Source organism: Streptomyces sp. NPDC047841 (assembly GCF_040704085.1).
GTDB lineage: Bacteria > Actinomycetota > Actinomycetes > Streptomycetales > Streptomycetaceae > Streptomyces > Streptomyces argyrophylli.
The window spans coordinates 168890-226560 of record NZ_JBEYRP010000007.1 but is presented as its reverse complement, the minus strand read 5'-3'; the positions used below and the strand labels follow the sequence as shown (position 1 = coordinate 226560).

45 protein-coding genes and 1 pseudogene (2 of these 46 running past the window's edge) are annotated in these 57671 nt (G+C 73.3%); 21 read left to right on the top strand and 25 right to left on the bottom strand.

All coding sequences use genetic code 11. The annotated features are described in order from the left end of the window. Nucleotides 1–746, bottom strand: partial view of a hypothetical protein gene (locus AB0947_RS13460; protein WP_366750486.1) — the 5' portion only. 457 nt of this gene lie to the left of the window's left edge; 746 of the gene's 1203 nt are visible here — the first part of the coding sequence; it begins with the start codon at nt 744–746; the stop codon falls past the left edge of the window. A 170-nt stretch (nt 747–916) separates the two neighbouring features. Continuing rightward, a complete protein-coding gene (locus AB0947_RS13455; protein ID WP_366750485.1) occupies nt 917–1156 on the bottom strand; it encodes a chaplin in 240 nt (79 codons plus the stop codon). Nucleotides 1157–1369: 213 nt separating this feature from the next. Between AB0947_RS13455 and AB0947_RS13450 the strand changes: the two genes are divergently transcribed. The 9 genes and pseudogenes from AB0947_RS13450 to AB0947_RS13410 all read left to right on the top strand — a co-directional run bounded on the left by AB0947_RS13450 (nt 1370) and on the right by AB0947_RS13410 (nt 11786). Then, nucleotides 1370–1717, top strand: a complete 348-nt coding sequence (locus AB0947_RS13450) for a hypothetical protein (RefSeq protein ID WP_366750484.1) — start codon at nt 1370–1372, stop codon at nt 1715–1717. A gap of 57 nt (nt 1718–1774) precedes the next feature. Continuing rightward, nucleotides 1775–2935, top strand: a pseudogene (locus AB0947_RS13445) (glycosyltransferase); the annotation flags it as partial. Nucleotides 2936–3303: 368 nt separating this feature from the next. Beyond that, the gene (locus AB0947_RS13440; protein ID WP_366750483.1) at nt 3304–4725 is read left to right on the top strand and encodes an exopolysaccharide biosynthesis polyprenyl glycosylphosphotransferase; all 1422 of its coding nucleotides are present in this window, start codon (nt 3304–3306) and stop codon (nt 4723–4725) included. Between the two features lie 3 nt (nt 4726–4728). Beyond that, nucleotides 4729–6090, top strand: coding sequence for an O-antigen ligase family protein (locus AB0947_RS13435; RefSeq protein WP_366750482.1), 1362 nt, complete (start codon nt 4729–4731; stop codon nt 6088–6090). A gap of 340 nt (nt 6091–6430) precedes the next feature. Next, entirely contained in the window at nt 6431–8101 is a 1671-nt protein-coding gene (locus tag AB0947_RS13430) for a lipid II flippase MurJ (RefSeq protein ID WP_366750481.1), read from the top strand. After that, complete coding sequence (locus AB0947_RS13425; protein WP_366750480.1) at nt 8085–8846, top strand: polysaccharide deacetylase family protein; 762 nt, start codon at nt 8085–8087, stop codon at nt 8844–8846. The genes AB0947_RS13430 and AB0947_RS13425 overlap by 17 nt, the downstream gene beginning before the upstream one ends. Further along, nucleotides 8843–10000 carry a glycosyltransferase gene (locus AB0947_RS13420; RefSeq protein ID WP_366750479.1) on the top strand — a complete coding sequence of 386 codons (1158 nt, stop codon included), beginning with the start codon at nt 8843–8845 and terminating at the stop codon, nt 9998–10000. Before AB0947_RS13425 ends, AB0947_RS13420 begins: the two co-directional genes overlap by 4 nt. Then, nucleotides 9997–10650 carry a lipopolysaccharide biosynthesis protein gene (locus AB0947_RS13415; protein ID WP_366750478.1) on the top strand — a complete coding sequence of 218 codons (654 nt, stop codon included), beginning with the start codon at nt 9997–9999 and terminating at the stop codon, nt 10648–10650. The genes AB0947_RS13420 and AB0947_RS13415 overlap by 4 nt, the downstream gene beginning before the upstream one ends. Next, nucleotides 10647–11786, top strand: a complete 1140-nt coding sequence (locus tag AB0947_RS13410) for a GNAT family N-acetyltransferase (RefSeq protein ID WP_366750477.1) — start codon at nt 10647–10649, stop codon at nt 11784–11786. The genes AB0947_RS13415 and AB0947_RS13410 overlap by 4 nt, the downstream gene beginning before the upstream one ends. Here the strand turns inward: AB0947_RS13410 and AB0947_RS13405 are convergent. The 4 genes from AB0947_RS13405 to AB0947_RS13390 form a co-directional block, all read right to left on the bottom strand. Beyond that, nucleotides 11783–13075, bottom strand: coding sequence for a glycosyl hydrolase (locus tag AB0947_RS13405; RefSeq protein WP_366750476.1), 1293 nt, complete (start codon nt 13073–13075; stop codon nt 11783–11785). The two genes, AB0947_RS13410 and AB0947_RS13405, sit on opposite strands and share 4 nt — an antisense overlap. A 153-nt stretch (nt 13076–13228) precedes the next feature. Beyond that, nucleotides 13229–14092, bottom strand: a complete 864-nt coding sequence (locus tag AB0947_RS13400) for a chaplin family protein (protein WP_366750475.1) — start codon at nt 14090–14092, stop codon at nt 13229–13231. A gap of 119 nt (nt 14093–14211) precedes the next feature. After that, nucleotides 14212–14454, bottom strand: a complete 243-nt coding sequence (locus AB0947_RS13395) for a chaplin (RefSeq protein WP_366750474.1) — start codon at nt 14452–14454, stop codon at nt 14212–14214. A gap of 238 nt (nt 14455–14692) precedes the next feature. Then, a complete protein-coding gene (locus tag AB0947_RS13390; RefSeq protein WP_189885485.1) occupies nt 14693–15091 on the bottom strand; it encodes a rodlin in 399 nt (132 codons plus the stop codon). 247 nt (nt 15092–15338) lie between these two features. Between AB0947_RS13390 and AB0947_RS13385 the strand changes: the two genes are divergently transcribed. After that, on the top strand, nt 15339–15743 hold the full coding sequence (locus AB0947_RS13385; protein WP_366750473.1) for a rodlin: 405 nt from the start codon (nt 15339–15341) through the stop codon (nt 15741–15743). A 71-nt stretch (nt 15744–15814) separates the two neighbouring features. Here AB0947_RS13385 and AB0947_RS13380 read toward each other — a convergent pair whose 3' ends face one another. The 10 genes from AB0947_RS13380 to iolC form a co-directional block, all read right to left on the bottom strand. Beyond that, complete coding sequence (locus tag AB0947_RS13380) at nt 15815–17737, bottom strand: AMP-dependent synthetase/ligase (RefSeq protein ID WP_366750472.1); 1923 nt, start codon at nt 17735–17737, stop codon at nt 15815–15817. 105 nt (nt 17738–17842) lie between these two features. Beyond that, nucleotides 17843–19324 (bottom strand): von Willebrand factor type A domain-containing protein, encoded by a 1482-nt coding sequence (locus AB0947_RS13375; RefSeq protein ID WP_366750471.1) that lies wholly within the window; start codon nt 19322–19324, stop codon nt 17843–17845. A 158-nt stretch (nt 19325–19482) separates the two neighbouring features. Further along, nucleotides 19483–20337: an ABC transporter permease gene (locus tag AB0947_RS13370; protein ID WP_366750470.1), complete on the bottom strand. Its 855-nt coding sequence runs from the start codon at nt 20335–20337 to the stop codon at nt 19483–19485. Beyond that, a complete protein-coding gene (locus tag AB0947_RS13365) occupies nt 20334–22985 on the bottom strand; it encodes a CocE/NonD family hydrolase (protein ID WP_366750469.1) in 2652 nt (883 codons plus the stop codon). The genes AB0947_RS13370 and AB0947_RS13365 overlap by 4 nt, the downstream gene beginning before the upstream one ends. A 164-nt stretch (nt 22986–23149) precedes the next feature. Beyond that, nucleotides 23150–24541 (bottom strand): APC family permease, encoded by a 1392-nt coding sequence (locus AB0947_RS13360; protein WP_366750468.1) that lies wholly within the window; start codon nt 24539–24541, stop codon nt 23150–23152. 453 nt (nt 24542–24994) lie between these two features. Next, nucleotides 24995–26497, bottom strand: a complete 1503-nt coding sequence (gene mmsA, locus AB0947_RS13355; protein ID WP_366750467.1) for a CoA-acylating methylmalonate-semialdehyde dehydrogenase — start codon at nt 26495–26497, stop codon at nt 24995–24997. 16 nt (nt 26498–26513) lie between these two features. After that, nucleotides 26514–28391 carry a 3D-(3,5/4)-trihydroxycyclohexane-1,2-dione acylhydrolase (decyclizing) gene (gene iolD / locus AB0947_RS13350; protein ID WP_366750466.1) on the bottom strand — a complete coding sequence of 626 codons (1878 nt, stop codon included), beginning with the start codon at nt 28389–28391 and terminating at the stop codon, nt 26514–26516. Then, entirely contained in the window at nt 28388–29212 is an 825-nt protein-coding gene (iolB, locus tag AB0947_RS13345) for a 5-deoxy-glucuronate isomerase (protein ID WP_366750465.1), read from the bottom strand. The genes iolD and iolB overlap by 4 nt, the downstream gene beginning before the upstream one ends. Before the next feature lie 7 nt (nt 29213–29219). Next, nucleotides 29220–30098 carry a deoxyribose-phosphate aldolase gene (locus AB0947_RS13340; protein WP_366750607.1) on the bottom strand — a complete coding sequence of 293 codons (879 nt, stop codon included), beginning with the start codon at nt 30096–30098 and terminating at the stop codon, nt 29220–29222. Between the two features lie 161 nt (nt 30099–30259). Further along, the gene (gene iolC, locus AB0947_RS13335; RefSeq protein WP_366750464.1) at nt 30260–31210 is read right to left on the bottom strand and encodes a 5-dehydro-2-deoxygluconokinase; all 951 of its coding nucleotides are present in this window, start codon (nt 31208–31210) and stop codon (nt 30260–30262) included. Between the two features lie 322 nt (nt 31211–31532). On the opposite strand from iolC, the gene AB0947_RS13330 reads away from it, so the two are divergent. Then, nucleotides 31533–31733, top strand: a complete 201-nt coding sequence (locus AB0947_RS13330) for a MerR family transcriptional regulator (RefSeq protein WP_103810279.1) — start codon at nt 31533–31535, stop codon at nt 31731–31733. 67 nt (nt 31734–31800) lie between these two features. Here AB0947_RS13330 and AB0947_RS13325 read toward each other — a convergent pair whose 3' ends face one another. Next, nucleotides 31801–32844 (bottom strand): zinc-dependent alcohol dehydrogenase family protein, encoded by a 1044-nt coding sequence (locus tag AB0947_RS13325; RefSeq protein WP_366750463.1) that lies wholly within the window; start codon nt 32842–32844, stop codon nt 31801–31803. A gap of 84 nt (nt 32845–32928) precedes the next feature. Next, nucleotides 32929–35190 (bottom strand): MMPL family transporter, encoded by a 2262-nt coding sequence (locus AB0947_RS13320; protein WP_366750462.1) that lies wholly within the window; start codon nt 35188–35190, stop codon nt 32929–32931. A gap of 165 nt (nt 35191–35355) precedes the next feature. On the opposite strand from AB0947_RS13320, the gene AB0947_RS13315 reads away from it, so the two are divergent. The 3 genes from AB0947_RS13315 (at nt 35356) to AB0947_RS13305 (ending at nt 38790) form a co-directional block, all read left to right on the top strand. After that, entirely contained in the window at nt 35356–36057 is a 702-nt protein-coding gene (locus tag AB0947_RS13315) for a TetR family transcriptional regulator (protein WP_366750461.1), read from the top strand. Between the two features lie 144 nt (nt 36058–36201). After that, nucleotides 36202–36441 carry a heavy-metal-associated domain-containing protein gene (locus AB0947_RS13310; RefSeq protein ID WP_366750460.1) on the top strand — a complete coding sequence of 80 codons (240 nt, stop codon included), beginning with the start codon at nt 36202–36204 and terminating at the stop codon, nt 36439–36441. Nucleotides 36442–36528: 87 nt separating this feature from the next. Continuing rightward, nucleotides 36529–38790 carry a heavy metal translocating P-type ATPase gene (locus AB0947_RS13305; RefSeq protein ID WP_366750459.1) on the top strand — a complete coding sequence of 754 codons (2262 nt, stop codon included), beginning with the start codon at nt 36529–36531 and terminating at the stop codon, nt 38788–38790. 727 nt (nt 38791–39517) lie between these two features. Here the strand turns inward: AB0947_RS13305 and AB0947_RS13300 are convergent. The 4 genes from AB0947_RS13300 to AB0947_RS13285 form a co-directional block, all read right to left on the bottom strand. Then, complete coding sequence (locus tag AB0947_RS13300) at nt 39518–40807, bottom strand: citrate synthase (protein WP_041665198.1); 1290 nt, start codon at nt 40805–40807, stop codon at nt 39518–39520. Between the two features lie 261 nt (nt 40808–41068). Beyond that, entirely contained in the window at nt 41069–43345 is a 2277-nt protein-coding gene (locus AB0947_RS13295; protein ID WP_366750458.1) for an ATP-dependent RecD-like DNA helicase, read from the bottom strand. Nucleotides 43346–43623: 278 nt separating this feature from the next. Next, a complete protein-coding gene (locus AB0947_RS13290) occupies nt 43624–44004 on the bottom strand; it encodes a VOC family protein (RefSeq protein WP_366750457.1) in 381 nt (126 codons plus the stop codon). A gap of 1287 nt (nt 44005–45291) precedes the next feature. Beyond that, a complete protein-coding gene (locus tag AB0947_RS13285) occupies nt 45292–46008 on the bottom strand; it encodes a DUF2637 domain-containing protein (protein ID WP_366750606.1) in 717 nt (238 codons plus the stop codon). A gap of 709 nt (nt 46009–46717) precedes the next feature. On the opposite strand from AB0947_RS13285, the gene AB0947_RS13280 reads away from it, so the two are divergent. From AB0947_RS13280 to rbsD, 5 genes are all read left to right on the top strand, one after another. Next, a complete protein-coding gene (locus tag AB0947_RS13280) occupies nt 46718–47776 on the top strand; it encodes a LacI family DNA-binding transcriptional regulator (protein WP_366750456.1) in 1059 nt (352 codons plus the stop codon). After that, nucleotides 47773–49329, top strand: coding sequence for a sugar ABC transporter ATP-binding protein (locus tag AB0947_RS13275; RefSeq protein ID WP_366750455.1), 1557 nt, complete (start codon nt 47773–47775; stop codon nt 49327–49329). Before AB0947_RS13280 ends, AB0947_RS13275 begins: the two co-directional genes overlap by 4 nt. Next, the gene (locus tag AB0947_RS13270; RefSeq protein WP_366750454.1) at nt 49319–51268 is read left to right on the top strand and encodes a substrate-binding domain-containing protein; all 1950 of its coding nucleotides are present in this window, start codon (nt 49319–49321) and stop codon (nt 51266–51268) included. Before AB0947_RS13275 ends, AB0947_RS13270 begins: the two co-directional genes overlap by 11 nt. A gap of 78 nt (nt 51269–51346) precedes the next feature. Continuing rightward, the gene (locus AB0947_RS13265) at nt 51347–52249 is read left to right on the top strand and encodes a ribokinase (RefSeq protein ID WP_366750453.1); all 903 of its coding nucleotides are present in this window, start codon (nt 51347–51349) and stop codon (nt 52247–52249) included. After that, nucleotides 52246–52635, top strand: coding sequence for a D-ribose pyranase (gene rbsD, locus AB0947_RS13260; RefSeq protein ID WP_366750452.1), 390 nt, complete (start codon nt 52246–52248; stop codon nt 52633–52635). The genes AB0947_RS13265 and rbsD overlap by 4 nt, the downstream gene beginning before the upstream one ends. Before the next feature lie 186 nt (nt 52636–52821). Here the strand turns inward: rbsD and AB0947_RS13255 are convergent, their stop codons facing one another. The 3 genes from AB0947_RS13255 to AB0947_RS13245 are packed head-to-tail and all read right to left on the bottom strand — an operon-like array spanning nt 52822 to nt 55978. After that, entirely contained in the window at nt 52822–53682 is an 861-nt protein-coding gene (locus AB0947_RS13255; protein WP_366750451.1) for a sugar phosphate isomerase/epimerase family protein, read from the bottom strand. Then, the gene (locus AB0947_RS13250) at nt 53679–54830 is read right to left on the bottom strand and encodes a dihydrodipicolinate synthase family protein (RefSeq protein ID WP_366750450.1); all 1152 of its coding nucleotides are present in this window, start codon (nt 54828–54830) and stop codon (nt 53679–53681) included. The genes AB0947_RS13255 and AB0947_RS13250 overlap by 4 nt, the downstream gene beginning before the upstream one ends. Next, entirely contained in the window at nt 54827–55978 is a 1152-nt protein-coding gene (locus AB0947_RS13245; RefSeq protein WP_366750449.1) for a Gfo/Idh/MocA family oxidoreductase, read from the bottom strand. Before AB0947_RS13245 ends, AB0947_RS13250 begins: the two co-directional genes overlap by 4 nt. A gap of 235 nt (nt 55979–56213) precedes the next feature. Between AB0947_RS13245 and AB0947_RS13240 the strand changes: the two genes are divergently transcribed. Together AB0947_RS13240 and AB0947_RS13235 are read left to right on the top strand one after the other, a co-directional pair. Continuing rightward, the gene (locus AB0947_RS13240) at nt 56214–57260 is read left to right on the top strand and encodes a LacI family DNA-binding transcriptional regulator (RefSeq protein ID WP_366750448.1); all 1047 of its coding nucleotides are present in this window, start codon (nt 56214–56216) and stop codon (nt 57258–57260) included. A gap of 182 nt (nt 57261–57442) precedes the next feature. Then, nucleotides 57443–57671 carry the start of a dihydrofolate reductase family protein gene (locus AB0947_RS13235; protein ID WP_366750447.1) on the top strand. 368 nt of this gene lie beyond the right edge of the window, so only the first 229 of its 597 coding nucleotides appear in the window; it begins with the start codon at nt 57443–57445; the stop codon falls past the right edge of the window.

Here is a 57671-nt window from a genome sequence, read left to right as displayed (position 1 = left end):
GCGGGCTTGGCCGAGTTCGCCGGGGACGCGGGGGCCGTGGGGGCGGTGGAGGCCGCCGGAGTGGTGGCCGCTGCCGGCTTGGCGGACGTCGACGACGACGCGGGCGCGGTCGGCGCGGCGGTGGCCGTGGGAGCCGCGGGCTTCGCGGAGGCCGCCGGTGACGCGGACGCCGTGGGCCTCGCGGAAGTCGCCGCAGGCGCGGACGCCGTGGGCGTGGCCGTCGTCGGTTTCGCCGGTGCCGTGGACGCCGCCGGAGCCGTGGGTGTCGCGGGCTTCGCCGCGGTCGTGGGCGTGGCCGCCGTAGGCGTCGTCGCCGTGTCGGTCGCCGGCTTCGCCGCGGTCGTGGGCGTCGTCTGGGCCGCGGGCTTGGCGGGCGTCGCGGGCGCCGCCGCGGGCTGGACGGCCGCCGTCGCCGGGGCGACCGGCTTCGGGTCGGTGGCGGCCTTGGCGACGGCCGCCTTCGCCGCCTCCCCGAGCCTTCTGGCCTCGTCGGCGGGGAGCTTGCCCCGCTCCAGCGACCGGTTGACCAGATCCACGACCGGATCGAGCGCGGAGTCCGTCTGGCCCAGGGCTCTCACCTGGGCGAGCAGCTTCTCCTTGGCCGCGGCCGGAACGGGCGCCCGGGAGGCGGCACGGTCGTGTTCCCGGGCCGCGTCGGCAGCGACCGCGACCGGGCCGGTGATCCCGACCAGGACGGACGCGCAGAGAACGGTGGACGCAAGACGCCGGGCCGGCACATCGCGCATGGGTGTTCCTCTCGGTGGACAGTGGGACCTGACCCCACCGTCGATTCACCGATCGCTCACCGCAACCGCTCACCCACCTGCTGTGACCCGTCTGGAGCACGAAACCGGCCGCCCACCCCGCGACGAACGAGCGGGACGGACGGCCGGCACCGAAGGGTGGCGCCCCGACGTCAGTGGCTGACGCAGGTGTTGCCGAACGCCGGGTTCAGCAGCGCGATGACGTCCACCGTGTTACCGCACAGGTTGATCGGCACGTGGATCGGAACCTGAATGGCGTTGCCGGACAGCACGCCGGGCGAGCCGGCGGCGACGGCGCCCGCACCGGCGTCGGCGGAGGCCACGCCGGCACCGCCGGCGACGGCCGCGACGGCGGCGGAGGTCAGGACCAGGCCCTTCGCGATACGCGACATGGAGAGGTGCTCCTTGGGGTCGACACAAACATCCGGGCGGGATGCCCGGCGTTGTGTCAACGCGTGGCGCTCCCGGGAGTTGTGCCGCCAATGGAGTGACAGGCGGGCGACACGCCTTCACGACTCCGACGCAGGTGCGCGGTTTCTGATGGTTGGTCCGGTCAGCCGCTAGGGTTGCGGCCCTCCGCAGCACATGCGAAAGGGCTCGCCGTCATGCGCACGTTCCCGGGCCCGCCGCCGCGTACGACGGCGGGCGCCTCCGCCGCCCTCCCCATCCGCGCGACGCGCACGCCGTCCCCCGCTCCCCGGCGTACGCCCGTCGCGCGGCGCGACCGCGTCCCTCCCCCGAACGACGTACCCGGCCCCACGATCAGCGCACCGGGTGACGTACCCGCCCGGCGGGTTCCGGCCTACGCCGACACGCTCGGCCACGACCCCGGCGTGTGCGATCTCGGCCGGGCTCTGCGACGGGGCGGTGACCAGCCGGGCTCCCGGCTCGTTTCCCACGCGGACGCGGCACGGGCCGGCGCGCTCTTCGCCGCCGCCAACGCCCTGAGGTAACGCACGCGTTCACGACCGCAGTCCCGAGAGCGCCCCCGTGAGCGAGGTAACCCGCGAATGCACCATCCAGCACCCGACCTTCGGCCCCGGGTCCTGCACCTCGCGCAACCCGTCGACGGCGGTGTCGCCCGGGTCGTGCTCGACCTGGCCCGCGCCCAGCTCGCCGCGGGCCTGCGGGTCACGGTGGCCTGCCCGGGCGGCGCACTCGCCGCCGGCCTGCGCGAGCTGGGCGCCGACGTCCGGGACTGGCGCGCGGGCCGGTCCCCGGGTCCCGGCCTGCCGGGCGAGGTACGGCGACTCGCACGCCTGGTCGACGAGGTACGGCCCGCACTGGTGCACGCGCACAGCGCGAAGGCCGGCCTGGCCGGGCGGCTCGCCGTCCGCGGGCGGATCCCGACCGTGTTCCAGCCGCACGCCTGGTCCTTCGAGGCGGTCGGCGGCCTCACCGCGGCCCTCGCCCTGCGCTGGGAGCGGTGGGGGGCGCGCTGGGCGGACCGGGTGGTGTGCGTCAGCGAGGCGGAGCGTGCGACAGGTCTGCGCGCCGGGGTACGCGCGGCGTACGCGGTCATCCCGAACGGCATCGACACGACCCGCTTCGCACCGGCTCCGGCCACCGGCACCTCCGCGGTCCCCGCGCTGGACGGCACGGTTCACGCCTCCACCACCGAGGACCACCCCTTCGACACCGAAGCCGAAGACCGCCCCCTCGTCGTCTGCGTGGGCCGCCTCTGCCGGCAAAAGGGCCAGGACGTCCTGCTGCGCGCTTGGCGGGACGTCCTGGGCGCGCTGCCCCGGGCGAGACTGGTGCTGGTCGGCGACGGCCCGGACCGGGAGGGCTTACGCCGACAGGCGCCCCCGTCCGTGGAGTTGGCCGGTGCCGTCGCCGACCCCGTCCCCTGGTACCGGTCCGCCGACCTGGTGGTGCTGCCCTCGCGCTGGGAGGGCATGGCGCTCGCCCCGCTGGAGGCGCTGGGGTGCGGCACCCCCGTCGTCGTCACCGATGTCGGCGGCGCCCGCGAGAGCCTGCCGCCGGCGCTCGCCGCGCACTGTCTGGTGCCGCCGGAGGATCCCGTGGCGCTGGCCGGCGCGATCACCGCGCTGCTGTCCGACCCACCGCTGCGCGCGGCGCTCGGCGACCAGGGCCGCGGGCACGTCCTGTCGACGCACGACGTACGGCACACCGCCGAACGGTTCGCGGCCCTCTACGGCGAACTCCTCCGCACCACCGACACGGGCGCCGGTGCCGCCGGCACGAGCCTCGGCACCACCGACACCGACTTCGGCACGGCCGACACCGGCTCCGACATCGCCGACACGGGCACCGGCATCAACACCGCCGACGCGGACCCCCACACCGCCGCCCCAGCTCCCGGCCGCCCCGCCGACATCGCCTCCGGCACCCTCGCCCCCAGGCCCGGCCCCGGCACCCTCACCCCCGCCCCCGGCCCCGCCGGCACCGCCCCCGGCACCGCCCCCGGCACCACCGTCCCCGCCCCCGGCAACGCCGCTCCCCGCCCCGTCAGCCCGTCCGGGGCCGGTGGAAGCGCCCGGCCCGTGTCCCCCGAGTGCAGGGAGTCCATCCCCTCGTGACTGCGGAAAGCACCGTTCCCTCCCCCGGCTCGCAGCCATGGGACCACGGATTCTCGCCCGTCTCGGTGTTGCCGGCCCGCGCCGCCGGCGGCTTCCGGTTCCCGGTGCGGCGCCCACCCGCGCGCCCCGCCTCCCCACTGCCGCTGCTCGCCGCCGATCTGTTCGCCGCGCTGGCGGGCGCGGTCGCGCTGGACGAAGCCGCCCGCCGGCCGGTGCTCGTCGCCGCCCTGGTGTCCGGCGCGCTGCTGCTGCGCCCGTACTCCGCGCGGCCGGTGCCCGGTGTGCTCGAAGAACTCCCCGTGGTGTGCGGGCGGATCGCGGTGGCCTGGCTGGGCCTCGCCGCGCTGCTCGCCGCGCACGCCCCCGAACGCGCCCTCACCGCCGGGACCCTGCTGCTGGGCTGGGCGCTGCACGCGGCGGCGGCCGGCGTGGGCCGGGGCGCGGTGTACTGGCGGCGCCGGGTCGTACTGCGCCGCCACCCGCGGCCCGCCCTGGTGATCGGGCCCGCGGCGACCGCGCAGCGGGTGGCCGCGGCACTGCTCCGCCGGCCGGGCTGCGGGGTGCGCCCGGTGGGCGTGGTCGCGGAGGACCCGGACGGCGCCGGCGGACTGCCGGTGCTCACCACCGGCGAGGAAGTGGAACGGGCGCTGATCCAGAACGGGGTCCAGGTCGTCCTCACCGTCCACCCGGCCGTGCGCACGGAGAAGGGGCCGCTGTTGCGGGCGCTCGCCGAGTCCGGCTGCGCGCTGTGGGAGGTGGACGCGGACAGCCCGGCGTACGAGGTGCGCGACCAGCTCGCCGGGTTCGCCGTGCGCCGGCTGGACCTGGGCGCGCGGCGGCGGACGAGCGTGGCCAAGCGGCTGCTGGACGTGGCGGTGTCCGGGGCGCTGCTGGTGCTGGTCAGCCCGCTGCTGGTGGTGTGCGCGGCGGTGCTGCGGCTCACCGGCGGTCCCGGGGTGGTGTTCCGGCAGGAGCGCATCGGCAAGGACGGCCGTCCCTTCACGCTGCTGAAGTTCCGCACCCACCGCCCGGCCGACGAGCACGAGGCGGCCACCCGGTGGAGCGTGGCCGACGAGCGGCGGATGAACCCGTTCTGCCGGTTCCTGCGGCAGGCCTCGCTGGACGAGCTGCTCCAGCTCTGGAACGTCTTCCGGGGCGACATGAGCCTGGTCGGCCCGCGCCCCGAACGGCCGTACTTCGTCGCCCGGTTCAGCCAGACCTACCCGGGGTACGCGGCACGCCACCGCATGCGGACCGGCATCACCGGGCTCGCCCAGATCAACGGGCTGCGCGGCGACACCTCGATCGAGGACCGGGCCCGTTTCGACAACGCCTACATCGACAACTGGTCGCTGTGGCAGGACGTCTGCATCCTGCTGCGGACCGCCGCCGCGCTGGTGCGGTCCACGGGGAGCTGACCGATGGCCCTCCCCCTGCCGCTCCGGCACCCCGCGCGGCTGTCCCCGGTCCTGCCGGTGGTGGCCGTCGTCGCGCTGCTCGCGCTGCCGGTCGCCCCCGGCGACGAGGGCGGCGCGGGGCCCGCCGACGCGGTGTCCGCGCTGGTCGTCGTCTTCTGCGCGGTACGGCTGCTGCGCGCGCGCCGCCGTCCGCTCGGCCGGACCGCCGCGCTGCTCCTCGGGCTGCCGGTGCCCGGTCTCGCGCTGGCCGCGCTGCACGCGGTCTCGCCGGGCGCCGGGCTCACCGGCCTCGGCCGTTACCTCCAGGTCTTCGTGCTCGTCCCGGCCGCCGTCGTGCTCCTCGTCCGTGATCGGGCCGACCTGCGGCTGCTGGCCTGGGCGTTCGTGGCGCTCGGCGGCTGGCAGGGGGCGGTCGGCGCGCACCAGTACGTCACCGGCACCGGCGCCTCCTACCAGGGCCAGGACGTCCGCGCGGTCGGCACCTTCGGCGTGTCGGACGTGATGGGCATGGCCACGGTGGTGTCGTTCGGGCTGGTGTGCGCGGTGGGTCTGGCGCTCGGCCGGACGTCGCCGAGGGAGCGGACGCTCGCCGTCTGCTGCGCGCTGGCCCTGTCGGTTCCGCTCGCCCTGTCCTTCAGCCGGGGCGCCTGGATCGCGACGGTGGTCACGGTCACCGTGCAGCTGGTGCTGTCCGGGCCGCGCCGGGCGCTGAGGGTGGGCGCGGCGGCGGTGGCCGCGTGCGTGGTGCTGGTGGGCGGGCTGGGCGTGGGTACGGCGATGCTCCAGGAGCGGATCGACAGCATCACGCGGGTCACCGACGCGCCCGACCAGTCGGTCACCGACCGGTACACGATGTGGGCCGCGGCCACCGGCATGTGGCGCGACCGCCCGCTGACCGGCGTCGGCCTGAAGGGCTTCCCCGAGTACCGCGACGGCTACGCCTCGCTCGCGCTGTCCTCGGGCAGCGACACCGAGGGCGCGGGCGCGGCGTTCCGCCGGCAACCGCTGTTGTCCCCGCACAACATGTACCTGCTGGCGCTGAGCGAACAGGGCCTCATCGGGCTGCTGTGCCTCGCGGGCGGCTGGCTGGCCCTGCTGGCGTGCGCGCTGCGCGGCCTGTGGCGGGCCCGTGCGCCCGGCGGCCGGGGCCTGGACTGCGCGCTGGTCGCCTGCGGGCTGCTGGTGTGGCAGCTCGTGGACTTCGCGTACGCCGACATCGGCGGCCCGTCGACCGTGCTGACGGCGGTGTGCTTCGGCCTGGTCGCCTGGTGGGCGCTGATCGGCGGCGACCAGGCGGGCTCCGGCGAGCACACCGCCGTACCGGCCCGGCGGGACAGGCGGCCGGGGCAGGCGGTACTGCGATGAAGGTCCCGGCGCCCTGTGCGCGCCCCGCGTCCCACGCGTTCCGCGCCGGGCCGCGCCCCGCGAGGCGGCCGAGATGACCACGCCCAGGACCGAGGGGACGCCGACCCCGGAATCCGGCGCCGCACCAGGACCGGGTGCCTGCCGTCCGGCGCTCGGGCCGGCACGGGACACCGCGTCCTGCCCGCCGGCGCTCGGCACGGAACCGGAATCCAGCGCGCCCCGGCCGGTAGGTGACCCCCACCCGGAACCCGGCACCTCCTGGCCGGCACCCGGTGGGCACCCGCTGTCCGGCCCGCCCCGGCCGGCGCCGGACGCCGTGCCGGCAGGCGGGACCGGTGGGGTGCGTCTGCCCGGAGCCCGGCCGGCCGAGGCGGTCACGGGGGCGGGTCCGGTCGGTCCGCTCCGTCCCCCGGTGCCACCGGTGCCCCCTCCCGCCCGGCACGCGCCGCCGACACGGCGTTTCCTCGCCCAGGCCACCCTCGTCACCGCGTCGCTCTCCATGGCGGCGGCGCTGCTCGGGCTGGTGCGGGACCAGTCGCTGGCCCGGCTGTTCGGGGCCGGGCGGGACACGGACGCCTTCCTGGTCGCGTGGACGGTGCCGGAGTTCGCGGCGACGCTGCTGATCGAGGACGGGCTGGCCTTCGCGCTGATCCCGGCGTTCAGCATGGCCCTGGCCCGCCGCGCGCAGGGCGCCCCGGGCGATCCGGTGCGGGCACTGGTGGCCGGCACGCTGCCCCGGCTGGCCCTGGGTTTCACGGCGGTCGGGGCACTGCTCGCGGTGGCCGCGCCGCAGTTCGTCACCGTGCTCGCGCCGGGCCTGCCCGACCCCGCCCTCGCCGTGGACTGCACCCGGCTCACCGCGACCTGCGTGCTGAGCTTCGGCCTCGCCGGGTACTCCAGCGCGGCGCTCAGGGCCCACCGCCGCTTCCTGGCGCCGGCCGCGATCTACCTCGCGTACAACGTCGGCATCATCACGGCGATGTACGCGCTCGGCGGCCGGTGGGGGGTGCGGTCGGCCGCGTTCGGGGTGGCGGCGGGCGGCTGTCTGATGGTGCTGGTCCAGCTCCCTTCCCTGGTACGGCAGTTGCACCGCCGCCGGGCCGGCCGGACGGAGGCCGGGGCCGCCCCGGTCGCGCAGCCGCTGGCCGTGCCGCTGCTGGCCACCGTGCTGCTGTTCGCGCTGTGCCGGCAGTCGCAGGTGCTGATCGAACGGTTCCTCGCCTCCGAACTGCCCGCCGGGGCCATCTCGCACCTGAACTACGCGCAGAAGGTCGCGCAGATCCCGATGACGCTGTCGATGATGCTGTGCACGGTCACCTTCCCGGTGGTGGCCCGGGCGCTGGCCGACGGCGACACGGAGCGGGCCCGGGACCGGGTGGAGCGGGACCTGGCGCTGGCCGGCTGTCTGGTGCTGCTCGGCACGGCCGCGGTCGTGGCCTGCGCGCCGCAACTGATCGGACTGCTGTTCCAGCGCGGCGCGTTCACCGCCCAGGACACCGCGGCGACCGCCGGTGTGATGCGGGTCTACGCGCTCGGCCTGCTCGGCCAGACCCTGACCGGCGTCCTGGTCCGTTCCTACTTCTCGGCGGGCCGCGCCGCCTGGTACCCGGTGGCCGCGATGGCCGCGGGCATCGTCGTGACCTCCTGGACCGGTGCCTGGACGCTGGGGACCTGGGGGGTCACCGGGATCGCCGCCGCGAACGCCACGGGCATCACCCTCACCGCCGTGCTGCTCCTCGCCGGGATGCGGCGCGGGAGCGTGCCCGTCCGGACCGGGCCGGTGCTGCGCGAGCTGAGCCGGCCGCTGCGGGCGGCGGTGGTGGCCACCGTGGCCGGCGGATTCGCGGGGAGCATACCGGCGGGCCCGCTCGCCGGGCTGGCCGCCGGCGGCACCACGGTGACCGTCGTGTTCGTCCTGCTCGGCTGGGCGCTGGGCGCCCAGGGCTTCGCCCCCGCACTCCGTTCCGTACGCACCCTCACCCGAAAGCTCGCCCATGCCGTCCTCCGTTGAGTCCCCGGCCCCCGCCCGGCACCTCACCCCCGGCCCGGTCCCGTGGATCGCCATGTACCACTCGGTCGGCGACTGCTCCGACGACCCGTACCACCTCACGGTCAGCCCGGACCGGCTGGAGCGGCAACTGCGCTGGCTGCGCCGGCGGGGGCTGCGCGGGGTGTCGGTCACCGAACTCCTCGCCGCCCGCGCCCGGGGCGGGGGACGGGACCTGGTGGCGCTCACCTTCGACGACGGGTACGCCGACTTCCTCGGCAACGCCCTGCCGTCGCTGACCCGTTGGGGATGCACGGCGACCCTGTTCGTGCTGCCCGGCCGGCTCGGCGGCGACAACGCCTGGGACCCCCTCGGCCCGCGCAAGCCGCTGCTGACCGCCGACGGCATCCGGCGGGCCGCCGCCGCGGGCATGGAGATCGGCTCGCACGGCCTCACCCACGTCGACCTCACACGGGCCGGCGACGGCCTGCTGAGGGCCGAGACCGCCGGGAGCCGGGCGGTCCTGGAGGAGCTGACCGGCACCCCGGTCACCGGGTTCTGCTACCCGTACGGCACGGTCGACGGGCGTGTCGTGGAGGCCGTGCGGGAGGCCGGTTACGCCTACGCCTGCGCCATCGACCCCGGTGAGCTGACCGGCCCGCATGTCCTGCCGCGCGTGTACATCGGGCAGAACGACACCGCCGTACGCCTGTTCCTGAAGTACCGGCTGCACCGGCTGCGCCGGCGGCCCGTCGAGGGGCTGCGGTGAGGGCCCTGCACATCATCACCGGGCTCGGCGTGGGCGGCGCCGAGCAGCAACTGCGGCTGCTGCTGCGGCACCTGCCGGTGGAGTGCGAGGTGGTGACCCTGACCAACCCCGGGCCGGTGGCCGACGGTCTGGCGGCCGACGGGGTCCCGGTGACCCACCTCGGCATGACCGGGAACCGCGACCTGGCCGCGCTGCCCCGGCTGGCCGGGCACATCCGGCGCGGCCGGTACGACCTCGTGCACACCCATCTCTACCGGGCCTGCCTGTACGGCCGGATCGCCGCCCGGCTGGCCGGCGTCCGCGCGGTCGTCGCCACCGAACACTCCCTCGGCGACTCGCAGATGGAGGGCCGGCCGCTGACCACCGGGGTGCGCGCGCTGTACCTGCTGGGCGAGCGGCTGGGCCGCTCCACCGTCGCCGTCTCCCCCACGGTCGCCGCCCGGCTCGCCCGCTGGGGGGTGCCCGCGCCGCGCGTCGAGGTCGTGCCCAACGGCGTCGACCTGGCGCGGTTAGCCTTCGACCCGGACGCCCGCCGGTGCACCCGCGACCGGCTCGGGCTGCCCGCCGACGCGTTCGTCATCGGCGGCATCGGCCGGCTCGTCCCCGGCAAACGCTTCGACGTGCTGATCCACGCCCTCGCCCGGCTGCCCGCCGACTGCCGGCTGCTGCTGGTCGGCGGCGGCCCGCAGGAGCCCGCGCTGCGGCGGGCCGCGCGGGAGGCGGGGGTCGCCGGACGGGTGCTGTTCACCGGGGAGCGGCCGTACCTGCCGGACGGCTCCGCCGGACCCGGCCTGCCCGCGCTGGCGTCGGCGATGGACGTGCTCGCCGCGCCCTCCCCCGAGGAGGCGTTCGGCCTGGCGGTCGTGGAGGCGCTGGCGGCCGGACTGCCGGTGCGCTACACCTCCTGCCCCGCCCTGGAGGACCTGCCGTCCGGGGCCGCCCCGGACGCGGTGCGGGTCCCGTGCGACGCCGACGCCTACGCCCGCGCGCTCGCCGGGGTCCGCGCCGCCGGGCCCGGTCCGCGCACCGCCCCCGAGGCGGCCCGCCACTACTGCATCACCCGCAGCGCCGCCCGGCTCATGGACGTCTACGCGGCGGCGCTCGCCCGCACGGTCCCCCCGTCCCGATCCCCCGAGGGAGTCATCCCGTCATGACCGACAACCGCGTCCACCGCCGCCCCTTGCGCCCCTCCCGTCTGCGTGCGCTCCCGCCCTGGTCGCTGGTGGCGGCCGGGGTCCTCGCGGGCGGGCTGCTGGGCGGCGGGTACGGCGTGCTCAGGGCCCCGGAGTACACGGCGACCAGCTACGTCGTCGCCGTCCCCACCGAGCGGTCCGACACCGCGACCGCGCTGGGCTTCGCGCAGGCCTACGGCCGGGTCGCCACCCAGATCGCCGTGCTCGGCGACGCCCAGGCGTGGGCCGGGGTGCCGACGGCCACCCTGCGCGACAGCGTGCGCGCCGCGACCTCGCCGGACGCCCCGATGGTCGCCGTCTCCGCCACCTCCGACCGCCCGGCTAGGGCCGCCGACATGGCCAACGCGGTCGCCCGCGCGCTCACCCGGCACGCCGACGCCGCCGAGGCCGACACGCACGTCCACCTCGTGCAGTTCTCCCGCGCGGTGACGCCCGGCGCGCCCACCTCGGCGTCCGCCGGGGTGACCGGACTCGTCGGGGCGAGCGCGGGCGGGCTGCTCGGTGCCCTCGCGCTGCTGGTCCGTCCCCGGCGCCGGCCGCGGGAGGAGACGCTCCGCCCCGCCTCGGTGCCCGGTCCGGCCCTGGCCGCCGACGCGCACGGCCAGCTGTGACCGCGACCTACTCGCCGGGCCTCGCGCGTCCCGCCCGCCCCACGGAACTCGTCAGCGAACTCGTCACCGACGCCGACGCCTTCGCGGCGCTGGGCCCGGCCTGGGCGCGGCTCCACGCGCGGTGCGCCGCCGCGACACCGTTCCAGAGCCACGCCTGGCTGCACTCCTGGTGGCTGTCGTACGGACGGCGCGGGCGGCTCCGGCTGGTGGTGGTGCGGGCGGGCCGGGAGCTGGTGGCCGTCGCGCCGCTGATGCTGGTCCGCCGGCCGCTGCCCGCGCTGGTGCCGCTCGGCGGGACGATCTCCGACTACACGGACGTGCTGCTGGACGACGGCGACGACGGACGGGCGGCCGGCGCGCTCACCGAGGCGCTCAGGGACGCGGCCCGCACGGCGCTGGTCGACTTCGGCGAGGTCCGCCCGGGCGGTGCGGTGGAACAGGTCTACGACCGCTGGCGCGGGCCGCGCCGGACGCTGTGCGACTCGCCGTGCCTGGAACTGCCCGCCGTGTCCATGGAGGAGCTGATCGCCCGGCTGCCGTCGAAGAAGTCGGGGCAGCGGGTGCGGGCCAAGCTGCGCCGGCTGACCGCGCTGGGCGTGCGGCGGCGGACGGTGGGCCCCGACGAGGTCGACGCGGCGCTCGAACGGCTGCTGGAGCTGCACCGGATGCAGTGGCAGGGGCGGAAGGTGACGAGCGAGCACCTGCGGCCCCGGTTCCGCGAGCACCTGGTCCGCGCGGTGGGCCCGATGGTGCGCGCGGGGAACGCGGTGGTCACCGAGTTCCGGCTCGGCGACGAGGTGGTGGCCGTCGACCTGACCCTGCTCTCGGGCGGCCTGGCCGGCGGCTATCTCTACGGCGCGCATCCGGGACTGCGGCAGCGGAAGGCGGACGTGGCGGTGATGCTGCTGGACGCCTGCGCCGAGCACGCCGGCGACGGCCGGCGCGGCACGCTGAGCCTGCTGCGCGGCGACGAGCCGTACAAGCACCACTGGCGGCCCGAGCGGGTCGTCAACCGGCGGCTGCTCATGGCCCGGCGGCGCACCGCCCCGCTGCTGGCGGCCGCGCTGTGCGACGCGGCCGTCCGGCAGCGGGGCCGGGGGGCGGTGCGGCGGTGGCGGGAACGGGGGCGGGGTTAGCGGTTCCGCGACCACCAGTCGAAGGGGAGGCAGAGGTTTCCGCCGAGCCAGTACCCCCAGTTGCCCGGGCCCAGCGACGAGCAGCCGGCCGGGGGCCCGGTGGTGGGGGCCGACGTGGGGGCCGGGGGCGGCGGGGGCACCGGGCCGGGCTGCTCGGTGCGGCCGTACAGGGCGGCCCGGTAGATCCGTGACGAGCGGGGATTGGCCGCGCACTGCCACACGCCGTGCGGGCAGTAGTCGGTCAGCGTGTTGTACAGCGGCTTGTGCTCGTCGATCCAGTCGAGCATGCGCCGCATGTACTCGGCGTCGTCACCGTTCTGGAAGAGCCCCCATTCCGGATAGGACAGGGGCTTGCCGTGGGCCTTCGCGAAGTCCACGTGCTGCTGGAGGCCGTAAGGCTCGGCGACCTGGTCGTCGAAGGACAGCCCGCTGGGCTGGTCGTAGGCGTCCATGCCGATGATGTCGACCGTGGCGTCGCCGGGGTAGCACTCCGTCCACGGTACGGCGTCCCGGCCGCGGCTCGGCGTGAAGTCGAACCGGAACCGCTGCCCCGGCACCGAGCGCATGGTGGTGACGATCCTGTTCCAGTACGTCTTCCATGCCGCGGGGTCCGGTCCGCAGCGGTGGGTGTAGGTGGTGCCGTTCATCTCCCAGCCGGGCACGATCACCGTGTCCGGCACCTTCAGCTCCACCAGCCGCTCGGCGAGGGCCCTGAAGTGGTGGTCGAACGCGCCGTCCGCGGCCTGCCGCAGCAGCCACCGCACCTGGACGTCCGAAAGGCCCTCCTCGTTGCGTTCCTGCATTGGCACGTTGAGGACGAGCGTCCGGTCCGCCTTCTCGCGCCGCCACCGCGCCCAGGGGTCCAGGAAGCCGGGCGCTCCCTCGATGTCCTGCCAGCGGTCACCGGGCAGGTAGGTGTGGGCGACCTTCACCTCGGTCCCGCCGAGCCACTGGCTCACCTCGGCCATGCGCGCGACACCGCGCGGCCCGGAGTCGAGGAACATCCCGAAGTCCGGGACGGCCCGGCCGGACGCGGGGGGCACGGGGCTCTGCGCGGGGGTGGCGGGGAGGGGGACGGGCGGTGTCACCGGTGCGGGGGCCGGAGGAACGGGCGGGCTGGAGGGGGCCGCCGGGGTGGTCGGGAGCGGGGTGGGCGGGACCGCGGCACGCGCCGTTCCGGGGCCGGTGTCGAGCCCGGGGCCGGCCGCCAGGGTGACCGACGCGACGACCGCCGCCGCGAGGACGGCGGCCGGCCGCGTGGACCGGGTCCTGCGCTGTCGCGGAGCCATGCCCGCTCCTTTCCCCAGTCCCCTTCGAAGTCCCGCCCCGCGCCGTCCGGCCGCTGATGCCCGGTCAGGTCCGTACGGCCGGCCGACCGGGGGTGCGGGGGGGGGTGGGGCGGGTGCGGCGGGGTGCAGGCCCTCGGTCCGGCACCCGGTGGGCTAGCGACGGGAGGCGGACCGGCCTCGCCGGTACAGGACGGCCCCGGCCGCGATCAGGGCGGCGCTCGCGGCCGAGGTCGCGATCATGGCCGGGCCGTCGCCGCCGGTGTGCGCGAGCACGGGCGGCTGCTCCGGGTGCTCCTCGCCCGGCGGCGTGGTGTGCCCGCCACCGGGAGGCGTGCTCTCGTCGCCGCCGTAGGGAGGCGGGGTCGTCTCCTCACCGCCGTACGGGGGCGGGGTCGTCTCCTCACCGCCGTACGGGGGCGGAGTCGTCTCCTCACCACCGTACGGAGGGGGAGTCGTCTTACCACCGCCGTACGGAGGCGGAGTCGTCTCCTCACCACCGTACGGAGGGGGAGTCGCCTTGCCACCGCCGTACGGAGGCGGAGTCGTCTCCTCACCACCGTACGGAGGCGGAGTCGCCTTGCCACCGCCGTACGGAGGCGTGGACTGGCCGCTTCCCGAGGGAGGCGTGGAGTGGTGGCCGCCGGGGGCCGGGCTGCCGTACCCGGAGTCGTCCGAGTCGCCGTACGCCGAACCGCCGTGACCCGGGTTCTCCGAACCGCCGTACCCGGAGCCGGCGTGCTCCTCAGCGGCGTCGTGGCCCGGCCGGCCGTGGGCCGACACGGCGGCGCAGGAGTTGGCGAATGCCGGGTTCAGCGCGGCGGCCACGTCGACGGAGTTGCCGCAGACGTTGACCGGGATGTTCACGGGTGCCTGGATGTTGTTCCCGGACAGCACCCCGGGGGAACCCTGCGCGGCACCGTGCGCGTGGGAGTCGGCGAGTGCGGAGCCGCTGTACAAGGACAGCACGCCCGTCGCAGCGGCGGCCACGGCCATGCCCTTGCTGAGTGTCTGGCGCAATCTCGTGGTCTTTCCTGCTCGAAGAAGTGGGACGGCCGGCCCCGGTGCGCGGAATCGACGGATCGGCGGTCCGGGGCCGGCCAGTGCGCAGCCGAGGGCTGGGGCGTTGTGCCGCGTCGTCAGTGCTTGTGAACGTCGCTGTTGATGCAGGTGTTGCCGGCCGCCGGGTTCAGCAGACCGATGACACTGATCGTGTTGCCGCAGACGTTGATCGGAATGTGGATCGGGACCTGGACGACGTTTCCGGACAGGACGCCCGGGGAGTGCGCGGCGACGCCGTTGGAGTCGGAGTCGGCGAGGGCGGGTCCGGCCAGGCTCAGGGCCAGGAGGGCGCCCGCAACGGCAGCAACGGTCTTCTTCATGAATGTTCCCTTCTCTGGGGCCGAGCCCCATTGACGGCCAGAACCGTGTGAGCACGACGCGAACGGTCGCGGCACGGAACGAGAGATTGACAGAACGGAACACCGCGGAACGCGGACCGCACGACAATCACTCGATCGCACCGCTCCCTCACGCTTTTCCCCTCGCCGGAATAAGCGGAAAAAGGCCCGGGAAGTCCGCGGATAACGCAGCGGACGACCCGGGCCCTGCCGGTTCGGCTCAGCTCTCGCCGTTGGCCGAGAGGACCGACAGGTCCTCCAGGACGTGCGAGACCGCGCCGTCGCGCTTGGCGTTGGTGGAGTTGTCGTTGCACTGCTGCTGCAGGTGGTCCGACAGGATCGGGATGTCCTGCGCGGTGACACCGATCAGGGCGTCGACCGCGACGTCGACGTCCTGGACGCCGACACACGGCTTGTTGAGCGAACCCTGCACCAGCGAGAGCTGCGGGCTCATGTCGCCCTTGGTCGCCGAGTTGCCCCACGACGACGCGGCGCCGTTGCCATTCGCGACGGTCGGTCCGTCGTCGTTGCCGATGGCAAGCGCCTGCGGCGCGGCCGCCACCGCCATTCCCACGACAGAAGCGGCGGTCGCGGCGGCGACCATTGCCTTCTTGAGCACTTCGCGTTCCTTTCCTCGTAGCGACGCATGCCCTACGGCCTCATCAACCCGGCGCGTCGGGAATGGTTCCGCTGATTCACTCGGTTGGAGCGCAATGGCCCGGGAGGTGACGAGAAGTCATCCATCCGAAAAGCACACCACCAGCCCACCGCATCGGCCGAGAGGGTGAACGGGAGAAACCAGGGAGGGTCGGCGGAGTTGACCAGTTCGCTCCGGTGGACGGGGTTTCCTCAGAAAGGACTGGCCAGTGATCAAGAAGATTGTTGCCACTGCGGCCGTCGCCGCTTCCGCCATGGGCGCCTCCGCCGCCGCGGCACCGCAGGCGCTGGCGATCGGCAACGACAGCGGCCCGACCGCCGCCAACGGCAACGGCGCTTGGCAGAGCTACGGCAACTCGGCCACGTACGGGAACATGAGCCCGCAGATCGCCCTGATCCAGGGCTCTTTCAACAAGCCGTGCATCGCCCTGAACGACATTCCGGTCGGCGTCGGCGCCCTCATCGGTGTCAACGTCCAGGACATCCCGATCCTGTCGGACCACATGCAGCAGCAGTGCACCGAGAACTCCTCGAACGTCAAGCGCGACGGCGCGCTGGCGCACCTGCTGGAGGACGTGTCGATCCTGTCCCAGAACTCCGAATCCGGTCACTGAGCCCGGTCCGCGAAGCGGGTCGCCGAGTCCTCGGCGGCCCGCTTCCGCGTGTCCGCGGCCCGGTCGGCCGGTCAGCGCCGGTACAGCTCCTCGATCTGCTCCGCGTACGCGGCCGTCACCGCGTGCCGCTTGACCTTCAGCGACGGGGTCAGCAGCCCGTTCTCCTCGGTGAACTCTCCGTCGACCAGCGCGAACGCGCGGATCGACTCGGCGCGGGAGACCGCCTCGTTGGCGTGGTCGACCGCCTTCTGCACCGCGGCGCGCAGCCGCTCGTCGCGCACCAGCGTGGACAGCGGGGTGTCCGGCGGCAGCTTCCGTACGGACAGCCAGTGGGCGACCGCTTCCGGGTCGAGGGTGATCAGCGCGGCGACGAAGGGCCGGTTGTCGCCGACGACCAGGCACTGGCCGACGGGTGGGCGGCTGCGCAGCCGGTCCTCCAGGACGGACGGCGAGACGTTCTTGCCGCCGGAGGTGACGAGGATGTCCTTCTTGCGGCCGGTGATGGTGAGGTATCCGTCGTCGTCGAGCGCGCCGAGGTCACCGGTCGCGAACCAGCCGCCGTGCAGTACGGCGTCCGTGGCGGCCGGGTCGTTCCAGTACGACGTGAAGACCACCCCGCCTCTGATCAGCACCTCCCCGTCGTCGGCGAGGCGCACGCAGACGCCCGGCACCGGCCGGCCGACCGTGCCGGGGCGGGGCGTGAGCGGCGGCACGATCGTGGCGGCGGCGCTGGTCTCGGTGAGGCCGTAGCCCTCGTAGACGGCGATGCCGGCCGCGAGGAAGAACAGGTTGAGGTCGCGGTCCAGTGGGGAGCCGCCGCTGATGGCGTACCGCGTCCGGCCGCCCAGCTCCTTGCGGATGCGGCGGTAGACCAGCAGGTCGTACAGCGCCCAGGCGGCGTACAGGCCGGGTCCCGGGCCCTTGCCGGTGCCGAGGAACTTCCGCAGGTGGGCCTCGCCGAAGCGGACGGCGACGCGTTCGGCGCGGTCGAAGGAGGCGGCCCGGCCGAGTTTCTCCGCGGTGGCCCGCCCGGTGTCGTGGATCTTCTCGAAGAGGTACGGCACCCCGACCAGGAAGGTGGGCCGGAACTCCTTGAGCGCGGGCCGCAGTTCGTCGGGTCGCACGCTCGGGAAGTGGCCGGTCTCGATGCGGGCCAGCAGGCAGGCGAGCTGGAGGGTGCGGCCGAGGATGTGGGCGAGCGGCAGGAAGAGCAGCGTGGACGCGGCCTGACCGGTGACCGCCTGGAAGACGGGGTGCAGCAGCTCGACGGTGTTGGCCGCCTCGGCGTGCAGGTTGGCGTGGGTGAGGACGCAGCCCTTGGGGCGGCCGGTGGTGCCGGAGGTGTAGCAGAGGGTCGCGATGGTGTCGGGACCGAGCGCCCCGCGCCGCTTGGCGAGTTCGTCGTCGGGGAGGTCCCGGCCGAGGACGGCGAGGTCGCCGAGGGCGTCGGCGTCGAGCTGCCACAGGCGCGGGGGGTGCGGGTGGCCGGCCGTGCCGGTGGTGACGGTGGCGGCGTTCGCCATGGTCTCGGTGACGACGAACCGGGCCCCGGAGTCGCGGACGATCCACTCGACCTGCTCGGCGGAGGAGGTCGGGTAGACCGGCACGGACTGGCCGCCGGCCGCCCAGATCGCGAAGTCCAGGACGGTCCACTCGTAGCGGGTGCGGGACATCACCGCGATCCGGCCGCCGGGTTCGAGCCCGGCGGCGACGAGCCCCTTGGCGACGGCGGCGACCTCGGCGGCGAAGGCGGACGCGGTCACCGGGTGCCAGGCGCCGTCGCGGTCGCGGCGGCGCAGCAGCACGGCGTCGGGGGTCCCGGCCGCGTGCGTGAACGGCAGGTCTGCCAGGGAGCCGGTGGTGAGCGGGGGCGCCAGGGGTGCGGCGCGCACCTCGCGGACCGCGCCCGTGGCGTCCCGGACCACCTCCACCGCGGCGCGGTCCGCGAGATCGGCGTGCTGCCGTGCCCGTTTCAGATCCCTGCGTACGCCCATGACGGCTCCCGGTGGCGGTGCGTGGCCTGCCCAAGGTCCTTACCGAAAAGTCAACTTACTCGTAAGTAAGGAAAGGTCAATGGGCCCGCGGGGATCACTCGGAGTTCACTCCGCGGGCTCGGTGCCGCTCGCCTGGCGGATGGCGTCGGCGAGGCCGCGCACGTCGGCGTCCTCGGTGCTGGCGGCCAGCCCGGCGGCCCTGCGGGCGAGGCCGGTCAGGCCGGGGGCGCCGGGGAGGGCCGGGCGGTCCGCCGAGCGGATGCGCAGGGCGTCGGCGAAGTACGCCGCGACCGCGGTGACCTGGAAGCGGGGGCTCGCCCGCCAGACCGAGCCGGCCAGGGCCCCGGTCTCCAGGCCGCCCGACGCCTCGTGCGGGTCGCGGGTCACCGGGTCGAGCCAGCGGACGGTGGCGGTGGCGAGGTGACCGCGGGCGCCGTGCCGGGTGTGGACGGCGTACAGGGCGGTGACGGTGTGCCCGGGGCCCACCTCGCCGCCGTCGACCCGGTCGTCGCGGAAGTCCCGGTCGGCGATCCTGCGGTCGTCGTAGCCGATGAGGCGGAAGGCGGTGACGGTGTGCGGGTCGAAGGCGACCTGGGCCTTGGCGTCCCGGGCGGTCAGCTCGATGTTCCTCGGGAGCTGGCCGGCGAAGACCTCGTCGGCCTCGCCGGGATCGGAGACGTACACGGTGTGGCCGTCGCCCCGGTCGGCGAGGCGTTCCATGAGGGAGTCGCCGTAGGTGCTGCCGACGCCGACCCCGAAGAGGGTGATGCCGTGTTCGCGGCGGGCGTCGTCGATCCGGCGGAGGATCGCGTCCGCGCTGGTCTCGCCGGTGTTGGCGAGGGCGTCGGAGACGAGCACCACCCGGTTGGTGGCCCCCTTGCGGGCGCCCTCCACGGCGGTGGCGTAGCCCTCCTCGACGCCCGCGCCGAGGTTGGTGGAGTTCTGCGGCTCCAGGCTGTCGACGGCGTCGCGGACCGTGCCGCGGTGGCCGCCGAGCCGGGTCATCGGCAGCACGGTCTCGGCGTCCTCGCTGAAGGTGACGAGGGCGACGGAGTCGTCGTCGCGCAGCCGGTCCGCCAGGGTGGTCAGGGCGTGCTGGGCGAGGTCCAGGCGGCCGGGTTCGCCCATGGAGCCGGAGGTGTCGACGACGAAGGTGAGCGCGGCGGGCGGGCGGTGCGCGTCCGGCGCGGCGGGCCGGGTGGCGAGGCCGACGCGGACCAGGGACCAGTCCGCCTCGCCGGTGCGGGCGCCGTCGACGGTGACCGTGAAGCCGTTGCCGTCGGGCCGCCGGTAGTCCTGGCGGAAGCTGTTGACGAACTCCTCGGGCCGCACGGTCCGCGGATCGGGCCTGCGGCCCTCGGCGAGGGTGCGGCGGGCGTAGGTGTAGGAGGCGGTGTCGACGTCGAGCGCGAAGGTGGACAGCCGGCCGCCGGCGTCCTGGCGGACCAGGCCGGACCCGCCGTCGCGGGCCTTGCCGTCGGCCGGCCGCGCGGCGCCGCCCGCGCTGCACGCCGTCAGCAGCAGTCCGGCCGCGGCCGTGAGCGCGAGCAGCGCCCGCCGTGTCTGTCGGTCCCCGTACCGGTCCATCGCGTCCTCCCCCTCGGCCTGTCGGCACCGGACGTGTGCGTCCGCTGCCGACTGTGACGGGGCGAGGGCCCGGAACGTGCGTCCCGGGGAGTTGCGGATGGATTGCGAACCGGCCACGGCGGCGGCCCGTCGTGACCGGTGGGTGACGCGCCGGTGACCTAGGAGACGACGTCCTTGCGGGCGAAACCCCGGAAGGCCAGGGCGAACAGCACCAGGGCGTACGTTATGGAGAGCGCGGTGCCCTGGATCATGCCGGACCACTCGGGGCGGGGCTGGACGGCGTCGGCCCACGCGAACTGCCAGTGCGCGGGCAGGAAGTCACGCCAGTGGCCGAGGGCCGTGACGGCGTCCAGGACGTTGCCCACGATGGTCAGGCCGACCGCGCCGCCGACCGCGCCGAGCGGGGCGTCCGTCCTGGTGGACAGCCAGAACGCCAGCCCGGCGGTGACCAGCTGGGACACGAAGATGTACGCCACGGCCACCAGGAGCCGCTGGGCCGCCGTACCCACCTCCAGCGCGCCGCCGGTCGGTATCTGCAGCGGCCCCCAGCCGTAGGCGGCCGTGCCGGCGGCGAGCGCCACGACCGGCAGCAGCACCATCGCGGCGAGGCTCATGCCGAGCGCGACCACGAGCTTGGACCACAGCAGCCGGGCCCGGGGCACCGGCGCGGCGAGCAGATAGCGCAGCGAGGACCAGCCGGCCTCCGAGGCGACCGTGTCCCCGCAGAACAGGGCGACGGGGATCACCAGCAGGAAGCCCGCCGAGACGAACAGGTTTACGGCGGCGAAGTTGGCGCCGGAGGCGGTGGCCGTGTCCATCAGGGTGACCTGGTTGTTCCGGCCGCCCGGGTCGCCGCCGATGGCGAAGGCGATCAGCAGCACGAACGGCAGTACGGCCAGGACGGCGCCCATGACCAGCGTGCGGCGCCGCTTGAGCTGGCGGACCAGCTCGACCCGCAGCGGCAGGGTGCGCCCCGCCTGATAGCCGGAGGCGACCTCGGTGAGCGTGCTCATGCGGAACCTCCGATCAGGGTGAGGAAGGCGTCTTCCAGGCGCCGGTGCGGGCCGACGGAGGCGACCGGCACCTCCAGCCGCACCAGCTCCACGACCAGCCGCTCGGCGGTGCCGCCGGGTTCCAGCCGGATCAGCAGCCCGTCGTCGGTGCGCACGGCGGAGGCGACGCCGTCCAGCGCGCCCACCTTCTCCACCACCGGCTCCTGCACCGGTACGGCGGTGCCGACCAGCAGGGTGTCGCCGGAGCCGACGATCTCCCGGACCGGGCCCGCCTGCACCAGCCGGCCGCGGTCCATCACCACCAGGTGGGTGCAGGACTGCTCCACCTCGGCGAGGAGATGACTGGAGACGATCACCGTACGGCCGCCGGCCGCGTAGCGGATCATCACCTCGCGCATCTCGCGGATCTGGGGCGGGTCCAGGCCGTTGGTGGGCTCGTCGAGGATGAGCAGGTCGGGCAGGCCCAGCATGGCCTGGGCGATGGCGAGGCGCTGCCGCATGCCCTGCGAGTACGTGCGGACCGCGCGGGCGAGCGCGTCGCCGAGCCCGGCGATCTCCAGGGCCTCGTCCAGGTGGGCGTCCTCGGGCGGGCGGCCGGTGGCCCGCCAGTACAGCTCCAGGTTCTCCCGGCCGGACAGGTGGGGCAGGAAGCCGGCGCCCTCGACGAACGCGCCGACGCGGGAGAGCACGGACGCGCCGGGCCGGATGGTGTGGCCGAAGACGCGGATCTCGCCGGCGTCCGGCCGGATGAGGCCCATCAGCATGCGCAGGGTGGTGGTCTTGCCCGCGCCGTTCGGTCCGAGCAGGCCGAGGACCTGGCCCTTCTCCACGCGGAAGGAGAGGTCCCGGACGGCGTACCGGTCGGTGGACCCGGCGTACCGCTTGCTCAGGCCGGTGATCACCAGCGGGACCTCGGCCAGCCCGGGGTCGGGCGCGGGGGCGGACGTCCGGCGGCGGGTGGTGAGCAGCAGCGCGAGGGCGGCGGCCGCGCCGGCCGCGGGCAGCCACCAGACCCAGGCCGGCAGGGGCGCGGCGGCGGTGGTGACGGCGGGAGCCGTCGGCACGCTCAGGGCCCCCTTCAGGGAGACGGTGTACGTGGCCGGGGCGGCCGGGGAGGCGTAGCCGAGGTCGGTGGAGGCGAGGACCAGGCGGAGCCGGTGGCCCCTCTGCACCTCGTGGTCGATCGCCGGGAGCGTGACGGTGACGTCCTTGCCCGCCTTGGCGCCGGTCACCCGGAAGGGGGCGACGAGCTGGGCGGGCAGCACCTGCCGCTTTCCGTCGGGGCCGACGTCGTAGACCTTGCCGAACAGGACGGCGTCGTCGCGGGTGGAGGTGATGCGCACGGTGGCGGTCGGGGTGCCGGTGATGCGCAGGTCGCGGGTGAGGGGCGCGGAGTCGAACCGGGCGTACTGGCCGGGGAAGTCCAGGGAGACGCCGACGCCGAGCGCGGAGAGCTGCGCGAGGCCGCCGGAGCCGCCGAGGCCGGGCAGCGCGGAGACACCGGGCGGGCTGGCTCCGGCCGGGTTGGCGACGCGCTGGGTGCCGCCGGTGAGGGCGATGGGGCGCGGATGGTCGCGCAGGCCGGGGTAGGCGGCGGCGCTCGCGCCGCGCAGTTGGGCGGTGCCGTCGGTGGAGTCGACGCCGCCGGTGCGGGTGACGCGGAAGGCCGGGCCGGTGTCGGTGCCCTTGTCGCCCTTCAGGTAGCGGTCGAACCACGTACGCACGCGTGCCTCGACCCGGCTCGTCTCCATGTCGCCGCCGTCGTGCCCGCCGGCGATCCAGTCGACGTCGACGGGGGCGCCGTTCGCGCGGATCGCCTTCGCGGCGGCGTCGGCCTGGCCGAGCGGGAACAGGGAGTCCGTCTGCCCCTGCACCAGCAGCGTGGGCACCTTGATCCGGTCGCCGACCGCGGACGGCGAGCGTTCCTCCAGCAGCTTCCGGGCGGCGGGGTCCGGGGTGCCGGACTCGGCGACCCGCTCGTACATCCGGCACAGCGCGGGCTGGAACTTCGCGCAGCCCCCGCCGGTGTTGACGAAGACGCCGGCCCAGAGCTTCTTGAACACGTCGTCCGGGAACAGGGCGTCCGCGAGGTTCCAGTAGGTGATGGCCGGGGCGATGGCGTCGACCCGGTGGTCGTACCCGGCGGCGAGCAGGGAGATCGCGCCGCCGTAGGAGCCGCCGGCCACGCCGACGCGCGGGTCGCCCGGCTTGTCGAGCCGCACCTGGGGCTGCCGGGCCAGCCAGTCGATGAGCCGGGAGACGTCGGCGACCTCGCCCTCGGGGTCGTTGAGGCCGATCTTCCCGGTCGAGCCGCCGAACCCGCGCGCGGACCAGGTCAGGACCGCGTACCCGTCCCGGGCGAGGTCCTCGGCCTGCCGGCGCATGTCGTCCTTGCTGCCGCCGAAGCCGTGCGCGAGCAGGACGGCGGGGTGCCGGCCGGAGCCGGCCGGGGTGAAGTACGAGGTGTCCAGGCGCACCCCGTCGACCGCCATGACCTGGTCGCTGCGGCGCACGGCCCGCGGGTCGTCGGAGGCGACGGCCGCCGTCCACGTCCCGGCGCCGGCGAGCACCACGACGGCGGCCCCGGCGGCCAGCAGCCGGCGGGGCCTCCGCAGCAGGCCGCGCAGGGCGGGCAGTCGAAGATCCATGCGTCAACGGTACGGGGCGGTGCTGACAATCGCCGCCGACCTGGGGTTGAACGGCGAACCCTCCCTCGGGAGTACGGGTCCGCCGTCTCCTACCGCGACCGCGGTACGGGCGGCGACCGCGCGGCGCGCCCGCGGGGTGATACGGCCCCGCGCCCCCGCGGGGCTCAGGCCTGCGCGTCCTCCGGGATCGACACCAGCCAGTGGGTGTCGCGGCGCGGGCGCAGGTACAGGGCCCAGTAGAGGGTCGCCACCGCGGTGATGCCGCCGGTCCACAGCAGGTAGCTCGTCTCCTGCTGGGTCAGGATGTAGGCCAGGACGGCGATGAGCAGGACCGGCATCGCGGGCCACAGCGGCATCCGCCAGGCGGGGGTGTGCTTGTGGGAGCCGCGGCGGGCGAGCAGGGCGGCGATGGCGACGAGCAGGTACATGCCGGTCACCGAGACGCCGGTGACGCCGTACAGGGTGTCCAGGTTGACGAAGCAGAGCACCGCGCCGGGGACGCCGACCGCGAGGGTGGCGACCCAGGGGGAGCCGAAGCGGCCGAGCTTGGAGAAGACGGTGTTGACCGGGCCGGGCCAGGCCTTGTCGCGGGCCGAGGCGAACAGGACGCGGGAGTTCTGGATGACCATGACGATGCCCGCGTTGATGATCGCGAGGGCCACGCAGAGGCTGACGAAGGTGCCGACCGCGGAGTTGGACCAGGCGGTGACCATGGAGCTGATGTCGCCGCCGGTCAGTTCCTTGAGGTCGGAGGCGCCCATGGTGATGGCGGTGACCGGCACCAGGATGACCACGGTGGAGATGGCGAGGGTGGCGAGGACCGTCCGGGCGACGTTGCGGCGCGGGTTCTCCAGTTCCTCCGACAGGTAGACGGCGGTCGAGAAGCCCTGGGTGACGAAGAGGGCGATGGCGAGGCCGGAGACCACCAGCATGGCCGTCACGGTGTCGGTGTGGCCGTTCGCGCCGGCCACCTGCATGGAGACCAGGCTGCCCACCCCGCGGTGGCCGTGCGAGAAGCCCAGCAGGGCGACGACCCCGGCGGCGATGACCTCCAGAACGAGGAAGATGCCGGTGATCCAGGCGTTGGCGCGCAGGTCCAGCAGGCCGGCGAGGGTCGCCAGCAGCATCACTCCGGCGCCCGTCATGGACGGGTCCAGGTGGACGATGGGGGTGAGGTAGTCCGCGGTGCCCATCGCGATCACCGGGGGCACGATCATGACGACCAGCAGGGAGAGCACGAAGACCAGCCAGCCCGCGAGCCGTCCGGCCATCGTGGAGACCATGGCGTACTCGCCGCCCGCGCTGGGGATCAGGGTGCCCAGTTCGGAGTAGCAGAACGCCACGGCGATACAGAGGAGCGAGCCGATGGCGATCGTCAGGGCGGTGGCGGTGCCGAGGGAACCGAACAGGTCGGGAACGACGACGAAGAGCGTGGAGGCGGGCGTGACGCACGACAGCGTCAGCAGCGTGCCGCCGACGACACCGATGGAACGCTTCAGCCCGGGTGCGGGGGCCGTCGCGGTGTCTACCACGGACTTCTGGAGCGTGTCGGTCATACGGCGGTTCCGTTCGACGTGAGCGGCTGGATGGGGGTCGGGAGCGCTATCGCCTCCGGCGGATCGTCGTACGTTCGTCTCGTCCGCTCCCGGCGCTGCATAGCGAACCCCGACGAAAACCACCACGTCAATGGCCGTTTACCTTCGGAATCCGCACCTCGGGACGACTGTGCGCCGCATCACTTTCCCAGGCCGTGACGCCCTATGGGCGTATCCATCAAGCCCATAGCCGATGTGACCTTGCTTTTGAAGGTCATCTAGCGGCAGTCCCTTCGTCACCCGTTTCGTCCGGGCTGAACGGGAACCGCAGCCAAGGTTTCAAAAAAATGTCAGCCTTCCGATATCCGGACGGCTAATCCAGTCGCGGCCATGTCAACAGCGCAGCCGGCAGGACGGAACGCACCGGTGCCCCGCCCTCCCGCATGGGGGAGACGGGGCACCGTGCCGATCGGCTCAGTGGTTGCGCGGGAAGCCCAGGTCCACGCCCGCCGGGGCGTCGGCCGGGTCGGGCCAGCGCGTGGTGACGACCTTGCCGCGGGTGTAGAAGTGCGTGCCGTCGTTGCCGTAGATGTGGTGGTCGCCGAAGAGCGAGTCCTTCCAGCCGCCGAAGGAGTGGTAGCCCACCGGCACCGGGATCGGCACGTTCACGCCGACCATGCCGGCCTCGATCTCCAGCTGGAAGCGGCGGGCGGCGCCGCCGTCCCGGGTGAAGATCGCGGTGCCGTTGCCGAACGGCGAGGCGTTGATGAGCGCCACGCCCTCCTCGTAGGTCTCGGCGCGCAGCACGCACAGCACCGGGCCGAAGATCTCGTCCTGGTACGCCTTCGCGCTGGTCGGCACCTTGTCCAGCAGCGAGATGCCGATCCAGTGGCCGTCCTCGAAGCCCTCGACGGTGTAGCCGGTGCCGTCGAGCACCACCTCGGCGCCCTCGGCGGCGGCGCCCTCCACGTACGAGGCCACCTTGTCGCGGTGCGCCTTGGTGATCAGCGGGCCCATCTCGGACGTCGGGTCGTTGCCCGGACCGATCTTGATCTTCTCGGCGCGCTCGCGGATCTTCTCCACCAGTGTGTCGCCGATGGCGCCCACCGCCACGACCGCCGAGATGGCCATGCAGCGCTCGCCCGCGGAGCCGTACGCGGCGCTGACCGCCGCGTCGGCCGCCGCGTCCAGGTCGGCGTCCGGCAGCACCAGCATGTGGTTCTTGGCGCCGCCGAGGGCCTGCACGCGCTTGCCGTTGGCGGAGGCGGTGGTGTGGATGTAACGGGCGATCGGGGTCGAGCCGACGAAGGAGACGGCCTTCACGTCCGGGTGCTCCAGCAGGCGGTCCACGGCCGCCTTGTCACCGTGCACGACGTTGAAGACACCGTCGGGCAGTCCGGCCTCGGCCAGCAGCTCGGCGAGGCGGACCGACGCCGACGGGTCCTTCTCGCTCGGCTTCAGCACGAACGTGTTCCCGCACGCGATGGCGATCGGGAACATCCACATCGGGACCATCGCCGGGAAGTTGAACGGCGTGATGCCGGCGACGACACCGAGCGGCTGACGGATCGCGGCCACGTCCACCCGGCTCGCGACCTGTGTGGACAGCTCGCCCTTCAGCTGGACGTTGATCCCGCAGGCCAGGTCCACGATCTCCAGGCCGCGCGCGACCTCGCCGAGCGCGTCCGAGTGCACCTTGCCGTGCTCGGCGGTGATCAGCTCGGCGATCTCGTCCCGGTGCGCGTCGAGCAGCGCCCGGAACCTGAACAGGATGGACGTGCGCTGCGCCAGCGAGGACTGGCCCCAGGTCAGGTAGGCGTCCTTGGCCGCCGCGACGGCCGCGTCCACCTCCTCCACCGACGCGAACGCGACCTTCGTGGTGACCGCGCCGGTCGCCGGGTCGGTGACCGGCCCGAACTCACCCGACGCGCCTTCGACGGTCTTCCCGCCGATCCAGTGGTTGACGATCTTCGTCATGTCCGGGGACTCCTTCTCACAGATGGCGGCGTCGGGTCGAGACGTGCCGTTCGTACAGCTCACGTGCCTTGACCGCGGAAGGTCGGGTCGCGGTCTCGGCCACAGGAACATCCCACCAGGCCTGCGCCGGGGGCGCCCCCGACACAGTGTCGGACGTTTCCGTCTCCACGTAGACACATGTGGGTGTGTCGGCCGCGCGCGCCTCCGCGAGCGCCGCGCGCAGGTCCCGTACGGTCTTCGCGCGCAGCACCCGCATGCCGAGGCTGGCCGCGTTGGCGGCGAGGTCGACGGGGAGCGGGGCGCCGGTGAAGGTGCCGTCCTCGGCGGTGTAGCGGTAGGCCGTGCCGAACCGCTCGCCGCCCACCGAGTCGGAGAGCCCGCCGATCGAGGCGTACCCGTGGTTCTGCACCAGCAGGATCTTGATCGCGATGCCCTCCTGCACCGCGGTCACGATCTCCGTCGGCATCATCAGGTAGGTGCCGTCGCCGACCAGTGCCCACACGTTCCGCTCGGGCGCGGCGAGCTTCACCCCGAGGGCGGCCGGGATCTCGTAGCCCATGCAGGAGTAGCCGTACTCCAGGTGGTACTGGTCGTACGACCGCGCCCGCCACAGCTTGTGCAGGTCGCCCGGGAGCGAGCCGGCCGCGTTGATGATGACGTCCGACTCGTCCACCAGCGCGTCCAGGGCGCCGATGACCTGGGTCTGGCTCGGCCGTACGTCCGTCTCGCCGGCCTCGAAGCAGGCGTCGACGCGCCGCTCCCAGCGCTCCTTGCCCTCGGTGTACTCGCGGACGTAGGAGTCGGCGACGCCGTGGCCGTGCATGGCCAGTGCCTCGGTCAGCTCGCCCAGACCGCTGCGGGCGTCGGCGACCAGCGGCAGCCCGGCCAGCTTGTGACCGTCGAACGGCGCGATGTTGAGGTTCAGGAAGCGGACGGCCGGATTCTCGAACAGGGTGCCGGACGCCGTGGTGAAGTCGGTGTACCGGGTGCCGACGCCGATGACCAGGTCGGCGGTGCGGGCCAGCTCGTCGGCGGTCGCGGTGCCGGTGTGGCCGACCCCGCCGACGTCCTGCGGATGGTCGTACCGCAGTGAGCCCTTCCCGGCCTGGGTGGAGGCGACCGGGATGCGCGTCGCCGCCGCGAACTCGGCGAGGGCCTCCTCGGCGCGGCTGTGGTGGACCCCGCCGCCGGCGATGACGAGGGGCCGTGCGGCGGAGCGGATCGCCCGGACCGCCTCCGCCAGCTCGGTCGGGTCCGCGCCCGGCCGCCGTACCGTCCACACCCGCGTCGAGAAGAACTCCTCCGGCCAGTCGAAGGCCTCCGCCTGCACGTCCTGCGGCAGGGCGAGCGTGACGGCGCCGGTCTCCACGGGGTCGGTGAGGACCCGCACGGCCTGGAGGGCGCTCGGGATCAGGGCCTCCGGGCGGGTGACGCGGTCGAAGTACTTCGACACCGGGCGCAGGGTGTCGTTGACCGAGACGTCGCCCGCGTACGGCAGCTCCAGCTGCTGGAGGACCGGGTCGGCGGGGCGGGCGGCGAAGACGTCACCGGGCAGGAGCAGCACCGGGAGGTGGTTGACGGTCGCGAGGGCGGCGCCGGTGACGAGGTTCGTGGCGCCGGGGCCGATCGACGTCGTGACCGCGTGCGTGGACAGGCGGTTCGACTGGCGGGCGTAGCCGACCGCCGCGTGCACCATGGACTGCTCGTTGCGGCCCTGGTGATACGGCATCACGTCCGCGTACTCGACCAGGGCCTGGCCGATGCCGGCGACGTTGCCGTGCCCGAAGATGCCCCAGGTGGCGCCGATCAGCCGCTGCCGCCGGCCGTCCCGCTCGGTGTACTGGGCGGCGAGGAAGCGGACGAGTGCCTGGGCGACGGTCAGCCGGATCGTCATCGGTAGCCCCCTGTGCTGTCTACGTGGTCGGGGTGGAAACAGATCCGCCATTCCCGGGTCTCCCCCGGGCCCGCCATGACGTTCAGGTAGTACATGTCGTGCCCGGGCTGGGCGATGGACGGGCCGTGCCAGCCGTCGGGGACGAGGACGGCGTCGCCGGAGCGCACCTCGGCGAGGACGTCCGAACCGCCCTCCCGCGAGGGGAACACCCGCTGGTAGCCGAGCCCGTCCGGGCCGTCGATCTCGAAGTAGTAGATCTCCTCCAGCTCGGACTCCTCGCCCGGCCGGTGCTCGTCGTGCTTGTGCGGCGGGTACGAGGACCAGTGGCCGCCCGGCGTGATCACCTCCACGGCGATCAGCTTGTCGCATGCGAAGGAGTCGGCGGAGGCGAAGTTGCGCACCCGGCGGGCGCAGGTGCCGCTGCCGCGCTCCTCGACGGGGACCTCCGGCGCGGGGCCGTAGCGGGCGGGGAGTCGTCGCTCGCACTTCGCTCCTGCCAGGGCGAAGCGGCCTCCCGCGCCGGAGGCGATCAGGACCTGGGCGTCCCGGGGCACGTACGCGAAGTCGGAGACATTCGCGAACACGCTTTCCCGGCCCAGGAGTTGGAACTCGTTGTGCTCCATATGTACGGTACATCCGCCTTCCAGCGGAAGCACGATCCACTCACTGTCCCCGGTGCTGAACGTATGGCTGCCACCGGGCCCCAGCTCCACGACACGCAGGCTGCTGTGCGTCCAGCCGGCCGACGCGGGGCCGATGTCGACGGCGTAGTCGCCCTGCGCGGCGGCGCCCCGGGGAAGATGCAGGTCGGTGCTGGTCATGCGGCCCTCACAGCAGTCCTACGGCGGTGTCCACGGCGGCGGCCACATCGCCGTCCGCCGGGTACAGCAGCGAGCGGCCTACCACCAGGCCGCGCACGGTGGGGAGTCGGAGCGCGCCGCGCCACTTCTCGTACGTGGCGACCTGGTCCTCGGGCGAGCCGCCGATGTCCCCGCCGAGCAGCACGGCGGGCAGGGTGGAGGTCTCCATGACCCGCGCCATGTCGTCGGGGTTCTCGGTGACCGGCACCTTCAGCCAGGTGTAGGCGGAGGAGCCGCCGAGACCGGAGGCGATGGCGATGGACCGGGTGACCGCTTCGGCGGACAGGTCGTTCTTCACCTTCCCTTCGGGGGTGCGGCGGCTGATGAACGGCTCCACGAACACCGGCAGCCGGCGCTCGGCCATCGCGTCGATGGCGCGGGCGGTGGACTCCAGGGTGCTCAGGGAGCCGGGGTCGCTGTAGTCGACGCGCAGCAGCAGCTTGCCCGCGTCGAAGCCGAGGCGCTCGATGTCCTGCGGGCGGTGGCCGGTGAACCGGTCGTCCAGCTCGAAGCTGGCTCCTTGCAGACCGCCGCGGTTCATGGAGCCCATGACCACCTTGTGGTCCAGGGCGCCGAGGAGGAGCAGGTCGTCCAGGATGTCGGCGGTGGCGAGGACGCCGTCGACGCCGGGCCGGGACAGCGCGAGGCAGAGGCGTTCGAGCAGGTCGGCGCGGTTGGCCATGGCGAGCTTGCGGTCGCCGACGCCGAGCGCGCCACGGGCCGGGTGGTCGGCGGCGACGATCATCAGCCGCCCGTTCTCGTTCAGCAGCGGCCTGCGGACCCGCCGGGCGGCGGCCTCCGCGATCGCCTCGGGGTGCCGGGTGCGGATCCGGACGAGTTCGCCCACGTCGACGCCCCGGCGCGGGGTGTCTGCGGCGCCGTGGCGGGGAGGGTGCGCGAAGGCGTCGGGACGAGGGGGTGCGGCGCCTTCGCGGGGAGCGTCCGGCGGGGTGCCGGGGCCGGTGCCGGAGCCGTCCTCGGGGTGCGTGCCGGTGACGCGGCCGGCCCTCACAGCACCGCTCCGGCGTCGAGCGCGGCGGCCACCTCGTCGGGGGTCGGCATCGCGGAGGAGCACTCCAGGCGGGAGGCGACGATGGCGCCGGCCGCGTTGGCGTGCCGCATGACCGTCTCCAGGTCCCAGCCGGCCAGCAGGCCGTGGCAGAGGGAGCCGCCGAAGGCGTCCCCGGCGCCGAGTCCGTTCAGGACGGTGACGGGCAGGGGCGGGACCTCGGCCGACTCACCCTTCCGGTTGACGGCGAGGACCCCCTTGGGCCCCTGTTTGACGACGGCCAGCTCGACCCCGGCGTCCAGCAGGGCGCGGGCGGCGGCGTGCGGCTCGCGCACTCCGGTCGCGACCTCCACCTCGTCCAGGTTGCCGACGGCGACGGTGGCGTGGCGCAGGGCCTCGGCGTAGAAGGGGCGGGCGGCGCCGGGGTCCGACCAGAACATGGGGCGCCAGTCGAGGTCGAAGACGGTGCTGCCCGCCTTGGCGCGGTGGGCGAGGGCCGCCAGGGTCGCCGTACGGCTCGGCTCCTCGCTCAGGCCGGTGCCGGTGACCCAGAAGATCCGGGCCTCACCGATGGCGTCCAGGTCCAGCTCGTGGGCGTCGATCTCCAGGTCGGGGGCCTTGGGCTGCCGGTAGAAGTAGAGCGGGAAGTCGTCCGGCGGGAAGACCTCGCAGAAGGTGACGGGAGTCGGCAGGCCGGGGACGGGGGTGACCCAGCGGTCGTCGACGCCGAAGCCGCGCAGCGCCTCGTGGAGGTAGGTGCCGAACGGGTCGTCGCCGGTACGGGTGATCACGGCGGTGCGCCGGCCGAGGCGGGCCGCGGCGACCGCCACGTTCGTCGCCGACCCGCCGAGGAACTTGCCGAAGGACGACACCTGGGCGAGCGGGACACCGGTCTGCAGCGGGTAGAGGTCTACCCCGATCCGCCCCATGGTGATCAGGTCGTAGGCCATCGGCTTCCCTTCGTCATGGCTCTCCCCGGCTTTCTAGTCCCGCAGGCCGAGCCATGTCAATGTTTTGTCCAGACATTCGGACTAGTCTCCGCCCGGAGGCGGCGTCACAGGGGCGTCTTGTATGGCGGCCGTGTCACAAAGACCGCCCTCTTGTCACACATGTCACGTGCACGCGGGTTCTCGGTCACACCCGGACGACAGGGAGGCCCCGCCGGTCACGCAGCGTCGTTCACCAGGCGCAGGTTTGTGATCAGCGCAGCGCCCGGTCCCCCCGGTGGCCCTTCCCGGTCGCCGCCGTGGTGCGCGCGGGGAGGTGCAACGCATGGCCGACCGAAGGCTCTGGTCCTACAAGGAGATCGCGGCGCACATCCGGGTGCAGCCGGACACCGTACGGTCCTACCGCAAGCACGGGCTGCTGCCCCCGCCCGACCACGTCGAGGGCGGCAAGCCCTACTGGTACGCCGACACCGTGCGCGCCTGGGTCGCCTCCCGTCCCGGCAACCGCGGCCGCAGAGAGGACTGACGCGCTCTCGCGGACGCGGTGCCGGGCAGCGGGGAAGCCGGGGGGAGCGGTGGTGGGCGCTGGGCTCTCAGCTCCAGGGCTCGATGACCGTGACGCCCCCGCCCGGCGCCGTGTCCATCGCCGCGAGCGCCGCCGGAGCCGCGTCGAGGGTGATCGTCCGGGTCACCAGGAGGTCCGGGCGCAGAACGCCGGCGCGGACCAGGTGCAGCATGCCGGGATAGGCGTGGGCGGCCATGCCGTGGCTGCCGAGGAGCTCCAGCTCCAGGGCTGTCGCGCGGGCCAGCGGGACCGGGGTGGTGCCGTCGGGCGCGGGCAGCAGGCCGACCTGGACGTGCCGGCCGCGGCGGCGCAGGCCGTTCACGGAGGCGGCGCAGGTGGCCGGCGAGCCGAGCGCGTCGAGGGAGAGGTGGGCGCCGCCGCCGGTCAGCTCCCGGACGGCGGCGGCCGGGTCGGACACGCCGGTCGCGTCCAGGCACTCGGCGGCGCCGAACGTCCGCGCCAGCTCCAGCGCCCGGGCAGACACGTCGACCGCGACCACCCGGGCCCCCGAGGCCGCCGCGATCATCACCGCCGACAGGCCGACCCCGCCGCAGCCGTGCACCGCGACCCACTCCCCCGCCGCCACCCGGCCCTGCTGCACCACGGCCCGGAACGCGGTGGCGAAGCGGCAGCCGAGGGCGGCGGCGGTGGCGTACGCCATGTCGTCCGGCAGCGCGACGAGATTGACGTCGGCGTGGTCGAGCGCGACGTACTCGGCGAAGGAGCCCCAGTGGCTGAACCCGGGCTGGGTCTGCCGCTCGCACACCTGCTGGTCGCCCGCCGCGCAGGACGGGCAGCCGCCGCAGGCGCAGACGAACGGCACGGTGACCCGGTCGCCGGGCCGCCAGCCGGTCACCCGGGGGCCCACCGCCTCGACCACTCCGGCGAGTTCGTGACCCGGCACGTGCGGCAGCGCGATGTCCGGGTCGTGCCCCATCCAGCCGTGCCAGTCGCTGCGGCAGAGGCCGGTGGCCTCGACACGGACCACCACCCCGTGCTCCGCGGGCTCCGGGTCGGGTACGTCCCGCACCTCGGCCGGCTTTCCGTACTCCTCGAACACCACGGCTCGCATGCATGCTCCTTCCGGGAACCCGCGCGAAGGCCAGGGCCTCCCCGTTTGGATCATGCCGGGCTCGCCTGATCCAGACGAAAGACCCTAGAGCCCGCCGGGGTGGGTCACCAGTTCCGGTTCGCCGTGGCCGGTGACGCCGTTCCCCGCGATCCTCGGGGGTGCCTCCCGCTCGCCCTCGCTCACGCCGAACCGGTCGTGGACGCGCCGCAGCCACCCCGGCGCCCACCAGGTCGCCCTGCCCGTCAGCCGCATGATGGCCGGGACCAGGAGGCTGCGGACCACCATCGCGTCCATCAGGACCGCGAGCGCGATGCCGAGGCCGAGCATCTTGGTGTTGGTCACCCGGGAGGTGCCGATCGCCACCATCACCACGGCCAGGATGACCGCCGCCGCCGTGATCAGGCCGCCCGTGCGCTGGAGGCCGAGGCGGACCGCTCGCTCGTGGTCGCCCGTGCGGTCGTACTCCTCCTTGATGCGCGAGAGCAGGAACACGCCGTAGTCCATGGAGAGGCCGAAGGCCACGCAGAACATCAGCACGGGCAGGGTGGTCTCGATGGAGCCGGGGCTGGTGAAGCCGAGCGGGCCGGACAGGTGGCCGTCCTGGAAGACCCAGACGACCGCGCCGAACATCGCCGTCAGGCTGAGCGCGTTGAGCACCACGGCCTGGAGGGGTATCAGCACGCTGCCGGTGAGGAGGAAGACCAGCAGGAGCGTGACGACGGCGATGAACACGGCCGCCCAGGGCAGGCGCTCCGCTATCGCGTGCTTGGTGTCCACCAGGACGGCGGCGGTGCCGGTCACCTTGGTGGTGAAGGGGGCGTCCAGCGCACGCAGGTCGCCGACCAGCCGCTGGGCCGGACCGTCCACGGCCTCGCCCGCGGGCTGCACCGTGAAGGAGGCGGTGTCGCCCCTGACCAGGGGGCCGTCGACGCGCATCACCTCGGGCAGGGCGGCCACGCGCTGCTTGTAGGCGGCGTACTGAGCGTCGGTGGCCCGGCCCTCGGCGAGGACTTCCAGGCCGCCGCCGGGGCTGCCGGGGAAGCCCTCGCGCAGGTGCTGCTGCACCACGTGGGACTCGGCGGTCGAGGGCAGTTGCCGGTCGTCGGCCGTACCGAACCTGACCCCCAGGAACGGCAGTCCGAGCAGGACGAGCAGGGCGGTGGTGCCGAGGGCGAAGAGGGGGGCGCGGCGCATCACCAGGCCGGCCGTGCGCGCCCAGGCGGTGCCGCCCTCGGCCCGCTCCGGCGCGCGGCCACGGCGGAAGAGACGGCGCAGGTCCAGGGAGTTGACCCGGTGGCCGAGCAGGACCAGCGCGGCCGGGAGCAGGATCAGGGCGGCCGCCGCCGCGAGGAGCACCACCGCGATGCCGGCGTAGGCGAAGGACCGCAGGAAGTACTGCGGGAAGACCATCATGGCGGCCAGGGAGACCGCGACCGTCAGGGCGGAGAAGAGCACGGTGCGGCCGGCCGTGCGCAGGGTCGTGCCCACGGCGGTCAGCGGGTCGGCGCCGCCGGACAGTTCCTCGCGGTAGCGGCGGACGATGAACAGGGCGTAGTCGATGGCGAGGCCGAGGCCGAGGGCCGTGGTGAGGTTCAGCGCGAAGACGGAGACGTCGGTGAAGGCGGTCAGGCCGCGCAGCACCGCGTTCGTCCCGAGGATGGCGACGATGCCGATGCCCAGCGGGAGCAGGGCCGCGACCGCGCTGCCGAAGACCATGACCAGCAGCACCAGCGTGATCGGCAGGGCGATCAGCTCGGCACGGGTGAGGTCCTCCTTGATGACCGTCTGCATCTCGTGCCGCACCGCGACGATGCCGCCGATCCTCACCTCGAACGGACCGTGCGTGCCCCGGTAGTGCGGGGCGATGCGGTCCAGGGTGCGGCCCATCGCGCTCTCGTCGCCGGTGATGCGGGCGGCGATCAGCGCCTCGTGGCCGTCCTCGGCGCGCAGGGCCGGGGCCTGCGCGGGCGGGGCCTGCCAGTAGGAGCCGACGCCGGTGACGCCCGGCTCCCTGGCGAGCCGCGCGGCCAGGGTGCGGGCCCCGGCGGCCACCGCCGGGTCGTCCACCGAGGCGCGGCCCGCGTCGACCAGGAGCAGCAGGTTCGGCTCGGCGGCGGGGAACGCGCGTTCCAGCGCCTTGGTCGCGTAGGTCGACTCGGCGGCCGGGTCCTCCCAGCCGCCGCTGCCGAGGCGGTCCGCGACCCCGCTGCCGGCCAGCACGGCGAGCGCGGTGAGCACCAGGGCGACCAGGAGCGACAGGCGCGGCCGGGCGGTGACGAAGCGGGTCCAGCCACCGGTCCGCGGCGGCCGGTCCGCGGGCCGCGGCGCCTTGTTGACATCGGTCATCGTGCGGTGTCCCCTTCACCGTGACCAGCGCTGACGCGTGCGAGCACGGCAGCATGGTCCAGCCATTGCCTAGACTGGCAAACACGAGAGATCGCTCGCGTTTCACCAAGAATGCGAGCGACCACTCGCGTTTGTCAATCGCGTTCGGAGAGCTGGGGATAACGCGTGCCCGACACCACACCGAAGGACGGCGCCTCGCAGGCCGCGCGGAAGGGCGGCGCCCCGGGGGACGGCACCCCGGAGAAGGAGCAGGCGCCGCGCCGCCGCCAGGCCCGCGGCGAACGCCGCATCGCCCAGCTGCTCGAAGCCGCCGCCCAGGTCTTCTGCACCACCGGCTACACCGCCGCCAGCACCAACGCCATCGCCCGCGCGGCGGGCGTCTCGCCCGGCACGCTCTACCAGTTCTTCCCGAACAAGGAAGCGATCGCGATCGAGCTGGGCGACCGGCTGATGCACGAGATGCGGGAGGCGTACGGCGAGGCACTGGCCCCCGTCGACCCCGCCACACCGCTGGAGGAGGCGATCGGCTCGGCCGTGGACCGGTTCATGGCGTTCAACACCGACCATCCGGTCTTCTTCGCGCTGATGCACGGGCCCGACATCCCGGGCCGGATGGCCGAGGCGCACGACCAGCTGCACACGACGGTGATCGGCCGGATCGAGGCGCTGCTCGGCTCACTCATGCCCGGCGCCGCCCCGGCCGACGTCACCCGCACGGCCCACGTCTGCCTCGGCGTCTACAAGACCGGCCTGGAACTGGTCCTGGCCCACGAGGGCGCCGAGCGCGCCGCGTACGTCCGGGAGACCAAGGACGTCCTGATCCGCTACCTCGAACCCCTGGTGGGCGACCGACTCGGCCGCACGTGATCCGGAACACCGGGAACCCGGGCGTGGGAGCCGTTGGAGTCATACCCCCTAGGGGTATAGTCTGAGAAGAGATGGGGCTCCCGCGGGCCTCCCCGGCCGCCGCCGACCCCACTGGCCCCACACGCCTCGACGAGGAGTAACGACATGACCGCTCAGACCGACACCACGGGCCCCGTCACCACCGTCTACCAGGTGACCGGCATGAGCTGCGGCCACTGCGAGGGCTCCGTGTCCGGCGAGATCTCCCAGATCCCGGGCGTCAGCTCGGTGAAGGCCGTCGCGTCGACCGGCGAGGTGACCGTCGTCTCCGACGCCCCGCTGGACGAGGAGGCCGTGCGCGCCGCCGTGGACGAGGCCGGTTTCGAGCTGGCCGGCCAGGCCTGAGGAAAACCCTCCCTTTCCCCGACCCGGGCCGTGCCGACCAGCTGATACTGGATCCGTACGGCCCGGTCCGATGTCTGGAGTCCGGACATGACCAGCACCACCGCAGAAACCGCTCGGACAGCCGCGGCCACGGGTGACGCCTCCGAGGTCGAGCTGCTCATCGGCGGGATGACCTGTGCCTCCTGCGCCGCCCGGGTGGAGAAGAAGCTCAACCGGATGGACGGCGTCAGCGCCACCGTCAACTTCGCCACCGAGAAGGCCAAGGTCGCCTTCTCCGGCGGCGTCCAGGTCGCCGACCTGATCGCCACCGTGGAGAAGACCGGCTACACCGCCGAGGAGCCGCCGCCGCCCCGGCCCGCGCCCGCGGCGGAACCGGAAGCCCCCGCACCGGACGCGGAACTGGGCGCCCTGCGCCACCGCCTGCTCGTCTCCGCGCTGCTCGCCGCCCCCGTGGTCCTGCTCTCCATGGTCCCGGCGCTCCAGTTCGACAACTGGCAGTGGCTCTCGCTCACCCTCGCCGCGCCGGTCGTCGTCTGGGGCGGCGCCCCCTTCCACCGGGCCGCCTGGACCAACCTCCGGCACGGCGCCGCGACCATGGACACCCTCGTCTCGGTCGGCACGCTGGCCGCGTTCGGCTGGTCGCTGTGGGCGCTGTTCCTCGGCGACGCCGGCATGCCCGGCATGCACGACGAGTTCCGCCTCACCGTCTCCCGCATGGACGGCGCCTCCACGATCTACCTGGAGGTGGCCGCCGGAGTCGTCGCGCTGATCCTGCTCGGCCGCTACCTGGAGGCCCGCTCCAAGCGCCGCGCCGGCGCCGCCCTGAAGGCCCTGATGGAGCTGGGCGCCAAGGACGTGGCCGTGCTGCGCGAGGGCCGCGAGGTCCGGATACCGGTGTCGTCCCTGGCCGTCGGCGACCGGTTCGTCGTCCGCCCCGGCGAGAAGATCGCCACCGACGGTACGGTCGTGGAGGGCGTCTCCGCGGTCGACGCCTCGATGCTGACCGGGGAGTCGGTGCCGGTGGACGTCGGCCCCGGCGACCGGGTCACCGGCGCCACGGTCAACGCGGGCGGCCGGCTGGTCGTGGAGGCCACCCGGGTCGGCGCGGACACCCAGCTCGCCCGGATGGCGAAGCTGGTCGAGGACGCGCAGAACGGCAAGGCCGAGGTGCAGCGGCTCGCCGACCGGATCTCCGCCGTCTTCGTGCCCGTGGTCATCCTCATCGCGCTCGGCACCTTCGGCGTCTGGCTGGGCGTCACCGGCGACACCGTGGCCGCGTTCACCGCCGCCGTCGCCGTGCTGATCATCGCCTGCCCCTGCGCCCTCGGCCTGGCCACCCCGACCGCGCTGATGGTCGGCACCGGGCGCGGGGCCCAGCTCGGCATCCTCATCAAGGGTCCCGAGGTGCTGGAGTCCACCCGCCGCGTGGACACGGTCGTCCTGGACAAGACCGGCACGGTCACCACCGGCCGGATGAGCCTCCAGGCCGTGTACGTCGCCGAGGGCGAGGACGAGAAGGAGCTGCTGCGGCTCGCGGGCGCCCTGGAGCACGCCTCCGAGCACCCCGTGGCCCGTGCCGTCGCCGCCGGCGCCGAGGAACGCGCGGGAGCGCTGCCGCCGGCCGACCACTTCGAGAACGTGCCCGGCCGGGGCGTGCGCGGGCGCGTGGACGGCCGGGAGGTGGCCGTGGGGCGCCTCTACGACGACCTCCCGCAGGACTTGGCCCGCGCGGCGCGGGAAGCCGAGCAGGAGGGCCGTACGGCCGTCGTGGCGGGCTGGGACGGACGGGCCCGCGGGGTCCTCGCCGTCGCCGACGCGGTCAAGGAGACCAGCGCCGAGGCGATCCGCGAGCTGCGGGCGCTGGGGCTGACGCCGGTGCTGCTCACCGGGGACAACCGCACCGTCGCCGAGGCGGTCGCGCGCACGGTCGGCATCGACCCCGCGCACGTCCACGCCGAGGTGCTGCCCGAGGACAAGGTGGACGTCGTACGACGGCTCCAGCGCGAGGGGCGGGCCGTGGCCATGGTGGGCGACGGCGTGAACGACGCGGCCGCGCTCGCCACGGCGGACCTGGGCCTGGCCATGGGCACCGGCACGGACGCGGCGATCGAGGCCGGCGACCTGACGCTGGTGCGCGGGGACCTGCGGGTGGCGGCGGACGCGATCCGACTGTCGAGGCGGACGCTGGCCACCATCAAGGGCAACCTGGTGTGGGCCTTCGGCTACAACGTCGCCGCGCTGCCGCTGGCCGCCGCGGGGCTGCTCAACCCGATGATCGCGGGGGCGGCGATGGCCTTCTCCTCGGTGTTCGTGGTGACCAACAGCCTGCGGCTGCGGGCCTTCCGGTAGGGCGGCGGCAATTGCCGGGGCGGATGTCCCGGTCCCCCTGGAGTCCGGCGCGCGCCTCACATAAGCTCTTCACAAGGCTCGCGCATCATCCTTACGCTTGAGTCCCGATCGCCGTATCGGGGCTCTTGCGCACCTAAAGGACATATGCAAGAGACGCAGATCACAGTGATGCGAACGTAACCCTCGAAGGGGTTCGAGGGTCTAAGTTGGCGGTGTCAGACCAGCGTCTTGGGGGGCGCTGACTGGCGTCTGGGGATGTCTTGGGGGACCTCCTCAGAGATGCGTTGCCGGGGCACGTACACCGGGAAGCTTTGAGCGGCCCTTCCGGCGTGCGTTGTCCCGGCAGATCGCACATCACTGGAGCAGGCCGAGTTTTGCTCGTTCTGCTCACCGACAGCGATTCAGGCGCTGTCCTCTCCAAGCGCCCGGCCGGATCCCGTGGGGGGAATCCGCACCGGGACATGGGAAGGCGCCCTGGTCGTCGGCCCGTGGGGGGACCGGCGTCTCAGGGCGCCTTCCGCTTTCGCGTTGTCGCGACTTCGTGCCGACGGCCTCTCGGTGAGCGCGGCCCGTCACACCGGCCAAGGGGCGTGGGGAACCGCGCTGCCGACACTGGCCGGCCCGCAGTCGCCCACACCCTTCAGCGGCACGCTGTCGGGCGCACACCGGCCAAGAACACTGCTCCGGTGTGGGGCCCCGGCGAACGCGGCCCCCTCACCGGAAGGTGTCAGCGCTCCTCGACCGGAACGAAGTCGCGCTCCACCACGCCCGTGTAGATCTGGCGCGGGCGGCCGATGCGGGAGCCCGGCTCCTTGATCATCTCGGTCCACTGGGCGATCCAGCCCGGCAGCCGGCCGAGGGCGAACAGGACCGTGAACATCTCGGTCGGGAAGCCCATGGCGCGGTAGATCAGACCGGTGTAGAAGTCCACGTTCGGGTACAGCTTGCGCTCGACGAAGTAGTCGTCGGACAGCGCGTGCTCCTCCAGCTTGAGGGCGATGTCGAGGAGCTCGTCCTCCTTGCCCAGCGCGGAGAGCACGTCGTGCGCGGCGGCCTTGATGATCTTGGCGCGCGGGTCGAAGTTCTTGTAGACCCGGTGGCCGAAGCCCATCAGGCGGACGCCGTCCTCCTTGTTCTTCACCTTGCGGATGAAGGTGTCGACGTCGGAGCCCGAGTCGCGGATGCCCTCCAGCATCTCCAGCACGGACTGGTTGGCACCGCCGTGCAGCGGGCCCCACAGGGCGCTGATGCCGGCCGAGATCGACGCGAACATGTTGGCCTGCGAGGAGCCGACCAGGCGGACCGTGGAGGTCGAACAGTTCTGCTCGTGGTCGGCGTGCAGGATCAGCAGCTTGTCCAGCGCGGCGACGACGACCGGGTCCAGCTCGAACTCCTGCGCCGGCACCGAGAAGGTCATGCGCAGGAAGTTCTCGACGTAACCGAGGTCGTTGCGCGGGTAGACGAACGGGTGGCCGATCGACTTCTTGTACGCGTAGGCCGCGATCGTCGGGAGCTTGGCGAGCAGCCGGATCGTGGAGAGGTCACGCTGCTTCTCGTCGAACGGGTTGTGGCTGTCCTGGTAGAACGTGGACAGCGCCGAGACGACCGAGGACAGCATGGCCATCGGGTGCGCGTCGCGCGGGAAGCCCCTGTAGAAGTTCTTGACGTCCTCGTGCAGCAGCGTGTGCCGCGTGATGTCGTTCTGGAACGCCGTCAGCTGGTCGACGGTGGGCAGCTCGCCGTTGATCAGCAGGTACGCCACCTCAAGGAAGGTGGAGCGCTCGGCCAGCTGCTCGATGGGGTAGCCGCGGTAGCGGAGGATGCCCGCCTCGCCGTCGAGGTAGGTGATCGCGGATTTGTAGGCGGCGGTGTTGCCGTAGCCGCTGTCCAGAGTCACCAGACCGGTCTGGGCGCGGAGCTTCCCGATGTCGAAGCCCTTGTCACCGACGGTGCTGTCGACCACCGGGTAGGTGTACTCGCCGTCGCCGTACCGCAGTACTACAGAGTTGTCGCTCACGTCTTCCCTCACCGACGTAGTGCCTCATCTTCGAGGTGCCCTGACTGTCTCTACCATCCCCCATTTGGCTCAGGAGAGTGCACTCGGGGTCGACCATTGGGCCTATTGGCGGCACTCAGTGCCGTCAACCTGCTCATCCTGCCCCCTCGAAGGGGTTACCGGAAGTGCTCTGTGACCTTCACGACTCGTTTGATCGATCATTTTCGCCGCGGGGCCGGATTCCGTGCCACCACCGTGACTTCGGGGCCACCGCCCGTGACTTCAGGACCCGCCACCGAGGGGCCGGGACCCCAGTCTGAAGTCCAGGGCCGTGCAGCGCCGCCCGGCCGACACCGTGCGCACCGCCTGCCCGATCGCCTTGCGTGAACCGACGAGAACGACCAGCTGACGGGCCCGGGTGACCGCCGTGTAGAGCAGGTTCCGCTGGAGCATCATCCATGCTCCCGTGGTGACGGGAATCACCACGGCGGGATATTCACTGCCCTGCGAGCGGTGAATGGTCACCGCGTAGGCGTGGGCCAGTTCGTCCAGTTCGTCGAATTCGTACGGAACCTCCTCATCCTCGTCCGTCAGCACGGTCAGGCGCTGGTCGACCGGGTCGAGCGAGGTGACGACACCCACGGTGCCGTTGAATACGCCGTTTTTCCCTTTCTCGTAATTGTTACGAATCTGGGTGACCTTGTCGCCGACACGGAAGACCCGGCCACCGAACCGCTTCTCCTGTAGATCGGGCCGCCCCGGGGTGATGGCCTGCTGGAGCAGCCCGTTGAGCGCGCCCGCGCCGGCCGGCCCCCGGTGCATCGGCGCGAGCACCTGCACGTCCCGGCGCGGGTCCAGCCCGAACTTGGCCGGGATCCGCCGCGCGGCCACGTCCACGGTGAGCCGGCCGGCGGCCTCCGTGTCGTCCTCCACGAAGAGAAAGAAGTCCCTCAGCCCGTCGGTGAGCGGATGCTGCCCGGCGTTGATGCGGTGGGCGTTGGTGACGACACCTGACTGCTGGGCCTGCCGGAAGACCCGGGTGAGCCGGACGGCCGGGACGGGGCTGCCGTCGGCGAGCAGATCGCGCAGGACCTCCCCCGCGCCCACGCTGGGCAACTGGTCCACGTCCCCCACGAAGAGCAGATGGGCCCCCGGCGGTACGGCCTTCACGAGCTTGTTGGCGAGCAGCAGGTCCAGCATGGAGGCCTCGTCCACGACCACCAGGTCGGCGTCGAGGGGCCGGTCCCGGTCGTAGGCGGCGTCCCCGCCGGGCTTCAGCTCCAGCAGCCGGTGCACGGTGGAGGCCTCGGCTCCGGTCAGCTCGGCCAGCCGCTTGGCGGCCCGGCCGGTCGGCGCGGCGAGCAGCACCTTGGCACGCCGGGCCCGGGCCAGCTCCACGATCGAGCGCACGGTGAACGACTTGCCGCAGCCGGGGCCGCCGGTGAGGACGGCGACCTTCTCGGTCAGCGCGAGCTTCACGGCCGCCTCCTGCTCGGGCGCGAGGTCGGCGCCGGTGCGGGATCCCAGCCATCCGAGCGCCTTGCCCCAGTCGACGTCCCGGAACCCGGGCATCCGGTCCTCGTCCGTGCGCAGGAGCCGCAGCAGCTGGGCGGAGAGGGAGAGTTCGGCGCGGTGGAAGGGGACGAGGTACACGGCGCTGACGGGCTCGTCGCCGCCGCCGTCGGGTCCGGGCACCTTCTCCCGGACGACCCCCGGGTCGCCTCCGTCCTCCGGTACCCGGCCCAGCTCGCCCAGACACTCGATGACCAGCCCGGTGTCCACCTGGAGCAGCTTCACGGCATCGGCGATCAGCCGCTCCTCCGGCAGGAAGCAGTGCCCCTGGTCGGCGGACTGCGACAGCGCGTACTGCAGGCCGGCCTTCACGCGCTCGGGACTGTCGTGCGGGATCCCGACCGACTGGGCGATCTTGTCGGCGGTCAGGAAGCCGATGCCCCAGACGTCGGCGGCGAGCTGGTAGGGGCGTTCCTTGACGACGGAGATCGACTCGTCGCCGTACTTCTTGTAGATCCGCACGGCGATGGAGGTGGACACCTCGACGGTCTGGAGGAAGAGCATGACCTCCTTGATCGCCTTCTGTTCCTCCCAGGCGTCGGCGATCTTCTTGGTGCGCTTGGGGCCGAGGCCGGGGACCTCGACGAGGCGCTTGGGCTCCTCCTCGATGATCCTGAGCGTGTCGACGCCGAAGTGCTGGGTGATGCGGTCGGCGAAGACCGGCCCGATGCCCTTGACCAGCCCGGACCCCAGATAGCGCCGGATGCCCTGGACGGTGGCCGGCAGTACGGTCGTGTAGTTCTCGACATGGAACTGCTTGCCGTACTGCGGGTGCGACCCCCAGCGGCCCTCCATCCGCAGGGACTCACCGACCTGGGCACCGAGGAGCGCGCCGACCACGGTGAGGAGGTCCCCGGCACCTCTGCCGGTGTCGACCCGGGCGACCGTGTACCCGTTCTCCTCGTTGGCGTAGGTGATCCGCTCCAGTACGCCTTCGACCACGGCAAGACGCCGTTCACCGGTCTGGGTCCCCGCCTGTTGAGCCATGATCCGACGGTACCGGTGGGGTCTGACAGCGGCCTATGGCCTATGGCCTATCGGTGTTCGCGTGGCCGTGAGCGAACGCCGGAGGCGGTGTGCTCGGCGGATGCGGTGTGCCATGGGGGCTTCGACCCGACCATTGCCGGGAGCGTGGCGCGGGCCGGGTGCAGGGCCGGCGGGAGATGCGGCCCGCGAGCGTGGAGGGCGACGTGGGCTTCGGCGTCCTCCATCCCCGCGGGGGCTGCTGCATCCCGACGGGGGCTGATCGCGGGCCTTCACCGCGGTCAGAGGGGATTGAGGCGGGCCTTGAGCAGGCAGAACTCGTTGCCCTCGGGGTCGGCGAGAACGTGCCAGGACTCGTCGCCGGTCTGACCGATGTCGGCCGGGCGCGCCCCGAGCTTCAAGAGGCGTTCCAGCTCGGCGTCCTGATCGCGGTCCGTGGCGTTGACGTCGATGTGCAGCCGCGACTTCCCCGGCTCCGGCTCGTCCCTGCGGCTGAGGAAGAGCGTCGGCTGCGCGCCGCCGAAGCCTTCCCGTGGGCCGATCTCGATGCTGCCGTCCTCTTCGCGTCCGAGCACCACGAAGTCCAGGACCTCGCACCAGAACCGCGCCAGCACCTCGGGTTCGCGGCAACCGAGCACGAGTTCACTGATACGACATGCCATGGGCGGGACCTGCTCTCAGCGTGGGTCGGCCGGTAGGGCCGCGCGGAGCGGGTGGGCTCCACGCGGTGGGAACACGCCCGAGACCGTACCGGGCAGGGCGAGCGGGTGCGAAGGGGTTTTGGTTCTGGGGGTGAAGGTGGGGCGGATGGGGGGCGCTTGCGGGGCATCTCCATGCCCGACCCCGTGAGCGGACGGGTGAACGTCTGCGTGGCTTCGACCAGTTGGATGCCTGGGGGCAGCGAGCCGTGCGCGCGGTGGAGGCCACGGAACTGTTCACCGGGGGTGAGCAGGTAGCCGTTGGGCAGCTCGCTTCTGGGGCAGTGTCGGGATTCCGCGGTCCGCGTCAGAACCGAGCGAGCGGCCCGGAACAGCGGGGGCCCCCGCCGGTACCGGGCCCTCGGGTCGACTGGGGGCAAGCCGTCGGCGGGGGCACGCGGTCGCGTCTCGCCTGCACGCTCGGTGGGCTTGGCGGCTGACGACCGGTGAGTGGCAGCTCGCGGCCGGTGAGGGGTGCGCCGTCGCACCTTGCCTGCACGCCGAGTGGGCTTGGCGGCGAACGCTGGGCGAGAGGGGCGCGGTCACGTCTCACCAGCATGCCGGGCCGGTCCGGCGGCTAACGGCCGGTGGGGTGCGCCGCCGCGCCTCGCCTGCACGCCGGGTGGGCTAATCCTCGACCGCTGGGCGAGAGGGGCGCAGTCACGCCTCGCCAGCACGCCGGGAGGCTTGGCGGCTGACGGCCGGTAGCGGGGCGCCGTCGCACCTCGCCTGGACGCGAGCCGGTCCGGCGGCGAGCACTGAGTGGGGGGCGCGCGGTCCCACCTCGCCCGCACGTCGGGCCGGCCTGGCGGCTGACGGCCGGTGGGGGTACGCCGTCGCGTCTCGCCTGAACGCCGGGCCGGTTCGGCGGCTGACCGCCGGTGAGGGGTGCGCCGTCGCTCCTCGCCGGCACGCCGGGTGGGCTTGGCGGCGAACGCTGGGTGGGAGGCGCGCAGTCGCGCCTCGCCCGTACGCCGGGCCGGTCCGGCGGCTATCGGTCGGTGGGTGGGGCGCGCGGGCGCGTCTTGCCCGCACGCCGAGTCGGTCTGGCGGCTGACGGCCGGTGGGGGTTCGCGGAGCCGTCTCGCCCGCGTGCCGGGTGGGGGCGGCGGCCTGCGGGCGGGGGCGGGGCGGCGGGGGGATTGGCGGATGCGGGCCGGGGGTGTGTGGGGGGAAAGGCCCAGGTGGGGGGCTTTCGGGTGGAACGGAATTGCCTACCGCCGAGGCGGGGGCGAGTCGCGGCGCCTTTGGTCAGCGGCGGTGGCGGGGCTTGTCCTGGCGTGGGGGGAGCGTCAGCGTGATTTGGCGGACCAGTTGCTGGAAGCAGGCCAGGGACGCGCATGCGGGGAGGGCCGCGCCGGCGATTCCCGTGATCGTTCGGTCGGCCTGGGCCACGCACAGCATCATGGCCACGGACGAGAACAGCAGGACGATGAACCACGAGTGCAGGGCTCGGCGCTGGTGCAAGGCGCTGCGCAGGATGGAGAGGGAGGCCACCATCCAGGGGCCGTACACGAGAATGGGCCACCAGGCGATCATCTCGCCGTTCGTGCCCGACGTGATGTTGCGCAGTGGCCCGTAGGCCGCCATTCCGCCGAATACGCTGACCATCGCCACGATCACGGAAACGAATGCGGCGATCACGAAGCTGCTGGTCTGCATCCATTTGATGTGGATTTTACGGACCCGGCTCTTGCGGTGTCCGGCCCCGGCGGAGGGGCGTCGGATGGGCGGCAGTTGCCCGGTGATCCGGGCCAGGTTCTCCATCGGGTCGGCGTAGTCGGCGTAGTCCGCGGGGGGTGACGGCTCGTTGCGCGGGGGCGGGACCACGGCCGGCTGTTCGGCCGGGATGGCCTCCTGCAAGAGGTAGGCGAGTTCCTCGGCCGGGTCCCAGCCCGAGTCGGGGGGCACCAGGAGCGCCTCTGCGTCGAGTGCGTCGACGGGGCTGCCGTGCCAGACCGTACCCACCGTGTAAGGGGGTGTGTCCGCATACCGTTCACGCCGGGCGAAGGAGGAACCCGCATAGTCGTGATTCATGAAGATCCGCCCCCGTCACACGCGATCCGCGCGACAGTCAGAGTTTGCCTGGTCGGTCCACCGTTGATTAAGTTCCTCCTGCACCGCTTCCAATAGCGTGAGGAACTCGCGGAGCAGCGATTCGGTGGCCTGGGGTTCGACGCGTACGCCGTCTCCGCGCAAGGTGCCACGCGCCCCCAGCGAGCGTGCAACACCAGGTGTGTAAATATACTTTGCCACCGTCGCCACACGACTCGCAGACAGACTGTCTTTCCTCGCGTCGCGGTGAGGCAAGCCATGGAACCTTGCTGTCGTCATATTCTAGCTAACGCCGCCCCCTCTCCTCCAGATGCGCGGCAAATGAGTGAACATGGCGCAGGGGAAACGTTGGAAGTGCGTTTTTTCATTTGTGTCATTCGCTTTTCAGCGGCCAGTTTGTGAGTCGAGTGGTTTGTATTCTGAGAACCCTCCCGGTCTGATCGTCCGTCCCGCTGCGGGTGGCCCGTCCGGCCCCGGCGGCGGGTCCCCCGGTCCGCTCCCGGTCACGATTGGGTCTCGGCCGCCCGCCACCCCTTGCCCCCGGCCCGTGTAATCGATTCCAATCCTCCCTACGGCATCGATGTAATCGATTCCATGAGTCCACGAGGAGGTGGGGCCGGCGATGGCGAGCATCAAGGACGTGGCCGCTGCGGCGGGCGTGTCCGTGGCCACCGTGTCGCGGGCGCTGAACGGGCATCCGTCCGTCAGTGCCGACGCGCGGGCGCGGGTGATGGCGGCCGTGGACGCCCTGGGGTACCGGCCCAACGCCGTCGCCCGGTCCCTGCGGACGGACCAGACCCATACGCTCGGACTGGTCATCAGCGACGTGCTGAACCCCTACTTCACCGAGCTGGCCCGTTCCGTCGAGGAAGAGGCCCGCGCGCTCGGCTACAGCGTGATCATCGGGAACGCCGACGAGCGGCCCGAACTCCAGGACCACCACGTACGGAACCTGCTCGACCGGCGGATCGACGGACTGCTCGTCTCCCCCACCGACGGCGGTTCGCCCCTGATGCTCGACGCCGCCCGGACGGGGACGCCCATGGTGTTCGTCGACCGGTGGATCCCCGGCGTGGACGTGCCGGTCGTGCGGGCCGACGGACAGGCGGCCGTGCGGGATCTGGTCGCCCACCTCCACCGGCTCGGACACCGGCGGCTCGCCATCATCGCCGGGCCCGCCGCCACCACCACCGGCAGTGAGCGCGTGGAGGCGTTCCGGGCCGCGCTCGCCGCGTACGGACTCCCGCTCCCGGACGCCTACATCGGGCAGGGCGACTTCCAGGCCGAGAGCGGGCGGCGGGTCACCGAGGGGTTCCTCGATCTGCCGCAGCCGCCCGAGGTCGTCTTCGCCGCCGACAACCTGATGGCGCTCGGCGCGCTGGACGCCGTACGCGCGCGCGGGCTGCGCGTGCCCGACGACATCGCGCTGGCCGCGTTCGACGACATCCCGTGGTTCGTGCACACCGATCCGCCGGTCACCGCCATCGCCCAGCCGACCGGTGAGCTGGGGCGGGCCGCCGTACGGGCCCTGGTGGACCGGATCGAGGGGCGCACCCCGCGCTCCGTCACCCTGCCCGCGCGGCTCGTCGTACGCCGCTCCTGCGGAGAGGCGCACGTGCCCTCCCAGACCCCCGCACCCCCCACGCAGTCCCCCTCCCCAGTGCAAAGGAGCACGTCGTGAGCAACCCGGACGAGTTGCTGCGCATCGAGGGCATACGCAAGACCTTCCCCGGCGTGGTCGCGCTCGACGGCGTCGACTTCGACCTGCGCCGGGGCGAGGTCCATGTACTGCTCGGTGAGAACGGCGCCGGCAAGAGCACCCTCATCAAGATGCTCTCCGGTGCCTACACCCCCGATGCCGGCCGGATCCTCGCAGGCGGTGAGGAGGTGCGCATCCACGGTGCGCAGGACTCCGAGCGCCTCGGGATCGCCACCATTTACCAGGAGTTCAACCTGGTCCCCGATCTGACCGTCGCCGAGAACATCTTCCTGGGGCGGCAGCCGCGCCGGCTGGGGATGATCGACCGGAAGCGGATGGAGGCCGAGGCCGCGACGCTGCTGGAGCGTGTCGGGGTCGACGTCTCGCCCCGTGCGCGGGTGCGGGAACTCGGCATCGCGCGGCTGCAGATGGTCGAGATCGCCAAGGCGCTCAGCCTGGACGCGCGCGTGCTCATCATGGACGAGCCGACCGCCGTGCTCACCTCGGAGGAGGTGGAGAAGCTCTTCGCCATCGTGCGGTCGCTGCGCGAGGACGGCGTGGGGATCGTCTTCATCACCCACCACCTGGAGGAGATCGCCGCCCTGGGGGACCGGGTGACCGTCATCCGGGACGGGCGGAGCGTCGGGCAGGTGCCCGCCTCGACGCCCGAGGACGAGCTGGTCCGGCTGATGGTGGGGCGCTCCATCGAGCAGCAGTACCCGCGTCAGCGGCCGGAGAAGGGTGCGGCGCTGCTGTCCGTCGAGGGGCTGGGCCGTGACGGCGTGTTCCACGACGTGAGCTTCGAGGTGCACGCCGGCGAGGTCGTCGGTATCGCGGGGCTCGTCGGGGCCGGCCGTACGGAGGTCGTCCGGGCGGTGTTCGGCGCGGATCCGTACGACCACGGGGTCGTGCGGGTCTCCGGTGCCGAACTCAAGCGGCACGACGTGAACGCGGCGATGGCGGCCGGCATCGGGCTGGTGCCGGAGGACCGCAAGGGCCAGGGGCTGGTGCTGGACGCCTCCGTCGCGGAGAACCTGGGGCTGGTGACGCTCCGGTCGGCCACCCGGGCCGGGCTGGTGGACCGCAAGGCGCAGTACTCGGCCGCCGAGCGGATCGCCGGGCAGCTGGGCGTGCGCATGGCGGGCCTCGGGCAGCACGTGCGGACCCTGTCCGGCGGCAACCAGCAGAAGGTCGTCATCGGCAAGTGGCTGCTGGCCGACACCAAGGTGCTGATCCTGGACGAGCCGACGCGGGGTATCGACGTCGGTGCCAAGGTCGAGATCTACCAGCTGATCAACGAGCTGACGGCCGCCGGTGCCGCCGTGCTGATGATCTCCAGCGATCTGCCGGAGGTGCTCGGCATGAGCGACCGGGTGCTGGTGATGGCCCAGGGCCGGATCGCCGGTGAGCTCCCGGCCGACGAGGCCACCCAGGACGCCGTCATGGCACTCGCCGTCTCCTCCCCGACCGCCGGCCCGGGCTCCGCCGCCGGCTCCACCCCCCTCACCGACAAGGAGGCCCCCCGTGGCCACTGACACGCTCAAGAGGCCGGCGGGCGCGAGTGGCGCCCCGGGCGGCCTGCGCCGGCTGCTCCTGGACAACGGCGCGCTCACCGCGCTGATCGTCCTGGTCATCGCCCTGTCGGCGCTGTCCGGCGACTTCCTGACGACGGACAACCTGCTGAACATCGGCGTCCAGGCGGCCGTGACGGCGATCCTCGCCTTCGGTGTGACCTTCGTGATCGTCTCGGCGGGCATCGACCTGTCGGTCGGCTCGGTGGCCGCGCTGTCGGCGACCGTGCTGGCCTGGAGCGCCACCTCCCACGGGGTGCCGGTCGTGCTGGCGGTGCTGATGGCGGTCGCCACCGGCATCGTCGCCGGTCTGGTGAACGGTTTCCTCATCGCCTACGGCAAGCTGCCGCCGTTCATCGCGACGCTGGCCATGCTGTCGGTGGGCCGCGGTCTGGCCCTGGTGATCTCGCAGGGCTCGCCCATCGCCTTCCCGGAGTCGGTCTCCCACCTCGGGGACACCCTCGGCGGCTGGCTGCCGGTGCCCGTGCTGGTCATGGTGGTGATGGGGCTGATCGCCGCGTTCGTGCTGGGACGCACGTACATCGGCCGCTCCATGTACGCGATCGGCGGCAACGAGGAGGCCGCGCGGCTGTCCGGTCTCCGGGTGAATCGGCAGAAGCTCGCGATCTACGCCCTGTCCGGGCTGTTCGCCGCGGCGGCGGGCATCGTGCTCGCGTCCCGGTTGTCCTCGGCGCAGCCGCAGGCCGCCGACGGTTACGAGCTGGACGCCATCGCGGCGGTCGTCATCGGCGGCGCCTCGCTGGCGGGTGGCACCGGCAAGGCGTCCGGCACGCTGATCGGCGCGCTGATCCTGGCGGTGCTCCGCAACGGCCTCAACCTGCTCTCGGTGTCCGCGTTCTGGCAGCAGGTCGTGATCGGTGTCGTGATCGCGCTGGCGGTGCTGCTGGACACGGTGCGCCGCAAGGCCGGCGCGACCCCGGTGGCCGCCGGCACGGGCGGGCCGAAGGGCAAGCAGGCGGCGACGTACGCGCTCGCCGCCGTGGTGACCGTCGCCATCGTCGGCGCGACCTCCTTCCTGCACGGCGGCTCCTCGTCGTCCACGACCCCGAGGATGGGTCTGTCCCTGTCGACGCTCAACAACCCCTTCTTCGTGCAGATCCGGTCGGGTGCCCAGGCCGAGGCGAAGAAGCTGGGCGTGGACCTGACCGTCACCGACGCGCAGAACGACGCCTCGCAGCAGGCCAACCAGCTTCAGAACTTCACCAGTTCGAACCTGGGCGCGATCATCGTCAACCCGGTGGACTCGGACGCGGCGAGCAACTCCGTGAAGGCCGCCGACAAGGCGGACATCCCGGTGATCGCCGTGGACCGGGGTGTCAACCACGCGTCCGTGGACACGCTGGTGGCCTCGGACAACGTCGCCGGCGGCGAGCTGGCCGCGAAGACGATCGCCGAGAAGCTGGGCGGCAAGGGCAAGATCGTCATCCTCCAGGGCCAGGCGGGCACGTCGGCGGCCCGGGAGCGGGCGGCCGGGTTCGCCCAGGGCCTCAAGGCCTACCCGGGCATCCAGGTGCTGGCGCAGCAGCCCGCGGACTTCGACCGCACCAAGGGCCTCGACGTGATGTCGAACCTGCTCCAGGCCCACCCGGACGTGCAGGGCGTCATCGCCGCCAACGACGAGATGGCGCTGGGCGCGATCAAGGCGCTCGGCTCCAAGGCCGGCAAGTCCGTGCAGGTGGTCGGCTTCGACGGCACCCCGGACGGCCTGACCGCGGTCAAGAACGGCACGCTGTACGCGTCCGTCGCCCAGCAGCCCTCGCAGCTGGGGAAGATCGCCGTGGACAACGCCCTCAAGGCGGTCAAGGGCGACAAGGTGGACCCGACGGTGAAGGTGCCGGTGAAGGTGGTCACGAAGGACAACGTGGCCGGCTTCACCGGCTGACAACAGGCGGCTCGGGCGGGCGGCCCCGGGCACTTCCGGGGCCGCCCGCCCGGCGTCATCTCTCAGGGGAGTCAACTGATGTACGACTACGACCTTCTGGTCGTGGGATCGGCCAATGCCGACCTGGTGATCGGCGTCGAGCGGCGGCCGGCCGCCGGCGAGACGGTGCTCGGCGGCGATCTGGCCGTGCACCCGGGCGGCAAGGGCGCCAACCAGGCGGTCGCCGCGGCCCGGCTCGGCGCCGCCACGGCCCTGCTGGCGCGGGTCGGCGACGACGGCCACGGCCGGCTGCTGCTCGACTCCCTGCGCGCGGCCGGGGTCGGCACGGTGGGCGTGCTGGTGGGCGGGGCGCCGACGGGGGTCGCGCTGATCACCGTCGACCCGTCCGGCGACAACAGCATCGTGGTGTCGCCGGGCGCCAACTCCCGGCTGCTGCCGGCGGACGTCCGGGCGGCGGCGGGTGTGCTGCGCGCCTCCCGGGTGGTGTCGGCGCAGCTGGAGATCCCGCTGGAGACGGTCGTGGAGGTCGTGCGGAACCTGGCGCCGGGCAGCCGCTTCGTGCTGAACCCGTCCCCGCCGCGTGAGCTGCCCGCGGAGGTGCTGGCGGCGTGCGACCCGCTGATCCTGAACGAGCACGAGGCACGGGTGGTCCTCGGGGACGACTGCACGAGCGACGACCCCGAGGACTGGGCCCGGCTGCTGCTGGCCCGGGGCCCGCGCTCGGTGGTGGTGACGCTGGGCGCGGAGGGGGCGCTGGTGGCCGACGGTTCGGGGGTCGCCCGGGTGCCGTCGGTGACGGTGGACGCGGTGGACACCACGGGTGCCGGGGACGCGTTCACCGCGGCCCTGGCCTGGAGGCTCGGGTCCGGTGCGGACCTGGCGGACGCGGCGGCCTACGCGGCCCGGGTCGGTGCGGCGGCCGTGACCAGGCGGGGCGCGCAGGAGTCGTACCCGACGGCGGAGGAGGTCGAGGCCCTGTGAAGAAGGCGGGGATCCTCAACCGTCATCTCTCCGGCGCCCTGGCCGAGCTGGGCCACGGGCACGGGGTGCTGGTCTGCGACGCGGGCATGCCGATACCCGACGGGCCCCGGGTGGTGGACCTGGCCTTCCGTGCCGGTGTGCCGTCCTTCGCCGAGGTGCTGGACGGCCTGCTGGCCGAGCTGGTGGTGGAGGGCGCCACGGCGGCGGAGGAGGTGGAGGCGGCCAATCCAGCGGCGGCCGGGCTGCTGCGGGCCCGTTTCCCGGAGCTGGCCCTCGTGCCGCACGAGCGGCTGAAGGAGCTGTCGGCCGGGGCCCGGCTGATCGTCCGCACCGGTGAGGCCCGGCCGTACGCGAACGTCCTGCTGCGCTGCGGGGTGTTCTTCTAGGGCGCGGAGGGCCGGCACGTTGCGAGGGGGCCTCCCCGGCCCGCAGGCCCGGGACGCCCCCTCGGCGTTTCCCCTCCCTGCCGGAACCCGATCCCCCCGGGGTCCCCCGTGGTTCCGGCGACAGGTACGACACGGCGGGCGACGGAATGGTTGCACCCGCTTCCGGAATTCCTCCGCGCGGGTGAGCTAGGGTCTTTCGTCCGGGTCAGGCCGGATCACGTGCTCCACGAACCGCTCCGCCGTCTCCGCCAGCACCTCCCGCCCGTCCCGCGCCCACAGCCGCTCGTTGAACAGCTCGACCTCGATGGGGCCGGAGTACCCGGCGGCCTCCACCCGGCCCTTCCACTCCCGCATGTCGATCGCCCCGTCGCCGAGCTGGCCGCGCCCGTTGAGGACGCCCTCGGGCAGGGGGGTGGTCCAGTCGGCGAGCTGGAAGGTGTGGATGCGGCCCGCCGCTCCCGCGCGGGCGATCTGCGCGGGCGCCTGGTCGTCCCACCAGACGTGGTAGGTGTCCACGGCCACCCCGACCTGGTGCGCGGGGAAGCGTTCGGCGAGGTCCAGGGCCTGGGCGAGGGTGGAGACCACACAGCGGTCGGACGCGTACATCGGGTGCAGCGGCTCGATGGCGAGACGTACGCCGCGTTCGGCCGCGTAGGGGGCGAGGACGGCCAGCGCGTCGGCGACGCGCTCGCGGGCGCCGCGCAGGTCCTTGCTGCCGGCGGGGAGTCCGCCGGAGACCAGGACCAGGGTGTCGGTGCCGAGGGTGGCGGCCTCGTCGATCGCCGCGTGGTTGTCGCCCAGCGCCTCGGCCCGCTCGACGGGGTCGGTCGCGGTGAGGAAGCCGCCGCGGCACAGGGTCGTCACCGTCAGGCCCGCGTCCCGCACCAGCTTGGCCGCGGCCTCCACGCCGTACCGCCGCACCGGCTCCCGCCACAGGCCAACGCCGGGGACGCCCAGCGCGGTACAGGCGTCGGCCAGTTCGGGGAGGGGCAGCTGCCTGACCGTCATCTGGTTGACGGAGAAGCGCGCGAGTTCCGCCGTGTTCACCGGTCCACCCCGTACAGCGACAGAAGGGTCTTCATCCGTTCCTCGGCGAGCTTCGGGTCCGGGAACAGGCCGAGCCCGTCGGCGAGTTCATAGGCGCGGGCGAAGTGGGGCAGGGAGCGGGCCGACTGCAGGCCGCCGACCATGGCGAAATGGCTCTGGTGGCCGGCGAGCCAGGCGAGGAACACCACCCCCGTCTTGTAGAAGCGGGTGGGCGGCTGGAACAGGTGGCGGGACAACTCCACCGTGGGGTCCAGGAGTTCACGGAAGCCCTGGACGTCGCCCGTGTCCAGGACCCGTACCGCCGCGGCCGCGAGCGGGCCCAGCGGGTCGAAGACGCCGAGCAGGGCGTGGCTGAAGCCCTGGTCGTCGCCCGCGATCAGCTCCGGGTAGTGGAAGTCGTCGCCGGTGTAGCAGCGCACGCCCTGCGGCAGCCGCCGTCTGAGGCCGGCCTCGCGCCGGGCGTCCAGCAGGGAGATCTTGACGCCGTCGACCTTGTCGGGGTGGGCGGCGATCAGCTCCAGGAAGGTGCCGGTGGCCGCGTCCAGGTCGGACGAGCCCCAGTAGCCCTCCAGGGCCGGGTCGAACATCGGGCCGAGCCAGTGCAGGATCACCGGTTCGGCGGACTGGCGCAGGAGGTGGCCGTAGACCTCCAGGTAGTCCTCGGGGCCCTTCGCCGTCGCGGCCAGCGCCCGGGAGGCCATGAGGACGGCCTGGGCGCCCGCCTCCTCCACGACCGCGAGCTGCTCCTCGTACGCGGCCCGGATCTGCGCGAGGGTGCCCCCGGCGAGCTGGTCCGTGCCGGCACCGCAGGCGATACGGCCGCCGGCCGCGCGCGCCTCGGCGGCGCTGCGCCGGATCAGTTCGGCGGCGCCCGCCCAGTCCAGGCCCATCCCGCGCTGGGCGGTGTCCATGGCCTCGGCGACACCGAGCCCGTGGGACCACAGGTGGCGGCGGAAGGCGAGGGTGGCGTCCCAGTCGACGGCGGCGGGCGCGCCGGGCGGGACGTCGGCGAACGGGTCGGCGACGACGTGGGCCGCCGAGAAGACCGTGCGGGAGGTGAAAGGGGTGCCGGGGGTGAGGGAGAGGGGCGTGGTGCGCGGCTCGTACGGGCGCAGGGTGCCGTCGGCCGCGGGGAGTCGGAGGGTCACAGGGAGATCTCCGGTACGTCGATGCGGCGGCCCTCGGCGGAGGACTTCAGGCCCAGTTCGGCGAGCTGGACGCCCCGGGCGCCGGCCAGCAGGTCCCAGTGGTAGGGGGCGTCGGCGTAGACGTGCTTGAGGAACAGCTCCCACTGGGCCTTGAAGCCGTTGTCGAACTCGGCGTTGTCGGGCACCTCCTGCCACTGGTCGCGGAAGACGTCGGTGGCGGGGACGTCCGGGTTCCACACCGGCTTGGGGGTGGCGCTGCGGTGCTGGACGCGGCATCCGCGCAGGCCGGCGACGGCCGATCCCTCGGTGCCGTCGACCTGGAACTCGACCAGCTCGTCGCGGTGGACGCGGACCGCCCAGGAGGAGTTGATCTGGGCGACGGCGCCGCCCTCCAGCTCGAAGACGCCGTAGGCGGCGTCGTCGGCGGTGGCGTCGTAGGGCTTGCCGTTCTCGTCCCAGCGCTGGGGGATGTGGGTGGCGGCGAGGGCCTGCACGGAGGTGACCCGGCCGAACAGCTCGTGCAGGACGTATTCCCAGTGCGGGAACATGTCGACGACGATGCCGCCGCCGTCCTCGGCGCGGTAGTTCCAGGAGGGTCGCTGGGCGGGCTGCCAGTCGCCCTCGAAGACCCAGTAGCCGAACTCGCCGCGCACGGAGAGGATCCGGCCGAAGAAGCCGCCGTCGACGAGGCGCTTCAGCTTCAGCAGGCCCGGCAGGAAGATCTTGTCCTGGACGACGCCGTGCTTGACGCCCTTGTCGTGGGCGAGACGGGCGAGGGCGAGGGCGCCTTCGAGGCCGGTGGCGGTGGGCTTCTCGGTGTAGACGTGCTTACCGGCCGCGATCGCCTTCGTGAGGGCCTCCTCGCGGGCGGAGGTGACCTGGGAGTCGAAGTAGATGTCGACGGACGGGTCGGCGAGGACGGCGTCCACGTCGGTGGAGACCTGGTCCAGGCCGTGCCGCTCGGCGATCTCCCGCAGGGCGTGCTCGCGGCGGCCGAGCAGGACCGGTTCGGGCCAGAGCACGGTGCCGTCGCCGAGGTCGAGGCCGCCCTGGTCGCGCAGGGCGAGGATCGACCGGACGAGGTGCTGGCGGTAGCCCATGCGCCCGGTCACGCCGTTCATGGCGATACGCACCGTCTTGCGTGTCACGTGAGTCCCCTTCGTGGGCCGGTGGAGCAAGCAGTTCAGCCGTCGGATAGCAAGCGCTTTCTACACGAGGAGAAGCTAGCCTCTGGAAGTGGTCTGTACAAGACCGCGTCCGCTCCGAGTTGTTCGAGGATGCGAACAACCACGCGTCGTGGCCTTAGGGTCTGCTCGGAACCAGGACGGACGCCCTGCTGTCTACGAGGGCGTACCAGACGACGCGTGACCGGAGGACGACGAGATGACGGTGACCCTGGCGGACGTGGCGGCCCGCGCCCAGGTCTCGCCCGCGACGGTGTCGCGCGTGCTGAACGGCAACTACCCGGTCGCCGCGTCCACCCGCGAACGGGTCCTGCGCGCGGTGGACGAGCTGGACTACGTCCTCAACGGCCCCGCGAGCGCCCTCGCCGCGGCCACCTCCGACCTGGTCGGCATCCTCGTCAACGACATCGCCGACCCGTTCTTCGGGATCATGGCGAGCGCGATCCAGGCGGAGATCGGCGGGCCGGGCGGGCGCGCGGGCGGCGAACGCCTCGCGGTCGTCTGCAACACGGGCGGTTCCCCCGAGCGCGAGCTGACGTACCTGACCCTGCTCCAGCGGCAGCGGGCCGCCGCCGTCGTGCTGACCGGCGGGGCCGTGGAGGACGCGCCGCACGCGGCCGCGGCCGCGGCCAAGCTGCGCAAGCTGGCGGACGCCGGCACCCGGGTGGTGCTGTGCGGGCGCCCGCCGGCGCCGGACACCGGGGCCGTCGCGCTGACCTTCGACAACCGGGGCGGCGCCCGCGCGCTGACCGACCACCTCATCGGCCTCGGCCACCGCCGGCTCGGCTACATCGCCGGCCCCGAGGAACGCACGACCACCCGGCACCGCCTGGAGGGCCACCGCGCGGCGCTCGCGACGGCGGGCGTCGAGGAGGACCCGCGCCGGACGGTCCACGGCCGCTACGACCGCCGGTCCGGTCACGAGGCCACGCTGGAACTGCTGCGCCGCGACCCCTCGTTGACGGCGATCGTGGCCGCGAACGACTCCGTCGCCCTCGGTGCCTGCGCCGCGCTGCGGGAGTCCGGGCTGCGCATCCCCGAGGACGTCTCGGTGGCCGGCTTCGACGACCTGCCGTTCAGCGTCGACGCGGTGCCGTCCCTCACGACGGTCCGGTTGCCGCTGGCGGAGGCGGGGGCGCGGGCCGGGCGCATCGCGATGGGCCGGGAGGAGCCGCCGCCCGGGGGGATCGCCTCGGTGCGGGGGGAGCTGATGGTGCGGGGGTCCACCGGGGTCCCGCGGGAGTAAGGGTGCGGGGGTCCTCCGGGGTCCCGCCTGGAGTCGAGCGTGCGCGTGTCGGGGGCGGTCGGCCGGACCGCCGCGTCCTGACAGCACCGGCAGCAGTGCAGCACCGGCGGCACCGATGAGTTTTCGAGGTGCCGGGCGTCTTCACCGTCGTAAGCAACGGACACATGCCGAGGAGCGGGACCATGCGGGTCGTCGTCACCGAGTTCATCAGCCTTGACGGAGTCGTACAGGCCCCGGGCGGGCCCGAGGAGGACACCGACGGGGGGTTCTCGCACGGCGGGTGGTCGCACCCCTTCTTCGATCCGGAGGTGGTGGGCGGGGCCTTCGCCGCGGGGCTGGAGCAGGCCGAGGCGCTGCTGTACGGGCGGCGGACGTACCTGACGATGGCCGCCGCGTGGCCGGAGCGGGCGG

Excerpts from the sequence above, each read along its gene's own strand:
- AB0947_RS13375 (WP_366750471.1), bottom strand. The coding sequence starts at position 19,324 with ATGGACCGGTACGGGGACCGACAGACACGGCGGGCGCTGCTCGCGCTC.
- AB0947_RS13425 (WP_366750480.1), top strand. The coding sequence starts at position 8,085 with ATGCCGTCCTCCGTTGAGTCCCCGGCCCCCGCCCGGCACCTCACCCCC.
- AB0947_RS13310 (WP_366750460.1), top strand. The coding sequence starts at position 36,202 with ATGACCGCTCAGACCGACACCACGGGCCCCGTCACCACCGTCTACCAG.
- AB0947_RS13240 (WP_366750448.1), top strand. The coding sequence starts at position 56,214 with ATGACGGTGACCCTGGCGGACGTGGCGGCCCGCGCCCAGGTCTCGCCC.
- AB0947_RS13450 (WP_366750484.1), top strand. The coding sequence starts at position 1,370 with ATGCGCACGTTCCCGGGCCCGCCGCCGCGTACGACGGCGGGCGCCTCC.
- AB0947_RS13305 (WP_366750459.1), top strand. The coding sequence starts at position 36,529 with ATGACCAGCACCACCGCAGAAACCGCTCGGACAGCCGCGGCCACGGGT.
- AB0947_RS13365 (WP_366750469.1), bottom strand. The coding sequence starts at position 22,985 with ATGGATCTTCGACTGCCCGCCCTGCGCGGCCTGCTGCGGAGGCCCCGC.
- AB0947_RS13380 (WP_366750472.1), bottom strand. The coding sequence starts at position 17,737 with ATGGGCGTACGCAGGGATCTGAAACGGGCACGGCAGCACGCCGATCTC.
- AB0947_RS13405 (WP_366750476.1), bottom strand. The coding sequence starts at position 13,075 with ATGGCTCCGCGACAGCGCAGGACCCGGTCCACGCGGCCGGCCGCCGTC.
- AB0947_RS13435 (WP_366750482.1), top strand. The coding sequence starts at position 4,729 with ATGGCCCTCCCCCTGCCGCTCCGGCACCCCGCGCGGCTGTCCCCGGTC.
- AB0947_RS13415 (WP_366750478.1), top strand. The coding sequence starts at position 9,997 with ATGACCGACAACCGCGTCCACCGCCGCCCCTTGCGCCCCTCCCGTCTG.
- AB0947_RS13370 (WP_366750470.1), bottom strand. The coding sequence starts at position 20,337 with ATGAGCACGCTCACCGAGGTCGCCTCCGGCTATCAGGCGGGGCGCACC.
- AB0947_RS13290 (WP_366750457.1), bottom strand. The coding sequence starts at position 44,004 with ATGGCATGTCGTATCAGTGAACTCGTGCTCGGTTGCCGCGAACCCGAG.
- AB0947_RS13360 (WP_366750468.1), bottom strand. The coding sequence starts at position 24,541 with ATGACCGACACGCTCCAGAAGTCCGTGGTAGACACCGCGACGGCCCCC.
- AB0947_RS13395 (WP_366750474.1), bottom strand. The coding sequence starts at position 14,454 with ATGAAGAAGACCGTTGCTGCCGTTGCGGGCGCCCTCCTGGCCCTGAGC.
- iolD (WP_366750466.1), bottom strand. The coding sequence starts at position 28,391 with ATGACGATCCGGCTGACCGTCGCCCAGGCACTCGTCCGCTTCCTCGCC.
- AB0947_RS13295 (WP_366750458.1), bottom strand. The coding sequence starts at position 43,345 with ATGGCTCAACAGGCGGGGACCCAGACCGGTGAACGGCGTCTTGCCGTG.
- AB0947_RS13325 (WP_366750463.1), bottom strand. The coding sequence starts at position 32,844 with ATGCGAGCCGTGGTGTTCGAGGAGTACGGAAAGCCGGCCGAGGTGCGG.
- iolB (WP_366750465.1), bottom strand. The coding sequence starts at position 29,212 with ATGACCAGCACCGACCTGCATCTTCCCCGGGGCGCCGCCGCGCAGGGC.
- AB0947_RS13280 (WP_366750456.1), top strand. The coding sequence starts at position 46,718 with ATGGCGAGCATCAAGGACGTGGCCGCTGCGGCGGGCGTGTCCGTGGCC.
- AB0947_RS13320 (WP_366750462.1), bottom strand. The coding sequence starts at position 35,190 with ATGACCGATGTCAACAAGGCGCCGCGGCCCGCGGACCGGCCGCCGCGG.
- AB0947_RS13265 (WP_366750453.1), top strand. The coding sequence starts at position 51,347 with ATGTACGACTACGACCTTCTGGTCGTGGGATCGGCCAATGCCGACCTG.
- mmsA (WP_366750467.1), bottom strand. The coding sequence starts at position 26,497 with ATGACGAAGATCGTCAACCACTGGATCGGCGGGAAGACCGTCGAAGGC.
- AB0947_RS13455 (WP_366750485.1), bottom strand. The coding sequence starts at position 1,156 with ATGTCGCGTATCGCGAAGGGCCTGGTCCTGACCTCCGCCGCCGTCGCG.
- iolC (WP_366750464.1), bottom strand. The coding sequence starts at position 31,210 with ATGGCCTACGACCTGATCACCATGGGGCGGATCGGGGTAGACCTCTAC.
- AB0947_RS13330 (WP_103810279.1), top strand. The coding sequence starts at position 31,533 with ATGGCCGACCGAAGGCTCTGGTCCTACAAGGAGATCGCGGCGCACATC.